General features: G+C 33.0%; 52 protein-coding genes (1 of these 52 running past the window's edge). 26 read left to right on the top strand and 26 right to left on the bottom strand.

What is annotated here, in order from left to right:
- The 6 genes from AC2D6V_RS11125 to AC2D6V_RS11100 all read left to right on the top strand — a co-directional run.
- On the top strand, positions 1-787 hold the 3' portion of the coding sequence (locus tag AC2D6V_RS11125; RefSeq protein WP_484648257.1) for a LytTR family transcriptional regulator DNA-binding domain-containing protein. Its footprint begins 59 nt before the window's first position; 787 of the gene's 846 nt are visible here — the last part of the coding sequence; its start codon lies off the left edge, out of view; the stop codon is at positions 785-787.
- Between the two features lie 112 nt (positions 788-899).
- A complete protein-coding gene (locus AC2D6V_RS11120; RefSeq protein WP_484648256.1) occupies positions 900-1,532 on the top strand; it encodes a CPBP family intramembrane glutamic endopeptidase in 633 nt (210 codons plus the stop codon).
- A 594-nt stretch (positions 1,533-2,126) separates the two neighbouring features.
- Positions 2,127-3,101, top strand: coding sequence for an MBL fold metallo-hydrolase (locus AC2D6V_RS11115; RefSeq protein WP_484648254.1), 975 nt, complete (start codon positions 2,127-2,129; stop codon positions 3,099-3,101).
- A gap of 150 nt (positions 3,102-3,251) precedes the next feature.
- Positions 3,252-4,343 (top strand): ligand-binding sensor domain-containing protein, encoded by a 1,092-nt coding sequence (locus AC2D6V_RS11110; RefSeq protein WP_484648253.1) that lies wholly within the window; start codon positions 3,252-3,254, stop codon positions 4,341-4,343.
- A gap of 221 nt (positions 4,344-4,564) precedes the next feature.
- Positions 4,565-7,804, top strand: coding sequence for a S41 family peptidase (locus tag AC2D6V_RS11105; protein ID WP_484648251.1), 3,240 nt, complete (start codon positions 4,565-4,567; stop codon positions 7,802-7,804).
- Between the two features lie 99 nt (positions 7,805-7,903).
- The gene (locus AC2D6V_RS11100; protein WP_484648250.1) at positions 7,904-8,446 is read left to right on the top strand and encodes a DUF2911 domain-containing protein; all 543 of its coding nucleotides are present in this window, start codon (positions 7,904-7,906) and stop codon (positions 8,444-8,446) included.
- Positions 8,447-8,499: 53 nt separating this feature from the next.
- On the opposite strand, the gene AC2D6V_RS11095 is transcribed toward AC2D6V_RS11100, so the two are convergent.
- Positions 8,500-9,129: a 7-carboxy-7-deazaguanine synthase QueE gene (locus tag AC2D6V_RS11095; RefSeq protein WP_484648248.1), complete on the bottom strand. Its 630-nt coding sequence runs from the start codon at positions 9,127-9,129 to the stop codon at positions 8,500-8,502.
- Between the two features lie 103 nt (positions 9,130-9,232).
- Between AC2D6V_RS11095 and AC2D6V_RS11090 the strand changes: the two genes are divergently transcribed.
- Genes AC2D6V_RS11090 through AC2D6V_RS11060 form a run of 7 tightly spaced genes read left to right on the top strand, consistent with a single transcriptional unit; the run spans position 9,233 to position 14,768 of the window.
- Positions 9,233-10,777: a helicase HerA-like domain-containing protein gene (locus AC2D6V_RS11090; protein WP_484648246.1), complete on the top strand. Its 1,545-nt coding sequence runs from the start codon at positions 9,233-9,235 to the stop codon at positions 10,775-10,777.
- A 43-nt stretch (positions 10,778-10,820) separates the two neighbouring features.
- Positions 10,821-11,378 (top strand): hypothetical protein, encoded by a 558-nt coding sequence (locus tag AC2D6V_RS11085; protein WP_484648243.1) that lies wholly within the window; start codon positions 10,821-10,823, stop codon positions 11,376-11,378.
- A gap of 19 nt (positions 11,379-11,397) precedes the next feature.
- The gene (locus AC2D6V_RS11080; protein ID WP_484648242.1) at positions 11,398-12,372 is read left to right on the top strand and encodes a YitT family protein; all 975 of its coding nucleotides are present in this window, start codon (positions 11,398-11,400) and stop codon (positions 12,370-12,372) included.
- Between the two features lies 1 nt (position 12,373).
- A complete protein-coding gene (locus AC2D6V_RS11075; RefSeq protein ID WP_484648241.1) occupies positions 12,374-12,739 on the top strand; it encodes a cupin domain-containing protein in 366 nt (121 codons plus the stop codon).
- The gene (locus tag AC2D6V_RS11070; protein ID WP_484648240.1) at positions 12,736-13,563 is read left to right on the top strand and encodes an alpha/beta fold hydrolase; all 828 of its coding nucleotides are present in this window, start codon (positions 12,736-12,738) and stop codon (positions 13,561-13,563) included. The genes AC2D6V_RS11075 and AC2D6V_RS11070 overlap by 4 nt, the downstream gene beginning before the upstream one ends.
- A gap of 13 nt (positions 13,564-13,576) precedes the next feature.
- A complete protein-coding gene (rluF, locus tag AC2D6V_RS11065) occupies positions 13,577-14,347 on the top strand; it encodes a 23S rRNA pseudouridine(2604) synthase RluF (protein ID WP_484648239.1) in 771 nt (256 codons plus the stop codon).
- The gene (locus tag AC2D6V_RS11060; protein WP_484648238.1) at positions 14,340-14,768 is read left to right on the top strand and encodes a VOC family protein; all 429 of its coding nucleotides are present in this window, start codon (positions 14,340-14,342) and stop codon (positions 14,766-14,768) included. Before rluF ends, AC2D6V_RS11060 begins: the two co-directional genes overlap by 8 nt.
- Here the strand turns inward: AC2D6V_RS11060 and AC2D6V_RS11055 are convergent.
- The 5 genes from AC2D6V_RS11055 to AC2D6V_RS11035 form a co-directional block, all read right to left on the bottom strand.
- Positions 14,761-15,498 carry a YwaF family protein gene (locus AC2D6V_RS11055; protein ID WP_484648237.1) on the bottom strand — a complete coding sequence of 246 codons (738 nt, stop codon included), beginning with the start codon at positions 15,496-15,498 and terminating at the stop codon, positions 14,761-14,763. The genes AC2D6V_RS11060 and AC2D6V_RS11055 overlap by 8 nt on opposite strands.
- Before the next feature lie 30 nt (positions 15,499-15,528).
- Positions 15,529-16,407, bottom strand: coding sequence for a bifunctional methylenetetrahydrofolate dehydrogenase/methenyltetrahydrofolate cyclohydrolase FolD (gene folD, locus AC2D6V_RS11050; RefSeq protein WP_484648236.1), 879 nt, complete (start codon positions 16,405-16,407; stop codon positions 15,529-15,531).
- A 100-nt stretch (positions 16,408-16,507) separates the two neighbouring features.
- Positions 16,508-17,836: a signal recognition particle protein gene (gene ffh, locus AC2D6V_RS11045; RefSeq protein ID WP_484648235.1), complete on the bottom strand. Its 1,329-nt coding sequence runs from the start codon at positions 17,834-17,836 to the stop codon at positions 16,508-16,510.
- Positions 17,837-18,014: 178 nt separating this feature from the next.
- Entirely contained in the window at positions 18,015-18,485 is a 471-nt protein-coding gene (locus AC2D6V_RS11040; RefSeq protein ID WP_484648234.1) for a hypothetical protein, read from the bottom strand.
- Between the two features lie 13 nt (positions 18,486-18,498).
- Positions 18,499-20,262, bottom strand: coding sequence for a hypothetical protein (locus AC2D6V_RS11035; RefSeq protein WP_484648233.1), 1,764 nt, complete (start codon positions 20,260-20,262; stop codon positions 18,499-18,501).
- A 147-nt stretch (positions 20,263-20,409) separates the two neighbouring features.
- Between AC2D6V_RS11035 and AC2D6V_RS11030 the strand changes: the two genes are divergently transcribed.
- From AC2D6V_RS11030 to AC2D6V_RS11000, 7 genes are all read left to right on the top strand, one after another.
- Positions 20,410-20,925: an RNA polymerase sigma factor gene (locus AC2D6V_RS11030; protein WP_484648232.1), complete on the top strand. Its 516-nt coding sequence runs from the start codon at positions 20,410-20,412 to the stop codon at positions 20,923-20,925.
- A gap of 109 nt (positions 20,926-21,034) precedes the next feature.
- Entirely contained in the window at positions 21,035-21,946 is a 912-nt protein-coding gene (locus AC2D6V_RS11025) for a FecR family protein (protein WP_484648231.1), read from the top strand.
- Positions 21,947-21,983: 37 nt separating this feature from the next.
- Positions 21,984-24,257 carry a FecR domain-containing protein gene (locus AC2D6V_RS11020; protein ID WP_484648230.1) on the top strand — a complete coding sequence of 758 codons (2,274 nt, stop codon included), beginning with the start codon at positions 21,984-21,986 and terminating at the stop codon, positions 24,255-24,257.
- A gap of 20 nt (positions 24,258-24,277) precedes the next feature.
- Complete coding sequence (locus tag AC2D6V_RS11015) at positions 24,278-24,658, top strand: hypothetical protein (protein ID WP_484648228.1); 381 nt, start codon at positions 24,278-24,280, stop codon at positions 24,656-24,658.
- 89 nt (positions 24,659-24,747) lie between these two features.
- Complete coding sequence (locus tag AC2D6V_RS11010; RefSeq protein WP_484648227.1) at positions 24,748-24,924, top strand: hypothetical protein; 177 nt, start codon at positions 24,748-24,750, stop codon at positions 24,922-24,924.
- Between the two features lie 161 nt (positions 24,925-25,085).
- Positions 25,086-25,445 (top strand): hypothetical protein, encoded by a 360-nt coding sequence (locus AC2D6V_RS11005; RefSeq protein WP_484648226.1) that lies wholly within the window; start codon positions 25,086-25,088, stop codon positions 25,443-25,445.
- Positions 25,446-25,447: 2 nt separating this feature from the next.
- Entirely contained in the window at positions 25,448-26,980 is a 1,533-nt protein-coding gene (locus AC2D6V_RS11000) for an FAD-dependent oxidoreductase (RefSeq protein ID WP_484648225.1), read from the top strand.
- 93 nt (positions 26,981-27,073) lie between these two features.
- Here the strand turns inward: AC2D6V_RS11000 and AC2D6V_RS10995 are convergent, their stop codons facing one another.
- The 4 genes from AC2D6V_RS10995 to AC2D6V_RS10980 are packed head-to-tail and all read right to left on the bottom strand — an operon-like array spanning position 27,074 to position 30,409.
- Positions 27,074-27,766, bottom strand: coding sequence for a peptidoglycan DD-metalloendopeptidase family protein (locus AC2D6V_RS10995; protein WP_484648224.1), 693 nt, complete (start codon positions 27,764-27,766; stop codon positions 27,074-27,076).
- A 28-nt stretch (positions 27,767-27,794) separates the two neighbouring features.
- Positions 27,795-29,288, bottom strand: coding sequence for a hypothetical protein (locus AC2D6V_RS10990; protein ID WP_484648223.1), 1,494 nt, complete (start codon positions 29,286-29,288; stop codon positions 27,795-27,797).
- Positions 29,289-29,298: 10 nt separating this feature from the next.
- Positions 29,299-29,874, bottom strand: coding sequence for a hypothetical protein (locus tag AC2D6V_RS10985; RefSeq protein ID WP_484648222.1), 576 nt, complete (start codon positions 29,872-29,874; stop codon positions 29,299-29,301).
- The gene (locus tag AC2D6V_RS10980; RefSeq protein ID WP_484648221.1) at positions 29,858-30,409 is read right to left on the bottom strand and encodes an RNA polymerase sigma factor; all 552 of its coding nucleotides are present in this window, start codon (positions 30,407-30,409) and stop codon (positions 29,858-29,860) included. The genes AC2D6V_RS10985 and AC2D6V_RS10980 overlap by 17 nt, the downstream gene beginning before the upstream one ends.
- A gap of 176 nt (positions 30,410-30,585) precedes the next feature.
- Here AC2D6V_RS10980 and AC2D6V_RS10975 point away from each other — a divergent pair, with 176 nt between their 5' ends.
- Positions 30,586-31,140, top strand: coding sequence for a DUF2911 domain-containing protein (locus tag AC2D6V_RS10975; RefSeq protein ID WP_484648220.1), 555 nt, complete (start codon positions 30,586-30,588; stop codon positions 31,138-31,140).
- Positions 31,141-31,191: 51 nt separating this feature from the next.
- Positions 31,192-32,262 (top strand): methylmalonyl Co-A mutase-associated GTPase MeaB, encoded by a 1,071-nt coding sequence (gene meaB / locus AC2D6V_RS10970; RefSeq protein WP_484648219.1) that lies wholly within the window; start codon positions 31,192-31,194, stop codon positions 32,260-32,262.
- On the opposite strand, the gene AC2D6V_RS10965 is transcribed toward meaB, so the two are convergent.
- From AC2D6V_RS10965 to mnmA, 6 genes are all read right to left on the bottom strand, one after another.
- Positions 32,257-33,198: an NAD-dependent epimerase/dehydratase family protein gene (locus tag AC2D6V_RS10965; protein ID WP_484648218.1), complete on the bottom strand. Its 942-nt coding sequence runs from the start codon at positions 33,196-33,198 to the stop codon at positions 32,257-32,259. The two genes, meaB and AC2D6V_RS10965, sit on opposite strands and share 6 nt — an antisense overlap.
- 6 nt (positions 33,199-33,204) lie before the next feature.
- Entirely contained in the window at positions 33,205-33,804 is a 600-nt protein-coding gene (locus tag AC2D6V_RS10960) for a phosphatase PAP2 family protein (RefSeq protein WP_484648217.1), read from the bottom strand.
- A 20-nt stretch (positions 33,805-33,824) separates the two neighbouring features.
- Positions 33,825-34,052: a hypothetical protein gene (locus AC2D6V_RS10955; RefSeq protein WP_484648216.1), complete on the bottom strand. Its 228-nt coding sequence runs from the start codon at positions 34,050-34,052 to the stop codon at positions 33,825-33,827.
- Between the two features lie 68 nt (positions 34,053-34,120).
- Positions 34,121-35,512 carry an MATE family efflux transporter gene (locus tag AC2D6V_RS10950; protein WP_484648215.1) on the bottom strand — a complete coding sequence of 464 codons (1,392 nt, stop codon included), beginning with the start codon at positions 35,510-35,512 and terminating at the stop codon, positions 34,121-34,123.
- 311 nt (positions 35,513-35,823) lie between these two features.
- The gene (locus AC2D6V_RS10945; protein ID WP_484648213.1) at positions 35,824-36,774 is read right to left on the bottom strand and encodes an NAD(P)H-dependent flavin oxidoreductase; all 951 of its coding nucleotides are present in this window, start codon (positions 36,772-36,774) and stop codon (positions 35,824-35,826) included.
- Positions 36,775-36,783: 9 nt separating this feature from the next.
- Positions 36,784-37,971, bottom strand: a complete 1,188-nt coding sequence (mnmA, locus tag AC2D6V_RS10940; RefSeq protein WP_484648212.1) for a tRNA 2-thiouridine(34) synthase MnmA — start codon at positions 37,969-37,971, stop codon at positions 36,784-36,786.
- 183 nt (positions 37,972-38,154) lie between these two features.
- Here mnmA and AC2D6V_RS10935 point away from each other — a divergent pair, with 183 nt between their 5' ends.
- Positions 38,155-39,549, top strand: coding sequence for a fasciclin domain-containing protein (locus AC2D6V_RS10935; RefSeq protein WP_484648211.1), 1,395 nt, complete (start codon positions 38,155-38,157; stop codon positions 39,547-39,549).
- 81 nt (positions 39,550-39,630) lie between these two features.
- Here AC2D6V_RS10935 and AC2D6V_RS10930 read toward each other — a convergent pair whose 3' ends face one another.
- From AC2D6V_RS10930 to pyrG, 3 genes are all read right to left on the bottom strand, one after another.
- Positions 39,631-40,374: a toxin-antitoxin system YwqK family antitoxin gene (locus AC2D6V_RS10930; protein ID WP_484648209.1), complete on the bottom strand. Its 744-nt coding sequence runs from the start codon at positions 40,372-40,374 to the stop codon at positions 39,631-39,633.
- A 167-nt stretch (positions 40,375-40,541) separates the two neighbouring features.
- On the bottom strand, positions 40,542-42,437 hold the full coding sequence (gene yidC, locus AC2D6V_RS10925) for a membrane protein insertase YidC (protein ID WP_484648207.1): 1,896 nt from the start codon (positions 42,435-42,437) through the stop codon (positions 40,542-40,544).
- A 65-nt stretch (positions 42,438-42,502) separates the two neighbouring features.
- The gene (gene pyrG, locus AC2D6V_RS10920) at positions 42,503-44,143 is read right to left on the bottom strand and encodes a CTP synthase (RefSeq protein ID WP_484648206.1); all 1,641 of its coding nucleotides are present in this window, start codon (positions 44,141-44,143) and stop codon (positions 42,503-42,505) included.
- Between the two features lie 230 nt (positions 44,144-44,373).
- On the opposite strand from pyrG, the gene AC2D6V_RS10915 reads away from it, so the two are divergent.
- Positions 44,374-45,270 carry a hypothetical protein gene (locus tag AC2D6V_RS10915; protein WP_484648205.1) on the top strand — a complete coding sequence of 299 codons (897 nt, stop codon included), beginning with the start codon at positions 44,374-44,376 and terminating at the stop codon, positions 45,268-45,270.
- A gap of 227 nt (positions 45,271-45,497) precedes the next feature.
- On the opposite strand, the gene AC2D6V_RS10910 is transcribed toward AC2D6V_RS10915, so the two are convergent.
- The 6 genes from AC2D6V_RS10910 to bshC form a co-directional block, all read right to left on the bottom strand.
- Positions 45,498-45,725, bottom strand: a complete 228-nt coding sequence (locus AC2D6V_RS10910; RefSeq protein WP_484648204.1) for a DUF3820 family protein — start codon at positions 45,723-45,725, stop codon at positions 45,498-45,500.
- On the bottom strand, positions 45,722-46,270 hold the full coding sequence (locus AC2D6V_RS10905) for a DUF922 domain-containing protein (protein WP_484648203.1): 549 nt from the start codon (positions 46,268-46,270) through the stop codon (positions 45,722-45,724). Before AC2D6V_RS10905 ends, AC2D6V_RS10910 begins: the two co-directional genes overlap by 4 nt.
- Before the next feature lie 146 nt (positions 46,271-46,416).
- Positions 46,417-48,348, bottom strand: coding sequence for a PBP1 and LysM peptidoglycan-binding domain-containing protein (locus tag AC2D6V_RS10900; RefSeq protein ID WP_484648202.1), 1,932 nt, complete (start codon positions 48,346-48,348; stop codon positions 46,417-46,419).
- A gap of 194 nt (positions 48,349-48,542) precedes the next feature.
- Positions 48,543-50,078, bottom strand: a complete 1,536-nt coding sequence (gene guaA / locus AC2D6V_RS10895; protein ID WP_484648201.1) for a glutamine-hydrolyzing GMP synthase — start codon at positions 50,076-50,078, stop codon at positions 48,543-48,545.
- A 61-nt stretch (positions 50,079-50,139) separates the two neighbouring features.
- On the bottom strand, positions 50,140-51,513 hold the full coding sequence (locus AC2D6V_RS10890; RefSeq protein WP_484648200.1) for a pyridoxal phosphate-dependent decarboxylase family protein: 1,374 nt from the start codon (positions 51,511-51,513) through the stop codon (positions 50,140-50,142).
- Between the two features lie 6 nt (positions 51,514-51,519).
- Positions 51,520-53,118 carry a bacillithiol biosynthesis cysteine-adding enzyme BshC gene (bshC, locus tag AC2D6V_RS10885; protein ID WP_484648199.1) on the bottom strand — a complete coding sequence of 533 codons (1,599 nt, stop codon included), beginning with the start codon at positions 53,116-53,118 and terminating at the stop codon, positions 51,520-51,522.
- Positions 53,119-53,271: 153 nt separating this feature from the next.
- Here bshC and AC2D6V_RS10880 point away from each other — a divergent pair, with 153 nt between their 5' ends.
- Entirely contained in the window at positions 53,272-54,534 is a 1,263-nt protein-coding gene (locus AC2D6V_RS10880) for a carboxypeptidase-like regulatory domain-containing protein (protein ID WP_484648198.1), read from the top strand.
- A 3-nt stretch (positions 54,535-54,537) separates the two neighbouring features.
- Here AC2D6V_RS10880 and rimO read toward each other — a convergent pair whose 3' ends face one another.
- A complete protein-coding gene (rimO, locus tag AC2D6V_RS10875) occupies positions 54,538-55,842 on the bottom strand; it encodes a 30S ribosomal protein S12 methylthiotransferase RimO (RefSeq protein WP_484648197.1) in 1,305 nt (434 codons plus the stop codon).
- 210 nt (positions 55,843-56,052) lie between these two features.
- Between rimO and AC2D6V_RS10870 the strand changes: the two genes are divergently transcribed.
- Positions 56,053-57,671 (top strand): CRTAC1 family protein (locus AC2D6V_RS10870; protein ID WP_484648196.1); only part of this gene is annotated, 1,619 nt, incomplete at its 3' end.

Below are 57,671 nucleotides of genomic sequence, written 5' to 3'. Positions count from 1 at the left end.
TATAGAAACAGTTGTTATTATTTTACTAGCCATAGTTTCAATGTCCCTCCAGTACGGCAAGCTCGATTCTACCTTTTTGCGAAGCCCTCAATTGGGAGTGAGGGTTGTTGGAAGCTTATGCATATGGTTTGCGAACAAATTCATACTAGATTATATACTTCAGTCAAGAATTGACTCCAATAAGGTGTCCCAATATCTGCCATTTGAGATGACTATAGCTTCTGTTGTCGTGACATCGATCATCTACCTTGTTTTTTATCCAATTTTACTCCACCTGAACGATTTGAGTTTTGTATGGACCAAATTTCTTCATGGGCTTTTTGTCACCTCCGGTCTCAGTTTACTTATTGTGATTTTTTATGCTGGCATTCATATTTGGAGATCTTGGTGGAACGATGGCGAATTCTTATTCCGTATAAAAATTAACGAACAAGCTGAAAACGAATGGAAAGACTTTATAACGATAAAAAATTCCAGAGAGACGGTCAATGTTGACCTCACTAAAGTGCACTACTTCATAAGTGAATTTAAGATTGTATTTTTGGTCGATACATCGGGAAAAAAATGGATCACCCAATACAATCTCTCTGAGCTTGAAAAGAGCCTCGATGACAGGTTTTTTAGATTGAACCGAAGAATTCTGGTTAGCCGCCAGATTATCTCCCATATTAAAAAGCTGTCAAATCATCGGCTTCTCGCAACCATTGGTCAAGCAAATGAAAGTCACAAAGAGACGATTAGCAGATATAAGTCCACGAGATTTAAACAATGGTTTCACAGCGATTAGCAGTTAGTGACCATTCAGTAATAATTCAATGACCATTCGGAAAATGATTTGCCCTAGCATGAAGAATTAACATGACAGTGTTGGTTATTTGCACCTATAAACAAATCATTTTATGGATAATAATAAAAAAAAACTCATCGGATTAATCGTATTTCTCGCGACACCATTTATTTTTAAGTTTTTGCACATTGAGAACATTTTGTTACGCGAAGTAGGCATATGGCTACTTCTACTATTTTCCATAATTTCATGGATTTATTTTGTTGAGAAGCGAACTATTGCCTCCATAGGATGGAAAAAAATAACAGCAAAAACGGTCTTTGCTGGAATAGGGCTCGGACTAGTTGCTTTTATTCTTTTCGGTATTTCAAACGTTGTTATTCAAGCACTAGGACTTGAACTCAACCAAGAAGCGGGGAAGCTATTTGCAAGCCAACCCTTTCTTGTGCTCATGCTTATAGCACTTAGAGCCGCTGTAGTTGAAGAAGTACTCTATCGAGGATATGCCTTCGAGAGGATTAACGAATTGACAAAATCTAAATGGATTGCCGCACTTGTGCCTGTAATCATTTTCATGTTAGCTCACTTGTCATGGGGTATTGGACATCTAATATTCGTATTCTTTGCAGGCGGATTATTCATGCTCATTTATATTTCAAAAAGAAATCTGGGATTGGTAATGATTGCACATTTTATAATTGATTTTATTGCTATACTTGTATTGCCTATGATGCTAGAAGCTTAGCAAAGCCCTCATTACTTTAAATTACTCTAATTAATTCATAATCATTGCCTTATTATGCTTTTGTCATCACATTAATTTATCAAGATTAAATAGGGTTTCTTAATAAAAAAGGAAGCTATATATACCCAGAAATTATTATGCGGCAATGTAAACTGAGGGAGAAAAGTTGCTAACAACGTGTATAATTAATGGCTGGTTCTCGCCTTCTCCAAAAATCCTGCAAATTTTCCTCTTGTTCGTTCCATTTTTGCTAAGTTAGTTGCTGAAACACGCAACTAAACATACACAAAACCGATGATGTACAATTCACCAAAAGGTGAACCCAAATTGCTACATCTCACTACGTTCGATTCCCGCCCTTTGGGATATGTACATCATCGCTGCGCTATGCCAGATTGCATTAGGCTTATGAATTAGGCATATAACTGGCAATCACCTTTGGGTGCCATCGAGGAAAACTCTACATATCAGGTCGCTAAATGCAATCTGATCACGTTTAATCTGTATTTTAAATTTATTCCAATAAATTGCATAAATTTAAAATCCAAAACGTGACTGCACATAGCGCAGCGTTAGCATTAATTCAGAGAAAAAATGAAACAATACCATATATTACTAATAATATTAATGATTTGTTCTTGTGTGGATAATCAAACTTCAAATAGAATTTCTAAAATTATTTCGAATCAAACATTAAATCAAAAAAGTACATCCTTAATTATCCTTGGAACTATTCAAGATGCAGGTTCTCCTCATATAGGTTGTAAAAAAGAGTGTTGTAAAGACTTATTTAGCAATCCTGACAAGAATAGACAAGTTGTTGCATTGGGTTTGGTTGATAATAACTACAGTAAAAAATATTTATTTGAAGCAACTCCTGATATATCAAGACAAATGAAGACTCTACTGAAGGATGATATTCAAAATAAAAATGAAATGGTTGATGCAATTTTCTTAACACACGCACACATAGGTCATTATACAGGATTAATGTATTTAGGGAAAGAAGCAACAAATGCGAAAAATGTTAATGTATTTGTTATGCCAAAAATGAAAAAGTATTTAGAAACTAATGGTCCATGGAGTCAGCTTGTTTCAAACAATAATATTTCACTTACTCAAACTGAAAATGAACAACCTATTTCACTTACACCAAATGTAATAGTTACACCTCTTATAGTGCCTCATAGAGATGAATATTCTGAAACGGTTGGTTATAAAATTAAAGGACCTAATAAAACTGCACTATTCATTCCAGATATTGATAAATGGAATAAGTGGGATAAAAACATTATAGAAGAAATTAAAAAAGTTGATTATGCCTTTTTAGATGCTACATTTTATAGCGGAAAAGAAATAAATAATCGTGATATTTCTCAAATCCCACATCCATTTATTATTGAAAGCCTTGACATGTTTAAAGTGCTAAATTCAGAAGAAAGAAAAAAAGTAATATTTATTCATTTCAATCACACTAATCCTGTAATTAACCTAAACAGTAACGAAGCAAAAAATGTTTTAAGTCAAGGATTTAACATTGGGAAAATTAATGATGTATATCATTTATAACTAATGCTAACAAAGTGTATAGTTCAGACACAACGAAACCATACACCAACACGTTAAGCACATTTATTAAAATTCACACTTCTTTTACATAATTTTACATTTAATAATACCAAAACAAAAATTTACTTGATAAGTTTGAAAAAAAACATAATGAAACTCACATATTTATTCTCACGAATTTGTTTATTAGTTTTCGTAATCTCTTTTACAACTTCTTGTAGAGGGCAATCTAATTCGGACACCGAAAAAAATATTCCAATAAGTAAATCGCTAATAAACGTAAATTCTCAAATTGGCAATTTTGTCTTGGATATTTTTGAAGATTCTAAAGAAAATATTTGGTTTGGAACAATTGAAAAAGGTGTCGCAAAATATGATGGTAAGAGCCTACAATATTATACAACCAGTAGCGGCTTACCTTCTAACAGAATAGTTGAGATAATTGAAGATAAAAGTGGTAATTTATGGTTTGGCACTGGCTTGGGGTTATCAAAATACGACGGAAATACTTTTACAAATTATTCAGAAAAAGACGGTCTATGTAATAATTCAATTAGTAATTTATTTATTGACAGCAAAGGCATTTTTTGGATTGGAACCTGGGGTGGCATATGTAAGTATGACGGTAAAAACTTTACTAAATTCCCTATGCCATACCCAAAAGTAGAAACTAGAATAAACGAAGACACAAAAGATTGGATAACTGAAATCACAGAAGACTCTAAAGGGAATATTTGGTTTGGTAGAGATGGTTATGGTGCATGTAAGTATGACGGAACAACTTTTACACATTATTCTAAAAAAGATGGTCTTGCTTCAAACAATGTTCAAGCCATTCAACAAGATGAAGAAGGTAATATTTGGTTTGGTTCTAGAGTCACAGAAAAAGATGATCCGAATCCTGACCTACGGTATGGCTCAGGTGGACTAACAAAATACAATGGAGAAACCTTTATACGTTTTCCTGACTTAGAAGGTCTAAATAAAAATGACGTCTATCAAATTTATCGTGATTCTAAAGAGAACTTATGGATTAGTACAATTAGTAATGGTATTTATAAATATAACGGAGAAAATTTCACTAACTATTCTATTATTGATACGGTGAATAAAACTCCTAAAGCCACAGTAAGCTTCCTAGAAGATAGTAAAGGTACCATTTGGATTGGTTGTGCTGGAGGACTTTATCGTCTTAAATCAGGTATTACAATTAATATAACTACAAATGGGCTGTGGAAATAAAATAACTAAAACATTTTTGAGTCAATACATATTGAATTTCTAACTCTTCTTTCTTTAAAATGAAAATAGTACTATTGAATCGTTAATTCATCAATTCTAAATTAAACTATAGTTTTATAATATCATTAAGATATTTTAAATCAAGAATATTATAACTTCGTGAATTATTTTGGTTTTTATTTTACTATCCAATATTGCATAAACTTTAAATTATTATCTGCATGAAGAAATTAATTGTACTCATAACCCTTTTAACAGCCCTAACAAGTCTGTCACAATCTAATCCATTATGGTTAAGGTATTCTGCTATCTCACCAGATGGCAATACCATCCTATTTAACTATCAAGGAGATATTTATAAAGTCGCAGCTTTAGGTGGAGAAGCAATTCCTATGACCATTTCAGAAAGTTATGAATATAATCCTGTTTGGAGTCATGATGGCAAGCACATTGCTTTTGCCTCAAACCGATATGGGAATTTTGATGTTTTTGTGATGTCCTCTAATGGAGGTCAAGCTAAGAGGCTAACTTTTCATTCTAATAATGAAGTTCCAAGTGATTTTAGTAGAGATAATAACAATATTATTTTTTCTGGTTTAAGACAAGATTTGCATACAGACGTACAATTCCCCTCAGGAGTCATGGCAGAATTATATAGTGTACCTATTTCTGGAGGTCGAATTCGATTAGAGCTTACCTCTCCAGCCCATAATGCAACGTATAGTCCAGATGGTAAAAAATTAATTTTTCATGATAGAAAAGGTTATGAAAATGATTGGAGAAAACATCATACATCTGCAGTCACTCGCGATATATGGGTTTATGATTTAGTTAGCAAATCGTATACTCAATTATCTCAATTTAATGGTGAAGATAGAAACCCCGTTTTTGATAATAACAATGATGATTTTTATTATTTATCAGAAGAAAGTGGATCTTTTAATATCCACAAAAGCTCGTTGACGAGTCCCAACACAAATGAAATTATAACCTCATTTAGCAAACATCCTGTAAGATTCCTTACACGCTCGAAAAATAACACCTTATGTTTTAGTTTCAAAGGAGAAATTTACACGCTATCTGCTGGAAATGAACCTAAAAAAGTTAACATAACAATAAATTATGATGGTCGAAATACCATAGATAAAATAGTCCCTGTAAACAATAATTTTACTGAGGCTGATTTGTCTCCAAATGGCAAAGAGGTTGCTTATATTTTTAGAGGTGAAATTTTTGTTAGCAATATTGATAATGGCACAACTAAAAGAATTACTAATACATCGTATCAAGAACGTTCTGTGCAATTTAGTCCTGATGGCAAGTCATTACTTTATGCCGCAGAAGTAAACAATAGTTGGGGAATTTATGAAACCTCAATTGTTAGAAAAGACGAACCCTATTTTTACGCGTCTACGCTATTAAGGGAAAAAGTTATTATTCAAACTAATAAAGAAGAATTTCAACCTTCCTATGCCCCAAACGGAAAAGAAGTAGCTTACCTTGAAGATCGTACTACAATAAAAGTTATCAACCTCGAGTCCAAACAATCTCGTATCGTTGTTCCTGCCAAACACAATTACTCTTATGCAGATGGAGACATATGGTACCAATGGTCTCCAGATAGTAAGTGGTTCTTATTTCAATTCGGACAACAGGAAAGTATTATGTTGGATGAAGTAGGATTAACCGAGGCCTCAGGTAAAGGAAAAATACGAAATTTAACTCAAAGTGGTTATGGTGATTATGCACCCAAATGGTCGATAGATGGAAAAATGATGACATGGGCTTCTACACGTCAAAGTGGTAGAATGGAAAATGGATTCCCAAATCAAGTAGATGTTTTTGCCATGTTCTTTTCTAAAGAAACGTTTGACAAATTTAATTTATCAGAAGCTGATTTTGATCTTCTTAAAGAAATGGAAGAAAAGAAAGAGAAAGAAGAGGATGATACTGATAGTAAATCAAAAAAAGAAAAAAATAAGGAAGAAGAAAACAGCAAAGTTGAAGACCTTATTTTTGATTGGCAGCATATGAACAAGCGCAAAAAAAGACTAACCACACACACTTCAAATGTTCGCGATTGGTTACTTTCAAAAGACAATAGTAAACTTTATTATATATCAAGATTTGAAGGTAAAAATGAACTATGGGTATCTGACTTAAGAAAAAAAGAAAATAAACTTTTTGTGAAATTGGATGCAGGAAATGCTAACATGCAACTATCTAAAGATGGTAAATTTATCCTATTACGTGCAGATGGCAAGCTTAAAAAGATAAACATCTCTGATGGCAAGATAGAACCTATCAAAACCAAAGGTGAAATGATTCTTAAGCAATCTGAAGAGCGCGACTATATTTTTAATCACAGTTGGAGACAATTAAGAGATAAATTCTATGTAGAAGACCTACAAGGCGTGGACTGGGATTTCTATTATAATGAATACAAAATATTTCTTCCTCATATCAATAACAACTACGATTTTACCGAAATGCTAAGTGAAATGTTAGGTGAAATGAATGCATCGCATACAGGCAGCGGTTATCGAACCAATTCGCCTAATGGTGATCGCACAGCCTCACTTGGTGTACTCTATGATTATGACTATTCTGGAATAGGATTAAAAGTAGCTCATGTTATAATAGGAGGTCCTTTAGACAAAAAAGCTTCTAAAGTACGTTCTGGTTACATTATTGATAAAATTGATGGTCAAACCATTACAGAAGATATAGATTTTTATAAACTATTGAACAGAAAACAAGGAAACAACGTTTTACTTTCTATTCTAGATCCATCGAATAATACCCGCTGGGAGGAAGTAGTTAAACCGATCTCTCTTAGGGCTGAAAACCAACTGCTATATAATAGGTGGGTTGAAACAAGACGTAGTGAAGTAGATAAACTCTCAAATGGAAAATTAGGATATATACATGTTCGAGGCATGAATGATCCTAGTATGAGAGTCGTTATTGAAGATGCACTAGGTAAACACTTAAGTTCAGATGCATTAGTTGTTGACACGCGCTTTAATGGGGGTGGAAATTTACATGATGTCCTTTCCGATTTTCTTAATGGTAAAAAATATATGGAAATTATCCCCCATGGACAATATGTAGGACACCAACCAAGAAATTTATGGGTTAAACCATCTATTGTGGTTATGGGAGAAAGCAATTATTCTGATGCGCATTTGTTCCCTGTAGCGTATAAAATTAAAGGCGTTGGAAAGACTCTTGGTATGCCAGTTCCTGGAACGGGAACATTCGTTTGGTGGGAAACTCAAATAGATCCGACTATTTATTTTGGTATCCCAATGGGTGGATGGCGACCTATTGGACAACCATTCTTAGAGAATAATCAATTAGAACCAGATATTAAAGTTAAAAATGAACCAGGCTTAATGGCAATAGGTAGAGATCAACAAATTGAAGAAGCGGTTAAATCATTATTAGAAAACAATTAAAACCAAATTGTAAACTTTAACACTTCTAAACGACTTTTATCAAAACTTTAAGACAATTTCACTTTAACTTTAAGCAATTCTAAAATTTAAAAAGACGTTATGAAAAAATCAACATTATTTACAACAATCACTTTCGCATTTATTATGCTATTAAGTACCAATGTAGATGCTCAAAAATTTAGAGGGTTAGATAAAAGTCCTATGGATGCTGCATCGTTTCCTGCGAGCTACAAGGTTTCAGATAAACTTATAAAAGTAGTGTACAGTAGACCGCAATTAAAAGGAAGAGAACTTAGTTCTTTAGCTCCAAATGGAAAAGTATGGCGTACAGGTGCTAATGAAGCAGCTACCATTACACTTTATAAAGACATGAAAATTGGGGGTAAAGCTGTTAAAGCTGGAACTTATGGATTATTCACTATTCCTGGTGATGGTGAATGGACTGCTATTTTAAATACCGATGTTAATATTTGGGGATCCTATGCCTATAGCGAAGCTAATGATGTTGCTCGCGTTAAAGCGGTTACATCCAAAGGTGAATCTGTTGAGGCATTTTCTATTGCTTTTGAAGAAGTAGATGGTGGAGCTCATATGCATTTAGGCTGGGGAACAACACGTGTTGCTGTACCTTTCAGTAAATAAATAAAAGCACCCAATTGATAACAAAAAAGACCTTGAATATTCAAGGTCTTTTTTTATGGGATATTCAAATACTTATGGGTCTGCAAAGACACTTTCCATCTTGGGTTTGCCATTACATAATCAACAATCTCTGGAACTACTTTGTCTCTTTTACTCCACTCAGGTTGTAAGTACAAAATACAATCCTTATTAACTTTGGCAGCTTGTTCTTCCGCGAAGCGGAAATCATCTTTATTATATACAATTACTTTTAACTCATCTGCCTTATCATAAATTTCTTGTGTAGGTAATTTTATTTTCTTTGGAGACAAACAAATCCAATCCCAAGTCCCTGTTAACTTATAAGCTCCAGATGTTTCAATATGCACTTGCATTCCTTCGGCTTTTAATTGTTCTGTTAAAGTCGTCATATCCCAAGTTAATGGCTCACCACCAGTTACAACTATAGTATCACTATACTTTTTAGCATTCTCTACAATTTTAGAAGTCTCGGTTGGTGGGTGCAAATTGGCATTCCAACTTTCCTTTACATCGCACCAGTGACATCCCACATCGCAACCGCCTATTCTAACAAAGTAAGCTGCTGTTCCTTTATGATAGCCCTCTCCTTGAATAGTATAAAACTCTTCCATTAAGGGTAACATTTCACCTTTATCAACTAATAATTGTAGTTCTTTTTTCATCGTGCGCAAAGATAGAGCATTGTAATCAAATTGTTCAAAGTTTTGTATATCTTGTTCATTTCTATTCACGTAGAATAGTTATTTTTATCAAAATTTAGTTCTTATGAGTAAAACCGAAGATTTTTTTAATTATATAACCGAAGGCAACAAAACAAAAGGTGATTTTATTCCTATTGGTGCTGCCATACTAGACGGTAATACTGTTACCGGCGCTCATGTAAAAATCCCATTAAAAACCATGAATCGTCATGGGCTAATTGCTGGAGCAACAGGTACTGGAAAAACAAAATCTTTACAAGTATTTGCTGAAAACTTGAGTGATAAAGGAATTCCTGTTTTATTAATGGATATAAAAGGTGATTTAAGTGGATTAGCAGAACCTAGTCCAGGACACCCTAAAATTGATGAGCGTCACGAAAAAATAGGCTTACCATTTGAACCAAAGAGTTTTCCTGTTGAGATATTAACGCTTTCTGAACAGAATGGTGTGAGACTAAGAGCTACAGTGAGCGAATTTGGGCCTGTTTTATTATCACGAATTTTAAATTTAACAGAGGCGCAATCTGGAGTTGTTGCCGTGTTATTTCAGTACTGTGATGATAATAAGTTACCTATTCTAGATTTAAAAGATTTTAAAAAGATATTACACTATGCCACCAATGAAGGCAAGCAAGAATTCACAAAAGCCTATGGTAGAATTTCAACTGCTTCAACAGGAGCTATTCTTCGAAAAATTATAGAATTAGAACAACAAGGAGCCGATTTATTCTTCGGTGAAACTTCATTTGACACTCAAGATTTATTACGGATTGATGAGAATGGTAGAGGTTACATTAATATTATTAGACTAACTGATATTCAAGATAGACCTAAGTTATTTTCAACTTTTATGTTAAGTCTTTTAGCCGAAATATATTCTACATTTCCAGAGCAAGGAGATAGTGATAGGCCGGAACTAATTATGTTTATTGATGAGGCGCATTTAATCTTTAATGAAGCTTCAAAACCTTTAATAAATCAAATTGAAAGTATTGTTAAATTAATCCGAAGTAAAGGCGTTGGTTTATATTTTGTAACTCAAAATCCTACCGATGTACCCGAAGCTGTTTTAGGACAACTAGGATTAAAAGTACAACACGCCTTAAGAGCTTTTACAGCAAAAGATAGGAAAGCAATTAAGCTTACTGCTCAGAATTATCCAGATTCAGAATATTATGATACAACAGATGTTTTAACTTCTTTAGGTATTGGTGAAGCCTTGGTATCTGCTTTAGATGAAAAAGGTCGCCCTACCCCACTTGCCGCAACGATGATGCGTGCGCCCATGAGCAGAATGGATGTATTAACCGATTTAGAACTTAGTTCCCTGTTATCTAAATCGAAACTAGTTAAAAAATACAATACTACTGTTGATAGAGAAAGTGCTTATGAGATGCTTAATGAAAAAATTAAGAAAGCTGAAGCAGAAGAAGCAAGAGAGCAAGCTAAGAAAGAACGCGAAGCACTTAAGAAAGCTGAGTCTAAAAGAAAAACTCCTGTAACCAGAAGTCGCCGTAGTACCCGAATGAATCCCATAGTTAAAGTTTTAACCAGCGCCACTTTTATAAGAAGTGTCTTTGGTATTTTAACTAAGGTTATGAAAAAATAATTCCAGTAAGTTTTTAATATAAATTTTAAACCATATTCACTTAATGAACAAACCATTTTTAGTCATCATTGTTTTTCTTTCATTTTTTATGTCTTGTGAAAATGAAAAAGATCCTTTTCATATTAGTCAACACCATGTTGGCTTTTTAACAGATTCAACACAAGTAAAGGATTTAGAAATAATTTTTGCAAAAGATTCGATTGTAAAGTTTACAAGTGGTGATGAATTTGTAGGTAACATTAACAATATTCAGGTTTTTGAAAAAGGAGGCAAAAAATTATTAGTATTATCTCCAAAGCATTCATTAGATTCTAATTCAGTAATTCAAAATGTACAAATAGTAGATTCTAGATATAAAACAGATGAAAATATTTCGTCACTTAGTACTTTTAATGATATTACAAGTACTTACAAAGTGTCGCGAATTAACAATTTAATTAATTCTGTGGTAATCTTTGTAAATGAAATAAATGCAACTTTTACAATTGACAAGAAAGAATTACCGGCAAACCTGCGTTTTGATATGAACTTAACTATAGAGGAAACGCATATACCAGACAACGCCAAAATTAAATACTTTTTCTTGAATTGGAACAATTAATTTTATAATACAAAAAACTATGAATCCATTTATTTCCAAGATATTAGTTGATTTTGCTCGCAAAAAGCTTGAAAACAAATATCATAAAAAGGAAATAAGTCAAAAGGAAATAGTTCCGCTTGTCCGAAACTTACAGGTCGAACTAATCCATACTATCAGGAAATATATATTTATACTTATTGGTGTATTTTCAGCAGGTTTTGGATTAAAAGGTTTCTTATTACCTAACCGTTTTATTGACGGTGGAGCAACTGGTATTTCTTTATTATTAGAAAACATTACATCAATAGAACTTGGTGTTTTATTAATTATTATTAACCTTCCTTTTGTAATTCTTGCTTCAAAAACAATAAACCTCAAATTCGCCATACGAAGTATTGTGGCCATAACTTTATTAGCAATCGTGGTTCATTTTGTTGAATACCCTGCGATAACGGATGACAAACTTTTAATTGCGGTTTTTGGAGGTTTTTTTTTAGGTCTTGGAATTGGAATGTCTATGAGAGGTGGCAGTGTTATTGATGGCACTGAAGTTTTAGCAATTTATTTAAGTAGAATATCCACTCTTACAGTTGGAGACGTCCTTTTACTTATAAATATTATTATTTTTTCATTTGGTGCCTATATCCTATCGGTTGAAACAGCTCTATATGCTATTCTAACTTATCTTGCAGCAGCAAAAACAGTTGATTTTGTTGTGGATGGTGTTGAGGAATATGTGGGCGTAACTATTATTTCTGAAAAGCATGAAGATATTAGGATCATGATAACCGAAAAATTAAGAAGGGCTTGCACAATCTATGCAGGTAAAGGCGGTTTTGGAAAACATAAAGAAGGCTACGACAAAAATATAATTTACACAGTTGTTACGCGTTTAGAACTACCTAAGCTTAAAACCGAAATTGATAAAGTTGATAAAAAAGCGTTTCTTGTTATGGGTATTGTTAAAGATTTAAAAGGCGGTATGATAAAACGTAAACCACTAAAGGACTGAAATGAAAAAATATAAAATTCAGGATAGCCCCTTTGAAGTTCCAACAGATGATGGCAAAATTATTAATGAACATTTTGGATTAGCCACAGATGGGAATTCTCAGTTAAGCATTGCCCATATGAAAGCACCCGCAGGATGGAGCGAACCATATCAAACTCCAGAGTTTGATGAATACACGTTTATTATTAAAGGCAAAAAGCAATTTATAATTGAAGATGAAATAATCGTATTGGAAGCTGGACAATCTATAAAAATACAAAAGAATACACGTGTTCAATATTCTAATCCATTTACAGAAATGTGTGAATACATCGCTATTTGCCTACCTGCATTTTCTTTGGATTTGGTAAATAGAGAAAATATATGAAACTGGTTTTAGCTAAAGTCACAGGATTTTTTATAAATATCATCGCATATATTTCTCCTAATTATGCAGCTAGATTAGCTATAAACTTGTTTAGTACTCCAAGAAAAGGTAAGCTTACAGAAGAAGCAACCGACTTTTTAAACTCTGCGTTCCAGGAAGAAGTAACTTTCGAAAACTATTCTATAATGACTTACCGGTGGTTGGGTGAAAAAGAAACAATTTTATTAGTTCATGGTTGGGAGAGTAATTCGTTTCGATGGAAAGGTTTAATCCATTCCCTAAAATCTCAAGATTTCAATATCATTGCTTTAGATGCCCCTGCCCATGGTAAATCTGGTGGTAAATCATTCAATGTCATAGACTATGCAGAATGCATATATCTGGTTGCTAAGAAGTTTAAAATAAATACAATCATTGGACATTCTCTCGGTGGTATGGCTACCATTTTATTTCAGCATAAATATAAACTGCCGAATTTAAAAAGAATTGTATTACTTGGAGCACCTTCAAATTACGAAGGTGTTTTTAAACGTTATATAAGCATGATGAGCTATCATAAGTCTTTGGTTAAAAGTATCAACGATTTTGCCTTAAAACGATTCGGGAACTTTCCCGAATACTATGATACAGCAATGTTTTCCAACCAACTTAACACTGAAGGTTTGATAATTCATGATTTGGGAGATGACGTTATTCCTTTTGAAGAAGCAATAGATTATAGCGAAAACTTTAGGAAAGCAAAACTTATATCTACTAAAAATCATGATCACAGCTTAAAATCTGAAGAAATTGATAAATACATTATAGAATTTATTACAGATTAGAATATTCTAAAAAATGAGAGAAGAATTAAAACGGATAAATAAATTTCTAAGTGAAGCTGGTTATTGCTCTCGTAGAGAAGCTGATAAATTGATTGATGCAGGTAGGGTTACTATAAATGGTACTGTTCCAGAAATGGGTACAAAAATTAGTAAGGATGATGTGGTAGCGGTTGATGGTGAAGAAGTAACCAATACTAAAACATCGTTTGTTTATTTGGCATTTAACAAACCAATTGGTATTGTCTGTACTACAGATACAAGGGTAGAAAAAGATAATATTATCGATTTTATAAACTATCCAAAACGAATTTTCCCTATAGGTAGACTAGATAAGCCAAGTGAAGGACTTATACTACTTACTGATGATGGCGATATTGTGAACAAAATTCTTAGAGCGAGTAACAATCATGAAAAAGAATATATTGTAACAGTAGACAAGCCAATTTCACAAACGTTTATTCAAAGAATGTCCAGTGGTATTCCTCTAATAGATCTAGGCAAGACAACAAAACCATGCATTGTAAAAAAAACAGGGAAATTTGAATTCAAAATTATACTAACCCAAGGTTTAAACAGACAAATTAGACGCATGTGCGAGTATCTAAATTATGAGGTACATACACTTAAAAGGGTACGTATAATGAATATTAAATTAGATATTCCTTTAGGTTCTTATAGAGAATTAACAAAGGATGAGTTTAGTGAATTAAACACTTTAATAGCTAATTCAATAAAAGAATTCAAACCTTGGATGAGAAGTGACAAAAAAAATAAAAATGAGTGAAAATATACGCCCTTTTCATTTAGCAATCCCTGTTTTAAATCTTAATGAATGTCGCGTGTTTTATCGAGATACTTTAGGCTGTGAAGAAGGAAGAAATAGCGACAATTGGGTTGATTTTAATTTCTTTGGGCACCAATTAGTTATTCATTACAAGCCCAAATTAGAAACTATTGATTTACATACAAATCCCGTTGATGGTAAAAATGTCCCTGTTCCACATTTTGGTGTTGTTTTAACTTGGGAAGACTTTCACTCGTTAGCAAAACATATAAAAAACAAACATGTAGAATTTGTTATTGAACCCTATGTTCGTTTTGAGGGTTTAGTCGGTGAACAAGCTACAATGTTTTTCTATGACCCTTCTGGAAATGCTTTAGAGTTTAAAGCCTTCAAAGACATGTCCCAATTATTTGCTAAATAACTTTAGACTCTTTCTTCGTTTTACCATTTAAATAAAAAGGTAAATAAATCAACATAAAATAAGGGAATATTATCAACTGTCCTACGAGTATATAATAGGGCCACTCTCCAAAATAATCTAATAATGATGCCGTTACTGGCTTCTCATTCAAATAAAAATAATTAGAATTGAATATATAGTTAATCACTACCATAGCAATAACATAAGCCTGCAAAGACAAAAATGATTTCACAACACTTTTAAAAGTAGGTCGCATGTGAAACACAAAAGTCATATAGAAAATAACAATTAACAAGCCAAGATGTACAAACCAATATCTATAATAATCCAGTGAAGATATGTCGTTAACTACATCTGGTGTAATAACAGCTTGAAGCGTGCCTCCTACTATCCAGAACAACAATATTTCATACATCCAATACTTTTTATAATAAGTAAATAACGGAATCATGAGGCCGAGTAGACTGCATAAATGAAAAGGTAAATCTGTTTGAAGATTATAGTTTCCCAAACTGATTTTATACGTATCGTTTATAATTACAATAGAGCTAATAAAGCAAGCAAAAATATGAATCGCTCTTTTTTGCTGAAGACTGCTTCCTTTATTTCTAAAATAATTTATAAATAGGCCCCCAGCTACAATAGCTATTCCAATAGGTATTATATGCGGAAAACTTCCAATAACAACTTTTGATAACAAAAAAATTGCATTACAAATCGATAAATTCATAATGCAATTTAAGTAAATCTATTTTTAAGATTATAGCGCGTGTCTTTCTCTTGCTAATAAGGTGTTTTTAAGCAACATGGCAATTGTCATTGGACCTACACCTCCTGGTACTGGGGTTATATAACTTGCTTTTTTACTAACACTCTCAAACTCTACATCTCCCGCGAGTCTGTATCCTTTCTTTTTAGTTGCATCGGGTACGCGTGTGATGCCAACATCAATAATCACCACATCTTCCTTTACCATATCTCCAGTTAGAAATTCTGATATACCAATGGCAGCAACAATTATATCGGCACTCTTGGTAATATCTTCTAAATTTTTTGAACGACTATGAACAACCGTAACAGTGGCATCTCCAGCTTTTCTTTTTTGGCTCATTAATATACTCATAGGACGACCTACAATATGGCTTCTCCCCATAACAACTACATTCTTACCAGAGGTCTCAATTTGATACCTTTCTAACAGTTCCATAATTCCATAAGGTGTTGCTGGTAAAAAAGTTGGCAAATCTAAAGCCATTCTACCAACATTTGTTGGGTGGAAACCATCAACATCTTTGTCTGGATCTACAGCCATTAGAACCTTCTGTTCATCAATTTGCTTAGGTAATGGTAATTGAACGATAAACCCATCTATATCGTCATTAGTGTTTAACGCATGTATTTTTTCTAATAATTCTTCTTCAGAAGTATATTCTGGTAATTCAATTAAAGTCGATTTAAAACCAATACGTTCACAAGCTTTTACTTTAGCATTCACATAAGTCATACTTGCTCCATCAGACCCTACTAAAATTGCAGCAAGGTGCGGCACTTTCTCTCCTTTGGAAATTATTGCTTGAACGTGCTCTGCGATTTCATTTTTAATATCGCCGCTAACTTTTTTACCGTCTAAAATTGTCATTTCTGTTTTTCTCACAAAGGCGCAAACACGCCAAGTTTATATTTATTTATATGAAGATGCTTCGACTGCGCTCAACATGACTTTATAACTACGAATAAGATTAACGCATCCCCTTCATCATTTGCATCATCTTTTTACCGCCACCGCCTTGCATCATTTTCATCATTTTACTCATTTGGTTGAATTGCTTTAAAAGTTGATTTACCTCTTGAACAGATGTACCAGAACCACTACCAATACGTTTCTTTCTACTAGCATTAATTATTGACGGATTTGCTCGCTCTTTAGCTGTCATAGAATGGATTATGGCTTCAATTCCTTTAAATGCATCATCATCAATATCGACATCTTTCATCATTTTTCCAGCACCTGGAATCATTCCAACAAGGTCCTTCATGTTACCCATTTTCTTTATTTGCTGAATCTGTTTCAAGAAATCGTCAAACCCAAATTGGTTTTTAGCAATCTTCTTTTGAAGTTTACGGGCTTCTACCTCGTCAAACTGCTCTTGTGCACGCTCAACAAGTGACACTACATCACCCATCCCTAAAATACGGTCTGCCATACGAGACGGATAGAACACATCAATAGCCTCCATCTTTTCGCCAGTACCAATAAACTTAATAGGTTTGTCTACTACAGATTTTATAGAGATTGCAGCACCGCCGCGGGTATCACCATCTAATTTGGTAAGGATTACCCCATCAAAATTAAGAATATCATTAAAAGCTTTCGCAGTATTAACCGCATCTTGCCCTGTCATAGAATCTACTACGAACAAAGTTTCTTGAGGTTGAATAGCTTTATAAATATTCGATATCTCAGTCATCATCGCTTCATCTACAGCTAAACGACCTGCTGTATCTATTATAACAACATTGAACCCATTGGCTTTTGCATGTGCTATAGCAGCCACAGAAATTGCAACTGGATCATTATTTCCTTTATCACTAAAAACTTCAACACCTATTTGCTCACCTACAATATGAAGTTGATCAATCGCAGCAGGACGATACACATCACATGCAACTAATAAAGGTTTTTTAGTTTTTTTATTTTTAAGATAATTAGCAAGTTTTCCTGAAAAAGTCGTTTTACCCGAACCTTGCAAACCTGACATTAAAATAACACTTGGTGTACCTGAAAGATTAATTCCTTCTGCATCGCCGCCCATAAGTTGCGTTAATTCATCCTTGACAATTTTAACCATTAATTGCCCAGGCTGTAATGTTGTTAATACATTTTGACCTAAAGCTTTTTCTTTTACCTTATTGGTAAAATCTTTTGCTATTTTAAAATTAACATCGGCATCAAGTAAAGCACGTCTTACTTCTTTTAAGGTTTCAGCAACATTTACTTCAGTAATGCTACCATGTCCCTTTAGTACGTGTAAGGCTTTATCTAATTTATCGCTTAAATTATTAAACATAATTTTTCATTGAAATTTTAAGAAGTGCAAATTTAATGATTTGGATGCTATTATAGAAGTCTCAATCACTAAAAAAACATAAATAAAAAGGCTGTCAAATATAAATTGACAGCCTTTTAAAAGGAAACATTAACTAACCAACCAAAAATCTTATTTCCTTTTCAATATAAAGACTATTTTATAATAATTTCTCGAAGGTTAGATAATCTGTACCTCCATTACCCCCGCTAATATCAATAAGCTCTATTTTATTTGAAGAATACTGGATAATTTCCCAATCGTCGCTTAATTCTTGAAAATTAGCTGGAGCCGAAAAAGTTATATTAAAGTCTATGTCATCACTACTGTCATCGTTACTATTACTATCTGTAACAGACCAATCACCCTCTATAGTTACAGAGCTATTTATGGCAATTAGTTTTCCATTACTATTAAATGTAAAACTATACCCGCTAAAATTACTCGTCTCCTCTTTGTCTGTATCAAAAAAATACGTTAATGACCATGAGCCTGATGTAACTGTATTTTTAATATTTTGAATTTCCAAAGAATTATCCGATTGATTTGTACTGTCATCTGACGAGCAACTAAACGATAGTAACATTATTAATGAAACTAATAATAAGCTGAAATTAATATTCTTTTTCATTGTTATATAATTATTATATTTTTTTCTCAAGGACTAATATATCTTGAGAACCGTCTCCACCACTAATATCTAGAAGTTCTATTCGTGTTTCTGTTATTTCAACGATTTTCCATCTATCATTAAACTCATCAAATGGCATTTCAAGTCCAAAATTAAGTGCTAATTTCAAGTATCCATCATCTCTTAAAACTAACCAAGAACCATCAATAATTCCATTATTTGGATCGGTTACTTTAATCCATCCATTCTCGAGAAAATCAATAGTATACATGAAAAACTCGCTAGTTTTATCAACATTATCCTCTTTATAAAGTGCTACTTCCCATTCTCCACTTATAAGTACATTCCCAATAAAGTTTAAATCCTCATCACCATCTGGACAATGTCTTTTCAATACCATTTTATTATCTCTATTACCTAAAGACTCTAACTTAATTAACCCAGGCTCCAAGAATGTAACAAACCATTCTAACTGTAAATTAGGTCTTCCTTCTAGGTTAATCTGCAATACAAAGCCAGCAGTATTATAGGCTAATATATTATAAGTACCTGCTATAAACTCTCCATTTACACGAATCTTAACTACGTTATTTTCAAAGAATTTTAATGGTGTACCTATATAGTCTTTTTCATTATCATTTTCATTAACGGTTAAACGTGTAACTCTCCAAAAACACTCTTGTAAATAGTTTTCAATTCTCTCTTTTGTAATATCCACAATATCACAGTTTTTCTTCAGGATAATTTTGTTACCACCTTCTTGGTACAATTTAATTTTTCCTGGTTCAAGATCGTATACAAACCATTCTAAAGTAAAGTCCACTAGGGTTTCAAATTCTAATTTTATTAAAGCACCGTGATCAGTTACTCTTGTTGTCCAAGTTCCAGTAAGTAAATCTCCATTTCTTTTACGAACTTTTACAACATTATCTTCTTTGAAATTCATTACGTATTCAACGTATACATCTCTTAAATTATCTTGATCTCTTTCAAATTCATAAACAACCCAAGGACAAGACATTAATAAATTATCTAAACGTTCTTTAGTGAAATCGTCGTCTCCATAATCGTTATCATCATCTTCATCACAAGCATCCTTTGCTTCTTCAATAGTTCTTGCTAATTCTTCATTGTTATTAACAACAACATCCGAACCATCTGCATATAATAAAGATACTGGATAGTTAATACTCGCAATAACTTCAGCAGTTTTTACACGCTTAATGAAAAGGTGCAACTCTCTATCATTTGCCACAGAAATAACATCTACAATTTGAAAATTAGGATTGAAAATAGAAAACGAAATTGGGTATTTAAAATCAATGCATTCTATATCATCATCCTCTTCATTTTCACCTTTACATTTCGCAACAAATTCTTGCATTTCGGACGAACTATTAATGGTGATTTCATCGTGATTATCTGTAATTATCACAATAGGAAATACAATATCTAGACGATCATCGTCATCTTCAAACTCATTATAAATAGCCTCGATTATTTTATAGTCTTCTTCCGAATCTATAATAATTTCAAGACCATTAACAACAACCGTTACAGGCAAATTAACAGATAAGCAATTTGCTCTATCTATAATATTGTCTTTAGAACCGTCAAACTTGGCAGTAGCACTTACCATTGCAGTTAAATTAGAGTCGGCAACAAGTGCTTCTGCTTCATTTGGATCGGTAATCTCTGTTACTTCATCTTGACAGGAAGTAAACATAATAAGGGCGAAAAAAGGTAATAACAGTAGGCTTTTCATAAAAGATTTCATAATAATTGAATTTGGGTTAAACATAGCTTTTTATTGATAAAACAGGATAACTTTAAAAATTCCTACCCTTCTTTTAAAAAAAATTGAAAAAATAAAAATTCCAAATTCCAAAAAACCTTATTTTAGTGCAACCAATCACCGCTATTAATGAGCAAACAACTGCATGATAATATTTGTGAAGAACATTTATTTTCTTCAATATTTAATAAGTACTCTAAAGATTTACACAACTTTCTTTACTATAAGTTTGGTGATTTATTAAATCCAAAAGATAAAGTGCAGGAAGCCTTTATTAAGCTTTGGCAAAATTGCGCAAAAATTTCTCCAGACAAAGCAAAGAGTTTTGTTTTTACTACAGCAAATAATTTAATGTTGAATGAAGCCGCGCATCAAAAAGTGGTTTTAAAGCATCAACAAACGAAACCTAAAATGTATACCAACGAAAATCCTGAATTTTTAATGCAGGAAAATGAGTATATGGATAAACTCCAAAATGCATTGGCAAATTTAACCGAACCACAACGAGAAGCTTTTTTAATGAATCGCATAGAAGGAAAACGTTTTAAAGAAATAGCCGAAATTCTTGATATCTCGACTAAAGCAGTTGAAAAACGTATTTATGGTGCATTGAAAAAGTTGAGGAAGGAGATTAAAGAGTTATAGTTAGTTGTTGAAAACTACATTTTAGAATTTGGAATTTTTTTTTAATTTTTTTTTGAGTGCAGGGTAGGAAAAAATAAAAGCAACCTGTTATATAGTTGAATAAGTAATCATGAATAGAGAAACTTTAATATCGAAATGGTTAGATAACAATCTAAATAATCAAGAACTTGAAGCATTTAAAAAGCTTGAAGATTATGATGAGTTAGTAACGTTAAATACCAGTTTACAGGCTTTTAAGGCTGAAGATTATAACACTAGAGAAGAACTTCAAGGTGTGCTGTCGGCTATTAAAAACACTAAAGCTATAGATACTAAAAAGCAAACAACTAATTGGGTTAAACCACTTATGCGTGTTGCGGCCATACTCGCTATAAGTTTTAGTTTATACTATTACACGACTACTTTAGACACGACAATAACTACAGAATTTGCTCAAAAAACTACAATAGAATTACCAGATGCTTCTAGTGTTTCACTCAATGCTAAATCTACTTTAGCCTTTAATAAAAAAGATTGGAAACAAGAGCGCGAGGTAGAACTTAACGGTGAAGCCTTTTTTAAAGTAGCTAAAGGATCATCATTTAAAGTTAATACAAAATCAGGAACCGTAATGGTTTATGGTACTCAATTTAATGTAAAACAAAGGGACTATTATTTTGAGGTTATTTGCTACGAAGGTTTAGTTGGGGTTACCCATAATTCTCATGAAACGAAATTAAAACCTGGCGACAGTTTTTTAATTATAGATGGGGAAATTATTGCTAAAGAAAAAGAAAACCGCTCAACGCCTTCGTGGTTGAATAACGAAAGTCAGTTTAAAAGCATGCCGTACAAAGCGGTTATTGAAGAATTTGAAAGACAATACAATGTCGATTTTACTCTTTTAAATATTGATAGCACGCAGTTATTTACAGGTAGTTTTGCCCACGATAATCTAGAATTGGCATTAAAAAACATTACACTACCTTTACAATTAAGTTATAGTAAAGAACATAATTCCATAATCTTAAAGCGTGAATAGTAAAGGACTTCTTCCACTATTTATCTTATTATTTTTTTTGAACATTACCTACTTAAATGCTCAAACTGTTCAAAAAGAAAAACAAGACCTTACCTCTATTTTAAACACTTTAGAGAATCTATACAACGTCAGGTTTTCCTATGCTGATGAATCACTAAAAGACATAAAAATAATACTTCCTGAAAGAGATTTAACCCTAACAGATGTATTAAACATTATAAGTACAGAAACCAATCTAAACTTCGAGTTACTTGATAATAGATTTATAGTTGTAACAAAAAAAAAGGTAGATAATCTAGACGACTATAATATCCAAAGACTCGAAGAAATCGTGGTAGTTAATTACCTAACAACTGGTGTAACAAAACTAAATGATGGAAGTATTGCTTTAAAACCTGAAACATTTGGCATTCTTCCAGGTTTAATAGAGCCTGATGTTTTACAAACTATACAAGCACTTCCAGGTATATTGAGTATAGATGAAACTGTTTCGAATATTAATGTAAGAGGCGGAACACACGATCAAAATCTATTTTTGTGGGATGGGATTAAAATGTACCAATCTGGGCATTTTTTCGGATTAATTTCGGCATTCAATCCATACACTACTAAATCGGTTAATGTTTCAAAAAATGGCACGAAGGCTAAATACGGTGATGGAATTTCGAGTATTATCGATATGCGTCTTTCTAATATAATCGACAATCAATTTAAAGCTGGTACTGGATTTAATTTAATTAATGCTGATGCTTTTGCAAAAATACCCCTTTCACAAAATACCGAATTGCAATTATCTACAAGACGCTCTGTTACTGACCTGATTGTAACACCCACCTACAACCAGTATTTTAAGCGGGTTTTTCAAGATTCCGATTTAAATCAATTTAACGATACGTCTATTTCGAAAAATGAAAATTTCTTTTTTTACGATTTTACGGCTAAATTTCTTTATGATATAACTGGTAAGGATAAAATTAGGCTTCATTTTTTAAGCGTAAATAACAAACTAGATTACGACGAACAATCTAGAATTAATGACAGAAACGAAGCTCTTAACAGCAAACTATCACAACAAAATTTAGCGACAGGCATAACCTATACAAGAGATTGGAATAATAGATTGAAAACAACAGCACAAGCCTATGTATCGAATTACGATTTAGATGCCACTAATTTCGATATTATAAACGACCAACGCCTCATACAAGAAAATGAAGTTTACGATGGTTCAGCAAGGTTAGATGTGGATTATGTAGCAAATAAGAACTTAAAAATTAACGGAGGGTATCAATTTACCGAAGTGGGAATTAGTAATTTAGAGGATGTTAATAATCCCGTTTTCAGAAGTTTTATAAGAGAGGTTATAAGAAGTCATGCTGTTTATGGCGAAGGATCATTTTTATCAAACAATGTTAAAACCAAATTGAATTTAGGCGCTAGAGTTAATTATTTTAAAAAATTTGATACGTTTTTAGTAGAACCTCGATTAAGTTTCAGTCAGAGGTTTTTAAACAACTTTAGGCTTGAAATATTAGGGGAATTAAAAAGCCAAACAACATCACAAATCATCGATTTGCAAAATGATTTTTTAGGTATTGAAAAACGACGTTGGGTACTTTCTAATAATGACGAAATACCCATTCTAAAAAGCAAACAAGCGTCTATTGGACTTCACTACAATAAAAACAAACTATTAATAAGTGCTGAGGCTTACTTAAAAAAAGTAGATGGTATTACTAGTAGAAGTCAAGGGTTTCAGAACCAGTTTCAATTTATAAATGATACTGGCAGCTATAAAATTAAAGGTGTCGATGTTTTAATAAATAAACAATTTCAGGATGTTGTGAGTACTTGGCTAAGCTATTCTTATAACAAAAATGACTACACTTTTGCTACTTTAAATAGTGGTAATACTTTTCCAAATAACGCCAATATTACACATGCAGCAACGGTAGGTGGAACCTATACTTACAACGATTTTAAATTATCTATTGGGATTAATTGGCATTCTGGAAAACCCATTACGGAGCCTACTGGTTTAGACGACAGTTCTTTTCGAACCATAAGTTACGAAGAGCCCAACAGCAGTAATTTAGATGATTATTTACGAACCGACTGTTCTGCAACCTACACCTTCAATCTTGTTAATGATGCCAAAGCAACTATTGGTGCTTCCGTTTGGAATGTTTTAGATAAAAAGAATATTATTAATAAATATCACATTTTGAACGAAGAGGACGACTCGATAATACCTGTCGAAAATTTGTCTTTAGGCATAACTCCTAATGTAAGTTTTCGGGTTAATTTTTAGAAAATTTGTACATTTGTATTATGGTATTAGATAATTACATACAAAGATTACTAACAGGTTTTGCTTTATTACTAACTCTGTTAAGTTTTTCTGGATTTGTGCCAGTAAGCGCTAATTGCCAAAAACCTACTACAGAACTTTTAGCTGAAAAACCTCAAGCAAACAAAAAGTTAATACCATACTCTAAGGCTTCACTGAATACGGTTAAAAAACATGTTTTTAATAAATACATCGTTTTTAATTTTAAATGCTTGGTAAGTGCTTTTAATTTCGATTTTACTGTTCGTTTAAAATCACAAAAAGAAACCGTTTTAAAACTTGTTAACTTTCATAGTATCTTAGAGCGAAACCTTATTGCTCAACAACATTCAAGTCATCTTTCCGATAGGTTTATAAAGTAATTTTTATGCCGTATTCTAGGCAATAGTTTCAAAACATTTTAACATAAGTAATATCAATTTTATTGATACTACTCTAATACCATTACTTTATGAATATTAAAAGAATATTAAGGGTAATTGCTTTAGCACTCCTGATAGCTTTAGCATGCGTTTTACCAGTACCATTAAATTTTTACAGAAAAGATAACCCACCTAAATTTAAGATTGAACAACTTGATAACAAAGATGATAATAGTGAAAAAAAAGACATAAAAGAACTGTTTTAATGGCTTGACTTTGTGGAAAAAAATGGATAACTTCGTTTAACGGCTCAAATAAATCATTAAAACGATTTCATATCAGTTGAACATTGTAGCTCATTATTTGTAAGATAAAGAAACCTACTAACTTAAAATAATAAGAAATGAAAAGAAGAAAATTTCTCTTATTGTCAGGATTAGGGATTTCAACTATCGCAATTTCAACGTGGTATTATAAATTTAATACTTCAGAATACGATCAATTATTAACCGAACCAGAATTGCTTTCGCACATCTGTGATGATACTACAATCGGTGAAATCGGTGAAATCTACCGGAAACAATTTTCAGATGAAAATAGCGAACGTAAATTGGTAAAACATCTATCAAATTATGAATCAACTGAAACAACCACAATTACCGAAGTCTTACGACAACAAATTACAGATGATTATAATACAGGAAATACTGTGATGGTTGATGGATGGGTTTTATCGAGGACAGAAGCACGCCAATGTGCACTTTTTTCATTAACTCAAACCAACTAATCATGCATATTGACGCCAGAGAATTAGAGAACAATTCGATAATTGAAGGAGACATCTGTATTGTTGGAGCAGGAGCTGCAGGAATCAGCATAGCTCTAGACTGGATGGATACTCCTTTCAAGGTAATCTTACTTGAAGGAGGGGGATTTGAATACGACGATAAAGTGCAGGAACTTTATGCTGGTAAAACAACCGGTCAAAAGTACTTTCCACTAAAATCTGCCCGTCTTCATTATTTCGGTGGAACAACAGGTCATTGGGCTGGCATGTGTGCACCTTTTGATCCTATTGATTTTAAGAAACGAGATTGGGTGCCAAATAGTGGTTGGCCAATCTCCAAAACTGATCTTGACCCTTTTTATGCAAAAGCGAATAAAGTTCTGAAACTGGGACCTTATAATTATGAGTACGAATATTGGAAGAACGAAATACCAAACTTAACCCCTTTCCCTCTCGATAATAAAGTAGTGTGGAACAAAATGTGGCAATTTAGTCAAGCGCGATATGGCAATTTATATAAGAAAACCATTATCGAAGCAAAAAACATTCACCTCTATACTTATGCAAATGCAGTGGATATCAAAACTGATGACAATATATCAAACGTGAAAGAAGTAATTGTCAAAAATTACGCAGGAAAAGCACATACCGTTAAAGCAAAACATTTTGTCATGGCTTGCGGAACAATTCAGAATGCTAGGATACTCCTTGCAGCAAATTCCCAAACACAACAAGGTCTAGGTAATGACAATGATTTGGTTGGAAGATATTTTCAGGAACATTTAGAAGTTGCTTCTGCCGAATTATGGTTGTCCAAACCATTTCCTACAGATTTGTACTCATGGGATTATGGAATCACAAAAGCAAGTGCAGAATTGGCTATTACTGACGAGGTACAGGCCAAAGAAAAAATGTTAAATGGGACAGCTTCACTTCTACCCCTAAGTATAGCCAAATATCAAAAACCCAGAATGGAAACTTGGCAAAATAATGATCCCAGAAAAAGTGCTGATAACATGTTTGCGAACTGGGGTGAGGCAGAAGAAAAAGCAAAAGGAGAAAAAGGAAATATTGAAAGAGCCTATCAGCTCAATACTCGTATTGAACAGGCACCCAATCCAAATTCCAGAGTAACGCTTGGAGAGGAAAAGGATGAACTGGGAGTCCCGCGGGCGAATCTTCATTGGGAATTAACGCCACTTGATAAATATAGCGTGCGTAAAATTTATGAAATTCTAGGTCAGCAGTTTGGTATTGCAGGAATTGGCAGAATAAGACTTAATGAATTCTTAAGGGATGAAAATGACGACACTTTCCCTGATAGCACTAATGGAGGATGGCATCATATGGGCACAACTAGAATGGCTGATGACCCAAAGAAAGGAGTGGTAGATTCGAATTGCCAGGTTCATGGTATTTCAAATTTGTTTATTGCTGGAGCCGCATGCTATCCTACTTCAGGAGCATCAAACCCTACGCTAAATTTGACAGCATTATCACTTAGACTATCGAATTATTTAAAAAACAAAATGTAAATACCTTATTCGAAATCAAACAGTTATTAAAAATGATTCAAACGAGCTACAACAAAGAACTGTGGTAAAAAACAAGTGAAACTTACTTAATTTTTAACCCTCTAATTTCAAAATCAACTCAGGATTCGGACAATTACTCAAATAAAACTCTAAATCTTTCTTATTACAAACGCCAGGGTAATCGCCATTATAGTCTTGTATATCTTTTATAATTTGAAAATGCAAATGTGGTGGGTAATCGCCATTAACGTAAGCGTCACCTAATTTTGCAATACAGGCTCCTTGTTTAAATGCTTGCCCCTCTCTTAGGTTTTCAATAGAATTCAAACTTAAGTGCCCATAAAGTGTATAAAACTCAACCTTATTTATTTTATGTTTCAATATTATGGTTGGCCCATAATCACCGTAATTGGTATTGTTTTTAAAGCTGTGTACTATAGCATCTAATGGCGTATAAACAAGAGTTTCGTGATCGCGCCAAAAATCAACACCTAAATGGATATTACGTTTGGTATCTGCGGTTTCATTAAAATGATTGCTTCGGGTATAAATAGACCTTGTTTCATTATACCCACCAAAAGCTACTAGGCCATTATGTTTTTCAATATGTGAATTAACAAAATTTGCTAAAGCGTTAGAAGAAGATACATCTATCTTTTTAAGGGATGTATTATCTTTAGATAAGTCTATAGGAATATATTTCGAATTTGGAATAGAAGCATCTAAAATGCGAAGTGGACTTGTGCTGATGCTATTAAGAATTTTTGAAAAGGCGTTTGAGTCCATACAAAGTATTTTCTCAAAACTAAGAAATCTATTGCATAACTACATTGCTGTATTTAGCATTTACGACAATACTTTTACCTGAGTCTAAATTTCCTGTGGAAAAAGAAGAGGTATTCTCTTTTGCTATTTTTTTAGGATGCGTAAAACGTGTACGGTCTCCTTTATACTGCAAGTTATAATTTACATTTGGCAAAGTAATAACAGCATCTGTATTTTGTAGAATCACATTTAAGTTAGTAAAGTTATCATCAATTTTTAGAATTCTTAAATCGCCTATACTACCATCTATAATAGCATTTCCTAGTAAGTTTTCTATTTCAATATCTGAGGAATTAGCAGTGAGCACCATTTGTTTCACATTGCTTAATTGCGCTTTCTTTACGTAATTTAAGTTGAGTTCACCTACATTCCAATACATCACTTTAACTGGTGAATAAGATGCATTAATGGAAGTAGAACTTCCATTAATGCTATGAGCTATAAACTTTGTATGCGATAAATCTGCTTTTAAGTTATCTATATTCGCAGCAAACTTTAGTTCGCCATGTCTTACATTCACCTTTAATTTCGCACCTTTAGGCATTTTAATTTTAATCGTCTTTTTAACTTTAGAATTAGACTCACGATGTACTAACTCTTCTATTTCAATTCTTCTATGCTTTGCTAATTTTTCACGCTCTTCGTGCATTTTTTTACGTTCTTTAGCTAATTTCTCGTGTACCTTAGCTCGTTTTTCATGCATTTTTTCTTTACGATGAGCTTGTGCTTCGGCTCTTTCGGCATGACGTTCCATTTGTTCAGCGTAACGCTCGCCCCAAGCTTCCATTTTCTTACCGTATTTCTCACCAAATTTTTCTCCCCATTCTTCCATTTCTTTGCCGTATTTCTCACCCCAATCTTTACCAAATTCATCACCCCAAGCTTCCATTTTTTCAGCAAATTCTTTTCCGAAAGTAGATTCAAACTGCTTAGTATACTCCTCTAAATATTTGTCTCCATCTTTTTGATAAGCATCATAATCGAAATGCATATTGTTTACTCCTTCTGGTAACTCTGGTAATTCTGGCATTTCGGGCATCTCCGGCATTTCGGGCATCTCAAAATTGAAATCAAAATTCATTTCTGGTAAATCGGCCAGTTCAAATTTTAATTCTTCTAAAACGGCTTTAACAGCATCACCATCAAAATCACCATGATACGCCCAAGCAGTATGACCTTTTCCTTTTGTTTTAATTGTAACGTTATCTGATTCGGCATCTATATTTACATCCCAATTATCTAAAGCTTTTTGTAAAGCTTCTTTGCTTAAATCGTCGCCTTCAATATAAGCTTCAATTTCAATGGTGTTTTTGTTCCAAGTATCAAATTCAATATTACAATAGCTCGTATTTAAATCTATAGTAACATCTTTATCAACTTTTATCGATTGCGATACTTTAGTTAATTTCTCTTGACCTATTAAGCTTCCAGTAATAAGAAAACATACTGTCAATAATTTCAATTTTATAATTGTCTTGCTCATTTTTTGATTTTTAGATTGATTGTGATACATCAGATATTGTAGCATCTGAAGTGTTAAAATTCTTTATTTGTTCTCGTAGTCTATATAAAAGTGTCAATCGAAATTTTAAATTATCAATTAAAGCGTTTATTGTTAATTCACTAGGTCCAGATTCGTTTAACTCTGCAGATAAATGCTCATACTCTTTGTTCAGCTCACTTAACTGCTTCAAATAACCATCGAATAAATCTTTGGTTTCTGGAGTTGGCTTCATTTTAGATAATTCTAAATTAATACTGGCCAGATAATAATCTTCAACCTTTTTAAGCCCTGGTGAGACATCGCCCAAAGTTTTAGTTTTAACAACATCTGTAGAAGCAATCTCTGTTGTGCCTACATTTTCAGATTGAAAATGATTATAAGCTCCAAAACTGAGTCCTAACAAAACTAACACACTAGCTGCTATATAAAACCAAGTAAAATTAGGTTTGCTGCTAATAGGCAAAGCTTTATCTAACTTATTAAGGAATCGTTCCTCATGGTTATTAGGCATTTTTTCACCACTCAAGGTATCATCTTTAAACATATCTCTAATATCCTGTGCCATGTGTTTTTGGTATTAATTGTTCTTTTAATTTCGCTTTACCTCTAGATAATTGTGTACGTGATGCAACTTCGGAAATTCCCAATATTTCTGAAATTTCTTGATGATCGTACCCTTCAATTAAGTATAACATCACAACGCATTGATACTTTTCAGGTAAATTATTAATCGCTTCTTTCACATCTTTTAATGTAATAGCGTCTGCTACCAACCATTTGTCGTCATCTGGTGTATCGATTACTTTTAGGTGCACCTCTTCTAATTCAACTAAGCGTTGTTTTTTAGATTTTAAAAAGTCAATACTTTTATTAACAACAATACGTTTTAACCATGCACCAAAAGTAACTTCTGCCTTATATTGATTGAGTTTGGTAAAAGCTTTTATAAAAGCCTCTTGAACTACATCTTCGGCATCGGCAGCATCTTTTAAAAAACGCTTGGCAACAATATACATACCATCGCAGTACTGGTTGTATAACTGCAGTTGTGCTTTGCGATTGTTTTGTTTACATTTTTCAATAATGTCAACTTGAAACATGCTTTCGATTACTTTTGGTTTAAGTTAGTTCGATTAAAAGACGACAAAAAAAATAGACTGTTGCAAAAAAGAATATTTTTTCTACTAATTATAACAAAGCTAAATAAATATGCGTTTCAATTTTATTAATTGTTTAGTAATTAAATTATCTTTATACACATAAAAAATTGCTCTCTATGAATACCTTTTTAAAACGCATCATAGCTATTTTATTTGCCATTGCTATTGGTGTTTTTGCTTATTCCTACTTTAATGATGGTCTTCAAAAACCTAAAAGTCCAAAAAAAACAGTAAGTTTTAAAGTTGACGATTTAAAGGTTGAAGTTTTTTATAACCGTCCATCAAAACGCAATCGAGAAATTTTTGGAGCATTAGTGCCATATGACAAAATTTGGCGTACGGGTGCGAATGAAGCTACTACATTTGAAACGAACAAAGCGCTTAAAATTGGAAACGATTCGTTACAAGCCGGTAAATACACGCTTTGGACCATACCAAATGATACTGCTTGGAATGTGATTTTTAATAGAAAGCAATATGAATGGGGTGTTGATCATGAAACCATGCAACCCATGCACAAAGCGGAATTTGATGTTATAAACATCACAGTCCCTGTTCAAAAAATAAATAGTGTAGTAGAACAATTTACCATAGCTTTTGATAATTCTACAGATAATCTTGCATTAACTATGGCTTGGGATGATGTAAAAATTGAAGTCCCATTAAAGTAAGTTTTAGTCGAGCCTAAATTAATTGTAAATTAGATAAACATTAGAATATTCGTGGCAAAGCAAAAAAAATCGGCTTTAAGTGAACAAAAAGGAGTTTCGCAATCTGAAATCACCAATATTTCTTCTATAAACCAAATAAAAGAAAAACGCTTAAAAAAAATAAGTAACGACGCTTTAATCTCCGCCATTTTGAAAAAGGATATTACTGCTTTAAGTAAAGCCATTACATTAATAGAAAGTAAAAATCCTAAACATTCTACCGACGCCAAATCTATTATAAAATCCTGTTTACCACATGCGAATAAATCTATTCGAATTGGTATAACAGGTGTTCCAGGGGTTGGCAAAAGTACCTTTATAGAATCTTTTGGTACGCACTTAACAAGTCTAGGAAAGCGCGTTGCGGTTTTAGCTATAGATCCAAGCAGTACAATTACCAAAGGAAGTATACTAGGTGATAAAACCAGAATGGAATCTTTAGTAAAAGATAAAAATGCATTTATAAGGCCTTCTGCTTCAGGTGACTCTTTAGGGGGCGTCGCCAGAAAAACACGAGAGACTATAATTCTGTGTGAAGCTGCTGGATATGATGTTATTATTATTGAAACAGTTGGTGTTGGGCAAAGTGAAACTACTGTACATAGTATGGTCGATTTCTTTTTACTTTTAAAATTGGCTGGAGCAGGCGATGAGCTGCAAGGTATTAAACGGGGGATTATTGAAATGGCTGATGCTATTGCTATTAATAAAGCAGATGGCAATAATATGAAGCAAGCAAAATTGGCAAAGGTAGATTTTAATAGAGCTCTTCACCTCTACCCCGAAAAGTCTTCGAATTGGCAACCAAAAGTAACCTTATGCAGTGCTTTGAATAATGAAGGTATTTCTAATATTTGGCAGGTAGTATTAGATTATATAGAAACTACCTCAGCTAATAATTATTTCAATAAAAAAAGAAAGGAGCAAAATAAATATTGGCTCATTCAAACTATTGAAGAGCAGTTAAAGTCAGATTTCTTTAGTAAATCAAAGATAAAAAAAGCCTTAACAGAACAGTTAGAGCTCATTGATAAAAATGAAACAACACCTTTTGCCGCTGCCGACTATTTATTGAGCTTATAAAAAGGTCTCTTGGTACCAGGTTACTTGACTTTTAACGGCATCCAGTAATGAAGTTTGCGGATTATAATTTAATAATCTTCTAGCCTTATCAATATTAGCACAGGTGCGTAATTGGTCTCCTGGTCGCTTAGGTATAATTTTTAATTCAATGGTTTTTCCTAAAACCTGTTCAACAGCTTCAATACCTTCTTTTGTGGTGTATTCATTTTCGGTTCCGATGTTTATAATTTCACCATCTACAATACTTTCGTTACCTATGAGACTTACCAAACCATCTACAATATCGCCCACATAAGTGAAGCTTCTTAAATGCTTATCACTGCCTTCAAATAAAGGAAATGATTCATTATGAACCCCAGCAGCTATAAGCTTGGTAAACATTTTTTCAGGACGCTCGCGCGGGCCAATTACCGAATATAAGCGCAGAGAACAAGATTTTAGTTGCAACGCTCTACTTTTCTGCAATACTAACTGCTCTGCTGTTAACTTGGTTACTCCATAATAAGAAGCGGGCTTAGGAGCCTGATCTTCAGCATAGGTAGCCTCTAACCCATAAACGGAAGAAGTACCAATATTTACAAATAATTTTAGATCTTTCAGTTTTTCAGCATAATCCAATAAATTTTTAGTAGCCAATACATTGTTTTCAAAATAATCTTTAAAAGTAGATGTCGAAGAAATCCCAGGCTGTGCTGCGAAATGGAATATATAGTGAATATCCATTGGTAGGACTTCAGCCAATTCTAAATCGTTTAAGTCCTTATTGATTACAGATATTCCTTTCGAATTAAGAGAACTTTCGTTTATTCTTTTCAATTCAACATCGTAATGAGGAGAAAAATTATCAAGACCTAGAACTTCATGCCCTATTTTTTTTAAATGCTCGGCAGTATGCGAACCAATAAAACCAGCTGCTCCAGTAATTAAAATTTTCATAAAAGGTTATAGGTTAACATTAGTAGGGAATTGATGTGGCGAAGGTACAAATCGGTTTAAAAGATAACGAGCTAATTTATAAAATATGAAACCTCCTATGGCTCCAAAGGCTAATCCACAAATAATATCCAATGGATAATGGACACCTACATAAATTCTACTATAAGCCACTACTGCACTCCAAAACAATAAAATGAAAATTAAATTTTTATAATAAGGTCTCAATAACAATCCTGCAAAAACAGCAACTGCCATTGAGTTTGATGAATGCCCAGAGAAAAAACCGTAAAGACCACAGCGCACTGCTATAAATCGCATTTGATCCATAACGCCTTCTGTTCTGCATGGTCTTGTCCGTTCAAAACCACGTTTAAAAACATTTGTCATTTGATCTGTGAATGTTATCATTAAAGCGATAACTACTACAAAAACTAATATCGATTTTAAACCAAACTTCTTATAAAGTAAGAATAACAAAATGGCATAAAACGGAATGAAAATCAATTTATTAGTAATAAGGAGCCAAAGATTATCCCATGTTTCAGAACCTAAATTATTTAAGTAAAGAAATAGTTCGGTGTCTAATTGTAAAATTTCATCGAGCATATTAATGACTTTAGAAGGTATTAATCTTCATACTTAGCTATTTCACCATCGTAAAACTCGGTGGCTAATATTATAGCATTTTCTGTTTCGGATTCTAGTTCTTTTTGGTCTTCAGAATCAAAATCTTCAAACCATTCAACTTCATCATCCTCTAAATTAATTATAAATCTTGGAAACTCTGTATGAATTACAAATATAGCATTTGGATGTTCTGTATTATCACCTAATATGAATTTTGGAAGTGTCATTTTGTTTTTTGTTAGAGTCAATTTCCGAAAGCATCCGGTATTATTATGAATGACAAATTTATAGATTTCTAACTACTTGTGTCTAGAACTTCTGTTTTAATTAACTTATTTGTTAAATAATTAAATCGGATGTATAATAAAACTGCTGCAGTAGATAAACCTGCAAGTAGTCCTAACCAGATTCCAAAGCTACCATAAGCATCTTCTTTTCCTAAAAACCAACTTACTGGAAATCCAATGAGCCAATAAGATATAAAGGTGATTATAGTTGGTATCTTCACATCTTGCAGACCTCTTAATGCACCGAGAACAATAACTTGGATACTATCACTAATTTGAAATATAGCCGCGGCCAACAATAACTTGGAAGCAATCTTTACCACTTCGGTATTATCTGCTAGGTTCTTAACATCATCAAAATCAACATATATCTTTGGTAATATATTATGAAACAAAAAGAAAATCAGCGCAAAAATAGTAGCAAATAATATTCCCATAAGGAATAATGAAAAAGCAATTCGGCGTAATTCAAAATACTTTTGCAATCCCTTTTGATTTCCTACTCTAATCATGGAAGCGACACTTAAGCCCATAGCTACCATAAATGTCATGGACGATAAGTTCAAAGCAATTTGATTTGCCGCTTGTGGATTTTTGCCCAACAAACCACTCAACCAAATAGCCGCAGTAAAAATAGCTACTTCAAAAAACATTTGCATAGCGCTCGGTGCGCCAAAATTAATTATTTTTTTAAGCATTAATTTATCTAATACAAAAAACTTTATATTGGTAACAAAGTCCTTAGATACTTTTTTACTTTTTAGTAATAACCATAGGTGTCCTACCATTATGAACCTTGAAATTAAGGTTCCGTAAGCAGCACCAACAATACCAAGTTCTGGAAAACCGAATTTCCCAAAGATTAAAATATAATTAAGAATAACATTTAGAATATTCGCCAAAATAGTTGAATACATAGGATACTTCGTCATTGACAAACCATCACTAAATTGTTTAAAGCCTTGAAAAATTACTAACGGTATTAGTGAAAACGCCACTAAATCCAGATAAGGAATTGCTAGTTCAACAACTTCTGGAGGTTGTTTCATTAAGTACATAAGTGGCTTTGCAAAAAACACTAGTAAAAAAAGGAGCACTCCTAGTACTGTGCATAAAAATAATCCATGTTTAAAGGACGATTTTCCTTTAACAAAATTTTGCTCGGAGTCTGCTTCGGCTATTAATGGTGTAATTGCAGTAGAGAAGCCTATACCTAAAGACATGGCGATAAACATAAAACTGTTACCTAAAGATACAGCTGCAAGTTCTGCTGTTCCCAATTGACCAACCATAATATTATCGACAAAACTCACAAATGTATGCCCAAGCATTCCAAGCATAACAGGAGCTGCAAGTCGCCAATTATATTTAAATTCTTTTGTGTAAGCCGTTAATTGCATATTGCTAAAGTAATATTTAGACCTTTCTTATTAGCGATGAAATAATAGATTTAATAAATTCAATTATTGTTAATTGAATAATTGTTAATAAATCAATCCAAGTGACTTAAAATGAAGTAGTTATTTTTTGTAGTTTTGACTTATCTAATTGCCCAGTTAGCAAATACTTAAATCGAAACAACAATATATAGAAACATTTAGCTTTTATTTTATAGGGATTAAAAATATACTACAGCTTATAAGTTTCAATATTAAAAGGGGAAAATTTAATTTCCCCCTTTTTAATTTCAGGTAATAAATTATTTGTTCTATTAATTAGATAAAAGTTGAGTTACATCTAGTTTAGCCTTTTCAAATTCATTCATAATATCTTCAACTATTTTCGATACTGGTTTAATATCATGAATAAGTCCAGAAATTTGTCCAATTTCAAGTTCACCTTCAACTAAATCACCTTCAAACATGCCTTTTTTGGCACGTGCTCGTCCTAATAATGCTTTTAATTCCTCTGTAGTTGGAGATGTTTTATAAAGTGCTTGCACATCATCATAGAACTTATTCTTTATTAAGCGTACAGGTGCTAATTCTTTTAAAGTCAATTGTGTATCCCCTTCCTTGGCATCAACAACCACTTTTTTAAATGCTTTGTGAGCAGAACTTTCTACACTTGCAACAAACCGACTACCTACCTGTACACCATCAGCTCCTAAAACCATAGTTGCCAACATCGCCTTTCCTGTTGCAATACCACCTGCGGCAATTAATGGGATAGTAATTTGTTCTTTAACCATTGGTATGAGTGTTAATGTGGTTGTCTCATCTCTACCATTATGACCTCCAGCTTCAAATCCTTCGGCAACGATAGCGTCAACGCCAGCATATTGTGCTTTTAAAGCAAATTTTACACTGCTTACAACATGTACTACTGTAATCCCTTTTTCTTGTAACCAAGATGTCCATGTTTTGGGATTACCTGCAGAAGTAAAAACAATTTTCACATCTTCTTCCACAATAATATCCATGAGTTCTTTAATATTTGGATATAGCATGGGTACATTAACTCCGAAAGGCTTATTGGTTGCTTTTTTGCATTTCTGAATGTGCTCACGTAATACTTCTGGATACATAGATCCGGCTCCTATTATTCCTAATATTCCAGAATTACTAGAAGCAGATGCTAATCGCCAACCACTATTCCAAACCATACCGGCTTGAACAATCGGGTATTTTATATTAAAAAGTTTGGAGATTCTATTGGTCATGAAACCAAATTAAGAAATAACACCTGAACCCACAAGTTCTTTATCTAAATACCAAGCCACAAATTGACCTTCGGTAATTGCCGACTGAAAATTTTCAAATTCAACGTACAAGCCACTATCCACTTTATACAAAGTTGCTTTTTCTAAAGCTTGTCTGTATCTAATTCTCGCCAAGACCGGCATAGATTCATTTACTTTCAAGGCTAAATCTTCACGTATCCAGTGTAATTCTTTATTATTAACAAACAAGGCTTTTTTTAGCAATCCAGGATGTTCTTTACCTTGACCCGTATATATAATATTTCCTTTAACATCGGTATCTATAACAAACAAAGGTTCAATAGTTCCCCCAACTGCGAGACCTTTTCGTTGCCCTTTTGTAAAGTAATGTGCTCCTTGGTGCTTACCTACTACTTTGCCTTTATCAAGCGAATAATCAATTTTTCGTGATAAATATTTAAGTTTTTCCTCTTCCGAATTGAAGCCAGGTACTTCTTCATTAAATACAGATTGCTCCTTTGATACTTCAACAATTACTCCTTCTTTTGGTTTTAGTTGCTGCTGAAGAAAATCAGGTAATTTAACCTTCCCTATAAAGCAAAGACCCTGAGAGTCTTTTTTTTCTGCAGTAACCAAGTCCAATTCATTCGCAATTTCCCGAACTTCTGGTTTTGTTAATTCACCTATTGGAAATAAAGATTTAGATAACTGCTCTTGTGATAACTGGCATAAAAAATAAGATTGATCCTTATTAATGTCAGCACCAGCTAGTAATTGATATAATTCTTTTCCATCTTTCTGAATGACACCTTTTCTACAATAATGCCCAGTGGCCACATATTCTGCTCCAAGATCTAAGGCTATTTTCATAAAAACATCAAACTTTATCTCGCGATTACACAAAACATCTGGGTTAGGTGTTCTTCCCTTCTCATATTCGTTGAACATATAATCAACAATACGCTCTTTATATTGTTCACTTAAATCTACTGTTTGAAATGGAATACCTAACTTTTCTGCTACAAGCATAGCATCATTACTATCGTCTAACCAAGGGCATTCGTTAGAAATAGTAACAGAATCATCGTGCCAGTTTTTCATAAACAAGCCAATGACCTCATAACCTTGCTTCTTTAACAAATAAGCCGCAACGCTAGAATCAACACCACCTGACAATCCGATTATAACTCGTTTCATTCAAAAAATTTAGGGCACAAAGATACATATTAATAAGGTAATTTTCTTCATATCCAAAAAGACAAAATATAGACGAACAAGCCTTTTGTTTAATTATTTTTAAAATAAATTGAACAAAATTTGCTTTTTTGTTTAATATTTTTTTATATTTGTCAAACAAAATAAAACTTTAAAAAATATATTATGAAAATTTTTGCACAAATTACCAAACTATTTTTCCTGATAACAGGATTAATATTTATCGTATCATGTAGTGATGATGACGATAACACAATTATGATTCCAGAACCGACTAACAACATTGTAGAGCTGGCGCAATCAACAAATGAATTGTCAGATTTAGTTAGAGCTTTAGTAAAGTTTCCAGATTTAGTAGATTTACTTAGCAATGATGGTACTTTTACCGTATTTGCACCAACCAATGATGCTTTTGATGCGTTATTAGCAGCCATTGGGCAAGCTGAAATTGATGATATTCCAGAAGATGTATTGAAAAATGTTTTACAATATCATGTCTTCACTGCTGCCGCTGTAGAGGCGAGTGCTGTTACTACAGGTTCAATTACTATGGCCAATGGAGAATCTGCTGCTCTTGTATCCGATAACAACGTTGTAACTGCTCAAGGGGCGCAAGTTATTATACCAGATGTAATAGGAACAAATGGTATAGTACATGTTGTTAATAATGTAATGGTACCACCTTCAATTTTACCGATTGTAGGAACAATTGTAGCACCAGCTTATTTTAATAAAGAATTTACCACGTTAATAGCTGCAGTACAAGCTGCTGATTCAAGTATATTAGAACTTTTATTAAGCAATGGACCGAATGATAGTGGTTTAACATTGTTTGCTCCAACAAACGATGCTTTTACCGCTGCTGGTATTACAGACCTGTCGGCAGTAGCAGACGTTGTAGATGCAGTTTTGGCATATCATGTTATTGATGGAACAATAATGAAAGATATGTTACCTACATCAGGAATTGCGGCTTCTGAAGTGTCAACTCTAGGTGGAAATATATTTGTAACAAATAATGGAGGAGATGTCTCAATTAACGGTACCACAACAGTTACGGCCACAGATATTATGGGGTCTAACGGTGTTGTGCATGTAATTAACAGAACTTTATTACCTCCTGCACAAACCATTGCAGAAATTGTTACAAGTTCGTCTGATTTTACATTATTGACAGCAGCTTTAGTTAGAGCTAATTTAGTAGGTGCTTTTGATGAAGCAACAGATGGTCCATATACAGTTTTTGCTCCTACAGATGCGGCATTCTTAGCTGCTGGACTAGACGAAGCTACTATAAATGCAACAGATCCAGCTGCAGTAGCAGGAATCTTGACACATCATGTGGTAAAACCTAATGCCTATGTATTCTCATCAGATTTAGTAGATGGCGCAGTTCCAATGTTAAATGATCAAAATGTAACAATTAATTTAGGAAACTTAACAGTTCAAGATGCAGCTGGTTCAGATCCTGCTGCAGGATTAGTTGCTGAATCATTAAATATACTTGCAACAAACGGTGTTGTACACGTAATTGATAAAGTATTACTACCTTCTAGTTAATAATTTTAGTTTGGTTTGTTGATTGTAGACAATGAATTAGTTTTCCCTAAAATTGTCTATGAAAAAGAGGCTCCTCGACATCTAGTTGAGGGGTTTTTTTTTAGGATTTTTATAATACTTATCCCCTTTCTTAATATACTTCGGCACATAACTAAAGTCCGTTTCTTCAATTAATTTGCCGTTTTCGTAAAATTTCCAAACCCCATCTTTCTTTCCGTTTTTATAAATCCCTTCTGTTATTAATTCGCCTTTAGGATTATAATATTTCGAACTCCCGTTTAAATCGCCGTTTACATAATTGAACTCTTTTAAAACAAGATTATTCTCTGAATACCAGGTAGAAACGCCATGTAGTTTTCCCCGTTTGTAATTTTGTTTCTCTGCTATTTGTCCATTATCATAATAGACTATTCGCTCTCCATGGAGATTTCCTTCATTATCATAATATTCAAGCGCTAATAACTTACCAGATTTACTCTGATAATATTTCCAGGTTCCCACATAAACCTTAGCATCCATTTTTCCTTCGCTTATTACTTTTCCTTTATCATTAAAAAACTTCACCTCAGCTAAATCATTATCATTTGTAAAATTTCTAGTTGCGGCTAGAACCGGCTTCTTATCAATAATTTTATAAAACTTAAAAAGCCCCTGTTCTTGACCATGATTAAAAGCGCCTTCGTAACGTAACACATTGGTTCCTTCAAAATTCTTTTTCCATACGCCATGTCGTTTCCCATTAGAATCAAATTGATTGATGTCTTGTGCAGAAACTAAAATGGTTGTAAAAAGAAATAATATTGATAATGACTTTAAAAATTTCATAATCTGAATTTTATATATGGATTCCTACCTGTGGAGGAATAACAAAAATGTAACGATAAAATTAGTTTCAAATTGTATAACAAAAAAGCTGCCAAAAAATAATGGCAGCTTTATATTTTTTATAATTAACACCTTTAAACTTGTTAAATAACTCAAGAAGGCTTTAACTATTTACGCTTTTGTGATTGTTTTTGCTTTTCGGCTTCCTCCATCATTTTCTTCATTTTTGCTTGAAAACGATTTTGTTTTTTAGGCTTCTTTTTATTCTCTTGTATTTGTGCATGAATTTTATCTTCATCAAGAATATAATTCTTGATTACCAAAATAATACCAATACTAATTACATTCGAAATAAAATAATATAAACTCAACCCCGATGCGTAATTATTAAAGAAAAATAACATCATTATTGGTGAGAAGTACATCATATACTTCATCATTTTTCCCATATCTGGCATACCTTCTTGCTGAGGTTGCGTATTCATTTGCTGACCTGTTGTTAGTCGCATATAAAAGAATATGGCAATAGATGCTAATATTGGAAACAAACTTACGTGATTACCATAAAAAGGTATATTAAAAGGTAAGTTGGCGATAGTATCATAAGATGATAAATCTTCTACCCAAAGGAATGACTTTTGTCGTAAATCGAATGCCGACGGAAAGAATTGAAACAACGCATAGAAGACTGGAAGCTGAATTAAAGCCGGTAAACAACCCGACAACGGACTTGCGCCAGCCTTGGTTTGCAGCGCCATAGTTTCCTGCTGTGCTTTCATTTTGTTGTCCTTATACTTGGTACGAATCTCGTCTAATTCTGGTTTCAGAATTTTCATTTTTGCTTGAGACAAGAACTGCTTGTATTGTACAAAAGACAGCAGTATTTTTACCAGAATAGTCATCACTACAATAGCAATACCATAAGGCATAAAACCTCCTAAGAAGCTAAACAATGGCATAAATATATAGCGGTTAATCCATCCGAAGATACCCCAGCCAAAAGGTACAATCTCATCTAAATTTCTGTCGTACGCATTTAATACTTTAAAATCACTTGGGCCGTAATACCAATCCATAGATTGATTTAACTCACCACCTTGTAATTCTAATGGAATTGTTGCAGCAAAGTTTTTAGTATAAACCGTATCAATGGTTTCGTCTTCTACTAAATTTTCAGATTTAATACGCGACGTCTTAAAAGGTTTATCTGTAAGTAATACCGAAGTAAAGAAATGTTGTTTATAGCCAATCCAAGTAACGTCCTCTATATCCTCATCGACATCACCCATACCAGTATAATCATCTTTTCCGCCTTCGTATTCATAATGAATATCAGTGTATCTGTTTTCATAAGAAATACTTTTCGCATGGCGATATCCTTTTAATCCCCAGTCTAAATTAATAGCTTGAGAACTATTAATAATATCACTTAACCCTTGAGAACGAACAGAAAAGTCCATCATATAGTCACCTTGTTTTAACTCGTAACGATATTCAAGATATTTAGCTTCCGACACTTTTAGTTTCATTGAAACTACAGTAACATCCCCATTTTTAGTAATGTTGGGCTGAAAAGGTAAATCTTTGGTATTTCTAATACGACTATCTGTTGTTCCAAAATTAATATTGAAAGATGCGTTGTTATCTTTTATTAGATAAATTGGAAGCGAATCATAATCTACAAACTGTTTTAATCTAACTTCAGAAAGATACCCTCCTTTATTGCTAAACTTTAAAGCGAGTAAATCACTTTCAACAACTGTCTCAGCATCAGATGCTTTCGTAATGCTAAAAGCATATGCAAAATCTCCATGTTTGTTTTTTAAATTAACTTGACCTAGAGAATCTGTTGGAGACGTAATTGCAAAATCTTCTTGAGTAGTTACAATGGTTTCTTTTTGTTCTTCAACTTTGTTTTCTTCTAGAACTTGTTCTTGTTTCGCTTTTTCTTGAGCTTCTAGTTCTTCTGGCGTTGGTTGGTTTTGCCAAAGCATATACATTAAAATTCCAAAAATGAGGACAAACCCTATAATTGAATTAATGTCTAATTTCTTTTCTTCCATATTTTTATAATTTCTCCTAATTTAAAAGGAGAGGACAATTCATCTTATCAATAAGTTATCCAAATTTAATTTTGTGCCATACTGACACCATTCTTCTTTTTTTTATTATTTAAAGCCGCTTTTACAAAGGCCACAAATAATGGATGAGGCGACGCAACAGTACTTTTATATTCAGGGTGATATTGAACACCTATAAACCAAGGATGCTCTGGTATTTCCACAATCTCAACAAGGCCCGTATCAGGGTTTAATCCTCTTGCCTTCATTCCTGCATTTTCAATTTGTTCTTTGTAATTACCATTAAACTCGTAACGATGCCTATGACGTTCCTTAATATTTTCGGTCTTATAGATATCTCTAACTTTACTTCCCATTTGTAAATCGCAATCCCATGATCCTAAACGCATAGTCCCCCCTTTATCTGTAATGGTTTTTTGCTCTTCCATTAAATCGATAACCGGATTTTTTGTATCAGGGTTCATTTCGGTAGAATCTGCATCGGATATTCCTAAAACATTTCTTGAAAATTCAATAACTGCCATTTGCATCCCTAAACAAATTCCTAAAAAAGGAATATTGTTTTCACGCACATATCTTACTGCATCAATTTTCCCTTCAATACCACGTTCACCAAAACCTGGAGCAACTAAAACACCGTCTAAGTGCCCTAATTTAACTGCTATATTATCTGCATTTAAATATTCGGAATGTACAGACTCCACATTTACTTTCACTTCATTTTCTGCACCTGCATGTATAAAGGCTTCTAAAATAGATTTGTAAGAATCCTGTAACTCCACGTACTTACCAATTAAACCAATAGTGACTTCGGTTTTAGGGTTTTTGTGTCGCTTTAAAAATGTGTTCCATCTTGCTATATCTGGCTTTGAGCTTTTTAAAGCTAATTTTTCTAAAACCACTTTATCTAAGCCTTCTTTTAGCATGAGATTTGGCACATCGTATATGGTAGAAGCATCTATAGATTCAATAACAGATTCTTTCTTTACATTACAAAATAGCGCCAGTTTTCGTTTTAAATCGTCTGGTAAGTGGTGTTCTGTTCTACAAACCAAGATATCTGCTTGAATTCCACTTTCCATAAGTGTCTTCACACTATGCTGTGTTGGTTTTGTTTTTAATTCCCCAGCAGCAGATAAATAAGGTACTAAAGTTAAATGAATCACAATCCCATTATTTTCTCCTAAATCCCAGCGTAATTGACGAACTGCCTCTATATATGGCAAAGATTCAATATCACCGACAGTACCACCAATCTCGGTTATAACAATATCGTAATCGCCAGACTTTCCTAAAATCTGAACGCGTTCTTTAATTTCGTCTGTAATATGAGGAACCACCTGAACTGTCTTTCCTAAAAACTCGCCACGGCGTTCTTTTTGGATGACACTCTGGTAAATACGACCTGTGGTTACGTTGTTTGCTTGACTTGTTGGAACGTTTAAAAAGCGTTCGTAGTGACCTAAATCTAAATCGGTTTCTGCACCATCTTCGGTAACATAGCATTCCCCATGTTCGTAAGGATTTAAGGTTCCTGGATCTACATTGATGTATGGGTCTAATTTTTGAATAGTAACCCGATACCCTTGTGATTGTAATAATTTTGCTAAAGATGCTGCTATAATGCCCTTCCCCAAGGACGAGGTAACTCCACCGGTTACGAAAATGTATTTTGTAGTACTTGCCATGTTGCGCTTATAAACGCAGGCAAATTTACAAAATTAAAATAGTTAATTTAGAATTAGTTTTTAGTTATTTAAAGCTTATTATTAACAAGAAATAATCATGTAAAACCAGAATTAAACAACTTGACTATGTTAGAAAAATTAGATAGTTTCGTTTACCGGTTGATATAAGTCATTGAAACCATCTCATATCACTAAAGCTGTGTGTAATTTAAACCATCATTCGAAACAAAATGATTTTACCGAAAAATAAATACCTAAAGGCAAGAGATTTTATATTAACAAATGCAAGAATGATTGAAAGACGTTTATTTGAGTTTCATTTTGCAAACGGAGATATGAACGGTGTTTATCACGCAGTATATGCTTACCGAAATCCTGATGGCGGATTTGGACACGGAATGGAACCAGATGCAGCATCACCAGAAAGTCAACCTCTATTTAGCATTATGGCACTTGAAACGCTCGATGAAGTTGGTTATCTAAACAAAGAAATAATCCTAAATGACTTTATGCCTTATTTTACGAGCATAACAACAGAAAAAGGAGGAATTCCGTGGATGTTTAGACCAAAAAGCATCTATCCTTGTGAAGGACATTTTAGAACAGTTAAAGAATGGGCTGCTTTGAGTACTACTGCGCCACTACTTGGAATTTTGGAAAAATATAAGATTGATATTCCTTGGATGAAAAAAGCAGAGCAGTTTGTTTGGAGTGAATTTAAGAGAATAAAAGATAAACATATTTTTTGCTATTTATGTGTACCAAGATGGCTCACTTTTTTAGAGTATACCAAAAGTCAAGATAAAGCTAAAGCAACCATCAATGACTTAAAAAACTGGATATCTAATAACGGAATAATCTGCGAAGATAAATCTGATGACGGTTGGGGGCTTTATGGTAAACCACATAGTTTAAATTATGCAACATCTTCTGAAAGTATTCTATATTCGTTATTTACTAAAGAGACTATCCATTCTGATTTAAAAGAACTAATCAATAGACAAAAAAATGATGGTCGTTGGGATACTTGGTATGGAATTAGTGAAGGAACAAAATTAGAATGGGCTGGTATACAAACATTGTGGACGTTAAAAACTCTCAAAAATTATATTAAAATTGAAAAGTAAATAAAAGAACTAACTACAACAAAGTGTATCGTCAATTGATTATTCTATGTTTACTCGGAAAATCCTGCAGATTTTCCTTTGATTCATTTTCTTTCACTAACTAAGAGTTAGCCAACCGAACTAGTCATAAAAGAATGCGGAAAATGAACTCATCTGGAATAAAGATGTAATTTTTTAATAATTGTTAGTTTGCTTGTTTGGTTTTTGTTAATACTCTAAGAGTTAATTCACTTAGGATACCGCTTCTTAATATTCCGAATTAAGTCTTCTAAACCATTTAATTTAAGCTCGTAAACCTGAGTGAGCATATCGCCTAATTTCCCTTTTGGGAAACCTTTGTTATGATACCAAACTATATAGTGTTCTGGTAAATCAATTAAATAGCGGTCTTTATATTTACCATATGGCATTTTAGTATGTGCTAATTGTATTAGGAAGTTTTTATCTGGAGTCATTTATATAAATCTACAGATTTGTATGCTGCATACTTTTTAAGCTCAGCATTTATATATTGCTCCCACTTTTCTTGATTTTCCTCGTTTCTGGAGTAATCGGTTTCATTATCGTAACGCTCTTGAGTTTGTGCAAGTTCTTTATTGATTGTTGCTTGCAATGATTTTAACTCTCTTCTAATGGTATTAGACACCTTAAGTTTACCAATGCGTTGTCTAAACTTGCGTGCGTACAATTCGGTAATACTAAAGTGTAATTGTTCATGCCCTAAAACATGATTTGTAGCGCGTTCTGGTTTATACCAAGACTGCTCAGGGTAAAAATAAGCATTCACATTAGTTGTAAAGCTAAGTACCTCGTTTTTATCGGTGCTTTTAATAGAAAAACCGAATGTAATACCTGAAGCGGTAATTGCCACAGCTCCCGAATTACTTTGAGGCGACGCTTTAAAGTCTTCCCAAGTTAATTTTGAATTTTCATCCCAAGTTAAAACAGGTTCGTTTTGAATGCAAAGAATTAAAAAGATTGAAAAAATAAATTTTGCCAAAAGAAAATTTTAAAATTAATTTATACGAGTATGAACAAAAACTTCTCGATACTAAATTCTTTCAGAATTTAACTCGAAGTGACTTAACTTATAATTAGAATTTATTCAAATTTATTGTTTCGAATTAAAACGTTTCGAGAATGTCCTTATTGTTTAACCTCAACAATTGTTAAATCTTGATGCTTTAACAAGTACACCGCATCGTTATAATAACCACCAAATAATTTCTTTTTGTAGCCAAACTTGTTTTCAACATATTCGGTAAGCGGTGTTTCGTTAGCAGACATATACAAATCGTCGGAAGAAGCTAAACGCAATACAACATCCATAGTTAAATCGAAACCCTTAACAGCAGCGCCATTAGGTGTTGTATTATAAAGTTTTTTGTATTTTTTTACGAATAAATTATTTTCGCTTTCATTATAATTTCTGGAGCCATTCGCAAAATGAAATTGCAGTTTCGAAAGATGCTCGTTAGAAATCTCATCATTCTCGAAAGATCTATTAAAATTAGTAGTTGTTAATATAATAGAAATTTCTTCTTTCTTTTCCTCAATATTCTCCTCTTGAATCAATGAGGCTAAAACACTTGTTACATTAGATGCGAAACCTTCATTTTGAGTCTCTAAAAACACAATATTATTTCCAGTTTTTAAAGCACCTCTAATATCATCTACAAGCACATAGTTTTCATCCTTACCTTCTTTATTTTTTCTTGAAAAAACTATTTTCGAATGATTAAACTCGCGTTTAAGTTCATTAGCAACCGCCATGTTTTTTGAATCGGCGATAATAATGACATGATGTGGTAAACTATCTGATTTCACATGTGAAATGATTCTGTTCTTTAATAAATCGTCATGAGGCTTCGATTGAAAAACGTTATCATATAACTCTAAATTTGTTCCAATAGGAGACACTATCGGCACGTTATATTTTCGCAACGCAGAAGCTGCTTGTTTAAAATTGTTGTGCGTCAATGGTCCGATGACCGCATCAAGATTTTCAAAATCATTATTTCTAATAATCTTAGAAACCTCACTTACTTCATATTTGGTATCGTATACATCTACTTTTAAAGAAATACCTATTTTTTTCAAGGAATCTACTGCCATTAAAACCCCCGAATGAAAATCAAGCGAGGCATTTAAATAAGGATCTTTTTTAATACTATTTTTCATTCCAGATACAGAATCAGAATCCACACGATTCAATCGAAATGGTAACATAATAGCAATATGCTTAGTTTTGAAATCGGAAATACTGTCTACTAAATTCACCTTATCACCTTCGATAGGCATCAATGCCACTTTTCCTGAAAATGGCACTTTAAGAATCATACCATCTTTAAGACCACTTTCTTTTAAACCTGGATTTAAAGTTTCTAATTCAGCCTGTTCTAATCCTAGTTTTAGTTTTAACCTATAAAAGCCTTCCTTTGGCAAAACTTTATAGTAGCTATACTTCTCATCAATACTTTTAAGTGCTTCTTTTTCTTTATTAGGCACATTAATTTCTTGACCCTCTTTAAGTACATCACCCATGTCTGGATTTAAAATTTCCAATTCTTTTACAGTAATGCCAAATTTATAAGCTATACGCCATTTACCTTCCTTAGGCTGAACTTTATAAGTAGTCTTTGGTTTTGCTTCTTCAACAACCGTTATATTTTTAAATATGGGTATTTGAAGTTTATCTCCTTTTCGCAATGTGTTTGCGTATAAAAAAGAATTGTGCTTTTTTATTTCATCTTCGGTAACCTGATATTTTTTGGTTAAACTATATAAGGTTTCTTTACGTCTCGTTTTGTGTTCTTTAAAACCTTGCAACTCTCTTGTTGTGGTAACCTTAGGTTTAATAGCTTTAGAAATTGGAATTATTAAAACCGTATTAGGCTTTAATTCTTTTTTAGCATCTGGATTTAAACTATATATATCGAAAGGTGCCACGTAATAACGCTTAGCGATTTGTTCAATTGTTTCTCCTTTCTTTACTTGATGTGTGCTGAAGTTTTGCGCTTTAACCGATGTAAAACTGAATGCTAAAACTAGAATTAGGGCTAATATGAATTTATTCATGCGTTATTTTCTACTTAGGATAAATATAATAAACGAGGTTAATTAAACCTATATACGTTTCTTTTACTCTTTAGGACGGCTGTTCTTCAACTAAAAATCAAAGAATTACTCTGTTTACTCATACTATTACATATAGCATGCCAAAATAGTATCTCAATCCTTAGACACAGATTTTCTTAAATAGACACATTTATCTATTCCCATTCTATGGTCGCGGGTGGTTTAGAACTAATATCGTAAACTACTCTATTAACGCCCTTAACTTTATTTATTATATCGTTAGATGTTTTTTGAAGGAATTCATACGGTAAATTTACCCAATCGGCTGTCATACCATCGGTACTTTCTACGGCTCTTAGAACCACACATTTTTCGTAGGTACGCTCATCTCCCATAACACCAACGCTATTTACTGGTAATAGCATTGCTCCTGCTTGCCATACTTTATCGTAAAGCCCCCATTCTTTTAATCCGTTTATAAAAATAGCATCTACTTCTTGCAGTATCCGTACTTTTTCGGCAGTTATATCTCCTAAAATTCGAATTCCTAACCCTGGTCCTGGAAATGGATGGCGCCCTAAAAGCTCCGGATCGATTCCTAAGGTAGCTCCAACACGTCTTACTTCATCTTTAAAAATAGCTCTTAGTGGCTCTACGATTTTAAGTTTCATAAAATCTGGTAAACCGCCTACATTATGATGACTTTTAATAGTTGCTGAAGGCCCTCCCGTAGCCGAAACACTTTCTATAACATCAGGATAAATAGTCCCCTGTGCTAACCAATCTACACCTTCTACCTTATGTGCTTCATCATCAAAAACTTCTATAAATGAATTTCCAATGGCTTTTCGTTTTTTCTCAGGGTCTTCTATTCCTTTTAAGGCATCTAAAAATCTATCCGAAGCATCAACGCCTTTTACATTTAGGCCCATTCCTTCATATTGATTTAAAACACTTTCAAATTCATTTTTACGAAGCAGTCCATTATTTACAAATATGCAATACAAGTTTCTCCCAATAGCTTTGTTAAGAAGAACAGCTGCAACCGTTGAATCCACACCTCCTGAGAGCCCTAAAACAACTTTACCATCACCTACTTTTTCCTGAATGGCTTCAACCGTTTCTTCAACAAATGAATCTGGTGTCCAGTCTTGTTTTAAACCCGCAATATCCACCAAGAAATTCTCTAATAATTGCTTTCCATCGGTTGAATGATAAACTTCTGGGTGAAATTGAATAGCATAAGTCTCCTCGCCATTAATTCTATAAGCAGCATTTTCTACATCGTGAGTACTCGCTATTAAAACGCCATTATCTGGTAAATGCTTAATAGTATCGCTATGACTCATCCAAACTTGGCTACCAGTATGTATATGCGCTAAAAATGGCTCGTTACTTTTAATGAAAGATAAATTAGCGCGACCATATTCTCTTGTATTCGATGGAGCGACTTCACCTCCTGAAAAATGTGCCAAATATTGGGCGCCATAACATACGGCTAACAATGGCTTTTTTCCTCGAATATTACTTAAATCTGGATGTAAAGCCTCTTCCCCTCTTACAGAAAATGGGCTACCAGAAAGAATTACAGATTTGTATTCTTCTATATTTGATGGAATCTTGTTAAATGGATGAATTTCGGAGTATATATTGAGTTCTCTAACTCTACGCGCAATAAGCTGTGTGTATTGCGATCCGAAGTCTAAAATTAATACCTTGTCATGTTGCATGCGCAAAAGTAATAATTGATTTTATAATGGCACATGACCTCAACTACTTTTTTAATCTTTTTTACATCATAGAATCTAAAATAGCTTCAATATCTTCCTCTGTTGTGTCAGGATTAATAAAACAGAATCTCGAAACAGTTTCATATTGGTTTTTATTTTTCCATTTTGTTGGCGTAACTAAGGCAAATCCTTTTCTATGATTTTCATAAGTCCAATGTGTATAGTCTTCCGGTTTCCATCCTATTCTTCTATAGAGTACGCATGACAAACTAGGCGTTCTTACCAATTCCAATTTAGAATTTTTTTCAATCATCCTACCTGCAATTTGAGCTAATTCAACACCCCTTTCAACAGCCTCTTTATATCTATCGGTACCGTGCGTAGCCAAAGAAAACCACAAAGGTAATCCCCTAACACGACGTGTTAATTGAATTTGATAGTCGGTTGGATTAAAACCATGTGCTCCTTCATCTTTAAAAATATCTAAATAAGACCCTTGTTGTGAATGTGCTTGTTTAGCCAATTCAGGTTCTTTATAAATTACTGCACCGCAATCGTAAGGTGAAAACATCCATTTATGCGGGTCGATGGTAACACTATCTGCTTTTTCAATACCATTAAACAAATGCCTAACCGAATCTGCAGCCAAGGCTCCGCCACCATAAGCAGCATCGACATGAAACCAAAGGTTTTCTTTTATACAAACCTCAGCAATACCATCTAAATCATCAATAATACCAGCATTTGTAGTGCCTCCTGTACCAACAATTGCAAATAAACGTTTCCTTTGATGTTTTGTTAAATTATTAATTGTGTCCTGTAAAGCATCAGCATACATGACATCTTCTGTATCAACTAGCAAGATATCCACATCGGCTACTTTTGCCATCGCTTTAATCGAAGAATGAGCTCCTATGGATGTAATAACTAATCCTTTTTCAACTTTATTTTGGTCGTTTAAGCTTCGCCAATATTCTCTAGCAGTTACAATAGCAGAAAGATTAGCCGCAGTACCTCCACTAGTAAATACACCAAAGGCTCCTTCGGGTAATCCTGTTAATGACACAATCCATTTCATCGCTTCGTTTTCACAAAATATGCCGCCTGCACCTTCCATCCAATAAGCACCATGGATACTTGAAGCCGAGGTAACCAAATCGAACATTACCGCAGCTCGTGTTGGAGATGCTGGCACAAATGCTAAATGTCGTGGGTGATCAATTGGTACAGTCGCCTTGGATAAATGTTTTTTCCACAAATTAAATGCATACTCGCCACCAACACCCTTTTTAGTAATAGTTTCCCCAACTAGCATTTTAAGTTTTTCCTCTGTTTTAGGTTTTCCTATTTTACTTTGTGTTGAAGAAAGTCTATCGATAGCATATTTCATGATATCCATAGTCATTTCAATCAATTCAATATCAATTTTGTGCATGTTGCGTTATAGGTTTAATATTAAAAACTCTCCTTTTAAAGGTTTTAAATTTTCAATAAGCTTAGGAATAAGTTGTTCACCATATTCGAGATAAAACTCTGAAAAATTGGCATTTCTTTCTTGTAAACTTTGATTAGGGAATAATGCATTTTGAATATCTATCATTCTAGAGACTTGATCTGCCAATACTTTCTTTTGAGCTTTTAATAAGCGTTTCTCAAGCTTCTCAAGCCCCTTCGTTTGCTTGATTTCTTGAGCCTTTACAGCACCTACAAAAGATTCGTCAGTTTTCTTTGCTAGGCTGTACAAGTCTTCAAATTGCTTTTTAAGGTATTTCTTTTGTTCAGAAAAATCAATATTTATATTAGAAATCTCTCTTACTTTTTTATTAATTAGAGCGTCTCTCTTTAAAAATATTTCTTCAGCCGAAATATTTAAGTTCTTAAGTTTCTTTGCATGACTTTGAGTTTGAATGAGAACAGAATTACGCAGCAATAAAATAGGAAATGGCACACTAGTTTCATTAAAAAATTGTTTTAACTGAAACCAATAGGCTAATTCGCCGCCACCACCTATATAGCAAAGATTAGGTAAAATAACCTCTTGATACAGCGGTCGCATGATAACATTTGGTGAAAAGCGTTCAGGATGCCTTAAGAGTACTTCTTGAATTTCACTCTTGCTCCATGAGATATTAGTATTTAAAACTTTATATTTTTCATTTTGAAAAACAATACGCTCTCTTAAATTATTTGTCAAATAAAAAAGGTTAATTTCTCTAGGAGTCACTTGAATATTAGAAGACTTTACAAGTTTTTCATTCGTATTTGAAACCGCTTTATAAGATGTTTGATTTAATAATTCATCTTTAATAAATGGTATAAATTGTCTTTTTAAATCAGCATCATTTGCATCAATAACTACCAATCCAAAATTCTTAAATAACGCATTGGCTAGACACCTAGTGGCATCAGCCAAATTAGAATGCTCTAAATATGCCTTTTCGAACAAACTCTTTAAATGTTCGGCATTGTCACCAGTGCCTAATTGATCAGAAAAAACCTTAAATACTTTCCTAAGATCATCCGTTGACAACTCTCCAACTGCCCCACTCGATTCTCTATTCCATTGAATTTTTTTACCTTCAAAATTGAAATAATTTATTTCTTCAAAATCATGGTCTTCAGTTGCCATCCAATAAATAGGTACAAAATTATAATCTGGATATTCTTCCTTTAATTCATTAGAAAGATTAATTGCAGAAACTATTTTGTATAGAAAATAAAGTGGTCCAGTAAATAAATTTAATTGATGTCCTGTGGTAATTGTGAATGTATTACTCTTCTCTAATAAGTCTATATTTTCCTTTGTTAAATCGGAAGTATTTATGTTTTGGTATTGATTTTTCAAGACCTTAGCCAAAACTTTTCTATGTGATTCTGAAACCAGTTCAGAATTTTGTTTCTCTTCTATTTGAGCTTTAAAATTCTCCTGTTTAGGAAATCGATTATAGAACGGAGATGTTTCTGTTTTTTCATCCAAATAATTACATATTAATGATGAAAAATAACCGGTTTTATGAAAAGGAATATGTTGTTGTCCCATACTTCTATTTAAAATCATGTAAATATACAGTTATTCAGATTCGCAATTCTAAAAATTTAGTTAAGAATTAGTAGTTAAATTCCGTTAAAAACTTATATGCATCGTATTTTTTTTGTAACTTATAAGCTCCTTATTTCTCTAAATATCAATGCTATGAAAACAAAATCAATCCATGCTTTTAAAATAGTTTGGCTGCTTTGTATCTGTTTAACAGCAAATACCTATGCTCAAAACGATGAATCTTTTAAAGAGATTCAAGGTGTTGTTCTTGATGCGAATACTAAAAAACCTTTAGTTTTTACCGATATCGTTCTAGATAAGTCTAATATTAGTACCGTTACCAATACCGATGGCGAATTCTCTTTAAAAATACCAAACAGGCATTTAAACGGTATTTTATCTATTTCACATTTGGGATACAAGAAATTAACTTTAAAGATTTCAGAATTTAAAAATCGATCAAAAATAAAATTATCCCCTGCTATTACTACTTTAAACGAAGTAAGCATATTAACCTATAAAGATGATGCACGGTCTCTCGTTTTAGAAACGTTAGCTAAAAAAAGTACTGCTTATAATAATGATAATACTTTAATGACGGCTTTTTACCGCGAAACAATTAAAAAAAGACGTAAAAACGCCTCTTTATCTGAAGCCGTATTTAAAATACATAAACAACCTTATAACAATCAACGAAACGATAATATTGAATTGGTTCGGGCTAGAAAAAATACGGACTATTCTAAATTAGACACACTTGCGTTGAAACTCCAAGGGGGACCATTCAGTAATTTATATACAGATATCATTAAATATCCTGAGTTTATTTTTACTGAAAATGATTTACCTCTTTATAATTTTAGTTTTAGTGAATCTACCCAAATAAATAAAAACTTGGTGTATGTTGTTAACTTTAAGCAAAAAGAAAATACAAGCACACCATTGTATTTTGGTAAACTATATATTGATGCAAATACTTTAGCATTAACAAGCGCGGTATACAACTTAAATGTATCAAATAAAGAACTTTCTAGCAGAATTTATATTCGGAAAAAACCGAGAAAAGTAGACGTTTATCCTACCGAAGCTATGTATCGTGTAAATTACAGAACCACCAATGGTAAATGGCATTATGTATACAGCAATATATCATTAACATTTAAAGTAAATTGGAAAGGCAAACTGTTTAATAGTGTTTATTCATTAAACAGCGAAATGGCAATAACCGATTGGGAGATTAAAGATACTAAAATAGTAAAAGTTCGTAGTCAATTAATAAGACCAACAACTATTTTAAGCGAAAAAGCATCTGGATTTTCAGACCCAAAATTCTGGGGTGAGTATAATATTATCGAGCCAGAAAAATCAATTGAGAACGCTATAAGAAAAATTCAAAAGCAATTGAAACGAACCTAATAATTAGTTAACAACTAATCCATATAGGTCAAAATCCTCAGCTTCAACAATTTTTACAGTAGCGAACTCTCCAGTTTTTAGGTAAGTTTTTGTTGCATCAACAAGTACTTCATTATCTACGTCTGGTGAATCAAATTCGGTTCGACCAATAAAATAGTTACCTTCTTTTCTATCGATAACAACCTTAAACTCCTGACCAATTTTTTGTTGATTCAACTCCCAAGAAATCTGCGATTGAATTTCCATAATCTGGTTCGCTCTATCAATCTTAACATCTTCAGGCACATCATCTTCTAGATTATAGGCATGGGTGTTTTCCTCGTGAGAATAAGTAAAACAACCCAAACGCTCAAAGCGCATCTCTTCGACCCATTGTTTTAATTCTTGGAAATCTTCTTCGGTTTCTCCTGGATATCCAACAATAAGCGTTGTTCTAATAGTCATTTCTGGAACGGCCTCTCTAAACTGACCAATTAACTTAGTCGTTTTTTCTTTCGTTGTTCCGCGACGCATACTTTTCAAAATCGAGTCTGAAACATGTTGTAATGGTATATCTAAATAATTACAAACTTTTGGTTCGCGATTCATCACATCTAGCACATCTAAAGGAAATCCTGTTGGAAATGCATAATGCAAACGAATCCATTCAACGCCATCAACCTTTACCAATGCTTCAAGAAGCTCTGCTAGATTTCGCTTTTTATATAAATCTAAACCGTAATATGTTAAATCTTGAGCTATTAGAATCAATTCCTTTACACCGTTAGCAGCTAATTTTTCGGCTTCAATTACAATCTCCTCAATAGGTGTGCTTCTATGCTTTCCTCGCATAATTGGAATAGCACAAAACGAACATGGTCTGTCGCAACCTTCAGCAATTTTTAAATAGGCATAGTTTTTTGGTGTGGTTGTTAATCGTTCGCCTATAAGTTCATGCTTATAATCTGCTCCCAAGACTTTTAATAATCCTGGTAATTCCGTAGTGCCAAAATACTCATCCACATTCGGAATTTCTTTTACCAAATCTGGTTTATAGCGCTCACTTAAACAACCTGTTACAAATACTTTATCAACATCACCCTCTTCTTTCTTTTGTACGTATTCCAAAATTGTATTTACGCTCTCTTCTTTAGCTTTATTAATGAATCCACAAGTATTAATCACCACAATATTTCCTTCTTCTTCATGCGCAACCTCTTTACCATTCGCTTTTAATTGTCCCATTAACACCTCGCTATCGTAAACATTTTTACTACAGCCAAGAGTGACAACATTAATCTTATTCTTCTTTAGGGATTTTGTGCGCATATTATTTGTAAATCAGTTTGCAAAGATACGTAATCACTGTCGGATTAAATATTTTATTAAATCTCATTAGTTTTTAAAACACTAAATTATTTTAACTTTTCTTTATTTTTATTGTCCCTAAACCTTTCTTATCTTTAGGCTTTATTTTTTTAGTGTTTATTGCTCCAAAATCTCACCTACCTTTTATAAATGGATTTCAAAAATATAATAATGAATTTTGAATTTTATTCGAACTTAAAATATTTTTTTGTTTTATTATGGATTAGTTTATTTAGCTTAAATACGTTATCCTCTCAAAATTTTACAAGAGTAGAAACTCAATCAAAATTGGGAATATTGGCCGAGAACAATGCCGTAGCTGTAGCCGATTATGATGGAGATAATGATCTTGATTTATTTGTAGTTGCAAAAGCAAAAGATCAAGATGGTGTCGAAATTAGTCATAGTAGACTGTTAAAAAACAATAATGACGGTACATTTGAAGATGTTACCACTGTATCTGGCTTAATTAATCTATTCCCAGATGATAACACCGAAGGATTTTTTGGTTTAGATGGTTTTAAATATGGGGCTTCTTGGGGCGATTACGACAATGATGGATTTCCCGATATTTTTTTCACTTTTATGAACAGAATAAAACTGTATCATAATGAAGGTAATGGAACCTTTAAACAAAAGACAGTCGAGGCTGGTATAGAAGGTCAAAATAATTGCATGAATACTGGAGCTACATGGTTCGATTTTAATAAGGATGGATTCCTTGATATTTATATCTCTGAATGGGGAGCATGTAATTATAATAACTTTTATTTAAACAATGGTGATGGAACATTTCAAAATGTTTCGGAAACATATGGAAATACAGATATAAGAAGAAAATCTTATTTAAGTATTCCTTTTGATTTTAATGAAGATGGATGGATGGATTTATATATAACCAATGACAAAAATTATCAAAACGAGCTCTATATAAATCAGAATGGGATAAACATTTCTGAAGAAGCAGCGAATCTAGGATTGGATAATGCAGATGATGATATGGGATTAAGCATTGGAGACTATAACAATGATGGAAAATTTGATATATTCATTACTAACATCAATGAAAATGTACTTTTAAAAAATAATGGCAATAACACTTTTACCGATATTGCTATAGAAGAAAATCTTGATAGCACGGGATGGGCATGGGACACTGTATTTGCTGATTTTGATCTAGATGGAGATGAAGATTTATTCATAGTAAATGGATTTAATTTATCAAGGCCTCCTACTGAACATAACTTCTATTTTAAAAATATGCTTATTGAAGGTCAGAACAACTTTGCTGATGCAACTGATGAAGTAAATTTAAAAGATTTAACTATAAGTGTTGGGTCAACCCCTTTTGACTATGATAATGACGGTGATTTAGATTTATTTGTAACCAACAGTGATAGAGCTTCCTACTTCTATAAGAATCAAATTATTAGTGACAATGTACCGAGTGAATTAAAATGGTTCAAAGTTTCATTAGAAGGAACCACATCTAATAGAAATGCCATTGGAACAACAGTTTCATTAACTACAAATGTAGGTACTGTGCATCGCTATTATTCTGGTGTTGGCTTTTTATCCCAAAGTTTACAACCAGTGCATTTCGGTTTGGGTTCTGCCTCAGAAATTCTTGAAGTTAAAATTAAATGGCCTTCTGGTTTAGTGGAAGTGCATCAAAATCTGGCTTTAAATAAAACCATTAAAGCTACTGAAGGCAGTGGTTTTGAAGTTCTCAATATTCAACCCAGTATAAAAGCTGAAGGATGTATCGATCCTAATTCTTGTAGTTATAA

The organism is Algibacter sp. YIN40, from assembly GCF_057219435.1.
Note: the sequence above shows the minus strand (reverse complement) of the source record. Positions and strands in the feature narration are given on the sequence as shown.

What these genes read in the sequence shown, in the direction of transcription:
- AC2D6V_RS11120 (WP_484648256.1), top strand. Translation starts at nt 900, where the DNA reads ATGGATAATAATAAAAAAAAACTCATCGGATTAATCGTATTTCTCGCG.
- AC2D6V_RS11115 (WP_484648254.1), top strand. Translation starts at nt 2,127, where the DNA reads ATGAAACAATACCATATATTACTAATAATATTAATGATTTGTTCTTGT.
- AC2D6V_RS11110 (WP_484648253.1), top strand. Translation starts at nt 3,252, where the DNA reads ATGAAACTCACATATTTATTCTCACGAATTTGTTTATTAGTTTTCGTA.
- AC2D6V_RS11105 (WP_484648251.1), top strand. Translation starts at nt 4,565, where the DNA reads ATGAAGAAATTAATTGTACTCATAACCCTTTTAACAGCCCTAACAAGT.
- AC2D6V_RS11100 (WP_484648250.1), top strand. Translation starts at nt 7,904, where the DNA reads ATGAAAAAATCAACATTATTTACAACAATCACTTTCGCATTTATTATG.
- AC2D6V_RS11095 (WP_484648248.1), bottom strand. Translation starts at nt 9,129, where the DNA reads ATGAAAAAAGAACTACAATTATTAGTTGATAAAGGTGAAATGTTACCC.
- AC2D6V_RS11090 (WP_484648246.1), top strand. Translation starts at nt 9,233, where the DNA reads ATGAGTAAAACCGAAGATTTTTTTAATTATATAACCGAAGGCAACAAA.
- AC2D6V_RS11085 (WP_484648243.1), top strand. Translation starts at nt 10,821, where the DNA reads ATGAACAAACCATTTTTAGTCATCATTGTTTTTCTTTCATTTTTTATG.
- AC2D6V_RS11080 (WP_484648242.1), top strand. Translation starts at nt 11,398, where the DNA reads ATGAATCCATTTATTTCCAAGATATTAGTTGATTTTGCTCGCAAAAAG.
- AC2D6V_RS11075 (WP_484648241.1), top strand. Translation starts at nt 12,374, where the DNA reads ATGAAAAAATATAAAATTCAGGATAGCCCCTTTGAAGTTCCAACAGAT.
- AC2D6V_RS11070 (WP_484648240.1), top strand. Translation starts at nt 12,736, where the DNA reads ATGAAACTGGTTTTAGCTAAAGTCACAGGATTTTTTATAAATATCATC.
- rluF (WP_484648239.1), top strand. Translation starts at nt 13,577, where the DNA reads ATGAGAGAAGAATTAAAACGGATAAATAAATTTCTAAGTGAAGCTGGT.
- AC2D6V_RS11060 (WP_484648238.1), top strand. Translation starts at nt 14,340, where the DNA reads ATGAGTGAAAATATACGCCCTTTTCATTTAGCAATCCCTGTTTTAAAT.
- AC2D6V_RS11055 (WP_484648237.1), bottom strand. Translation starts at nt 15,498, where the DNA reads ATGAATTTATCGATTTGTAATGCAATTTTTTTGTTATCAAAAGTTGTT.
- folD (WP_484648236.1), bottom strand. Translation starts at nt 16,407, where the DNA reads ATGACAATTTTAGACGGTAAAAAAGTTAGCGGCGATATTAAAAATGAA.
- ffh (WP_484648235.1), bottom strand. Translation starts at nt 17,836, where the DNA reads ATGTTTAATAATTTAAGCGATAAATTAGATAAAGCCTTACACGTACTA.
- AC2D6V_RS11040 (WP_484648234.1), bottom strand. Translation starts at nt 18,485, where the DNA reads ATGAAAAAGAATATTAATTTCAGCTTATTATTAGTTTCATTAATAATG.
- AC2D6V_RS11035 (WP_484648233.1), bottom strand. Translation starts at nt 20,262, where the DNA reads ATGAAATCTTTTATGAAAAGCCTACTGTTATTACCTTTTTTCGCCCTT.
- AC2D6V_RS11030 (WP_484648232.1), top strand. Translation starts at nt 20,410, where the DNA reads ATGAGCAAACAACTGCATGATAATATTTGTGAAGAACATTTATTTTCT.
- AC2D6V_RS11025 (WP_484648231.1), top strand. Translation starts at nt 21,035, where the DNA reads ATGAATAGAGAAACTTTAATATCGAAATGGTTAGATAACAATCTAAAT.
- AC2D6V_RS11015 (WP_484648228.1), top strand. Translation starts at nt 24,278, where the DNA reads ATGGTATTAGATAATTACATACAAAGATTACTAACAGGTTTTGCTTTA.
- AC2D6V_RS11010 (WP_484648227.1), top strand. Translation starts at nt 24,748, where the DNA reads ATGAATATTAAAAGAATATTAAGGGTAATTGCTTTAGCACTCCTGATA.
- AC2D6V_RS11000 (WP_484648225.1), top strand. Translation starts at nt 25,448, where the DNA reads ATGCATATTGACGCCAGAGAATTAGAGAACAATTCGATAATTGAAGGA.
- AC2D6V_RS10995 (WP_484648224.1), bottom strand. Translation starts at nt 27,766, where the DNA reads ATGGACTCAAACGCCTTTTCAAAAATTCTTAATAGCATCAGCACAAGT.
- AC2D6V_RS10990 (WP_484648223.1), bottom strand. Translation starts at nt 29,288, where the DNA reads ATGAGCAAGACAATTATAAAATTGAAATTATTGACAGTATGTTTTCTT.
- AC2D6V_RS10985 (WP_484648222.1), bottom strand. Translation starts at nt 29,874, where the DNA reads ATGGCACAGGATATTAGAGATATGTTTAAAGATGATACCTTGAGTGGT.
- AC2D6V_RS10980 (WP_484648221.1), bottom strand. Translation starts at nt 30,409, where the DNA reads ATGTTTCAAGTTGACATTATTGAAAAATGTAAACAAAACAATCGCAAA.
- AC2D6V_RS10975 (WP_484648220.1), top strand. Translation starts at nt 30,586, where the DNA reads ATGAATACCTTTTTAAAACGCATCATAGCTATTTTATTTGCCATTGCT.
- AC2D6V_RS10965 (WP_484648218.1), bottom strand. Translation starts at nt 33,198, where the DNA reads ATGAAAATTTTAATTACTGGAGCAGCTGGTTTTATTGGTTCGCATACT.
- AC2D6V_RS10960 (WP_484648217.1), bottom strand. Translation starts at nt 33,804, where the DNA reads ATGCTCGATGAAATTTTACAATTAGACACCGAACTATTTCTTTACTTA.
- AC2D6V_RS10955 (WP_484648216.1), bottom strand. Translation starts at nt 34,052, where the DNA reads ATGACACTTCCAAAATTCATATTAGGTGATAATACAGAACATCCAAAT.
- AC2D6V_RS10950 (WP_484648215.1), bottom strand. Translation starts at nt 35,512, where the DNA reads ATGCAATTAACGGCTTACACAAAAGAATTTAAATATAATTGGCGACTT.
- AC2D6V_RS10945 (WP_484648213.1), bottom strand. Translation starts at nt 36,774, where the DNA reads ATGACCAATAGAATCTCCAAACTTTTTAATATAAAATACCCGATTGTT.
- mnmA (WP_484648212.1), bottom strand. Translation starts at nt 37,971, where the DNA reads ATGAAACGAGTTATAATCGGATTGTCAGGTGGTGTTGATTCTAGCGTT.
- AC2D6V_RS10935 (WP_484648211.1), top strand. Translation starts at nt 38,155, where the DNA reads ATGAAAATTTTTGCACAAATTACCAAACTATTTTTCCTGATAACAGGA.
- AC2D6V_RS10930 (WP_484648209.1), bottom strand. Translation starts at nt 40,374, where the DNA reads ATGAAATTTTTAAAGTCATTATCAATATTATTTCTTTTTACAACCATT.
- yidC (WP_484648207.1), bottom strand. Translation starts at nt 42,437, where the DNA reads ATGGAAGAAAAGAAATTAGACATTAATTCAATTATAGGGTTTGTCCTC.
- pyrG (WP_484648206.1), bottom strand. Translation starts at nt 44,143, where the DNA reads ATGGCAAGTACTACAAAATACATTTTCGTAACCGGTGGAGTTACCTCG.
- AC2D6V_RS10915 (WP_484648205.1), top strand. Translation starts at nt 44,374, where the DNA reads ATGATTTTACCGAAAAATAAATACCTAAAGGCAAGAGATTTTATATTA.
- AC2D6V_RS10910 (WP_484648204.1), bottom strand. Translation starts at nt 45,725, where the DNA reads ATGACTCCAGATAAAAACTTCCTAATACAATTAGCACATACTAAAATG.
- AC2D6V_RS10900 (WP_484648202.1), bottom strand. Translation starts at nt 48,348, where the DNA reads ATGAATAAATTCATATTAGCCCTAATTCTAGTTTTAGCATTCAGTTTT.
- guaA (WP_484648201.1), bottom strand. Translation starts at nt 50,078, where the DNA reads ATGCAACATGACAAGGTATTAATTTTAGACTTCGGATCGCAATACACA.
- AC2D6V_RS10890 (WP_484648200.1), bottom strand. Translation starts at nt 51,513, where the DNA reads ATGCACAAAATTGATATTGAATTGATTGAAATGACTATGGATATCATG.
- bshC (WP_484648199.1), bottom strand. Translation starts at nt 53,118, where the DNA reads ATGGGACAACAACATATTCCTTTTCATAAAACCGGTTATTTTTCATCA.
- AC2D6V_RS10880 (WP_484648198.1), top strand. Translation starts at nt 53,272, where the DNA reads ATGAAAACAAAATCAATCCATGCTTTTAAAATAGTTTGGCTGCTTTGT.
- rimO (WP_484648197.1), bottom strand. Translation starts at nt 55,842, where the DNA reads ATGCGCACAAAATCCCTAAAGAAGAATAAGATTAATGTTGTCACTCTT.